Annotated in this window: 47 protein-coding genes, 3 rRNA genes and 1 pseudogene (2 of these 51 running past the window's edge); 24 read left to right on the top strand and 27 right to left on the bottom strand. The window is 69.0% G+C overall.

The features are described from left to right. Nucleotides 1-400 carry the 5' end (the start) of an aspartate aminotransferase family protein gene (locus tag EDD27_RS00530; protein WP_127930552.1) on the bottom strand. The gene continues 881 nt to the left of window position 1, outside the view, so only the first 400 of its 1,281 coding nucleotides appear in the window; its start codon is at nt 398-400; the stop codon falls past the left edge of the window. Between the two features lie 235 nt (nt 401-635). Here EDD27_RS00530 and EDD27_RS00525 point away from each other — a divergent pair, with 235 nt between their 5' ends. Further along, nucleotides 636-1,334, top strand: coding sequence for an alternative oxidase (locus EDD27_RS00525; RefSeq protein ID WP_164903400.1), 699 nt, complete (start codon nt 636-638; stop codon nt 1,332-1,334). Here the strand turns inward: EDD27_RS00525 and EDD27_RS00520 are convergent. Then, the gene (locus EDD27_RS00520) at nt 1,331-2,779 is read right to left on the bottom strand and encodes an MFS transporter (protein ID WP_127930550.1); all 1,449 of its coding nucleotides are present in this window, start codon (nt 2,777-2,779) and stop codon (nt 1,331-1,333) included. The genes EDD27_RS00525 and EDD27_RS00520 overlap by 4 nt on opposite strands. Before the next feature lie 55 nt (nt 2,780-2,834). Between EDD27_RS00520 and EDD27_RS00515 the strand changes: the two genes are divergently transcribed. Genes EDD27_RS00515 through EDD27_RS00495 form a run of 5 tightly spaced genes read left to right on the top strand, consistent with a single transcriptional unit; the run spans nt 2,835 to nt 8,337 of the window. After that, nucleotides 2,835-3,536 carry a TetR/AcrR family transcriptional regulator gene (locus tag EDD27_RS00515; RefSeq protein ID WP_127930549.1) on the top strand — a complete coding sequence of 234 codons (702 nt, stop codon included), beginning with the start codon at nt 2,835-2,837 and terminating at the stop codon, nt 3,534-3,536. A 13-nt stretch (nt 3,537-3,549) separates the two neighbouring features. Next, nucleotides 3,550-5,178 carry an AMP-binding protein gene (locus EDD27_RS00510; protein ID WP_127930548.1) on the top strand — a complete coding sequence of 543 codons (1,629 nt, stop codon included), beginning with the start codon at nt 3,550-3,552 and terminating at the stop codon, nt 5,176-5,178. Nucleotides 5,179-5,235: 57 nt separating this feature from the next. Next, the gene (locus EDD27_RS00505; protein WP_127930547.1) at nt 5,236-6,852 is read left to right on the top strand and encodes a PucR family transcriptional regulator; all 1,617 of its coding nucleotides are present in this window, start codon (nt 5,236-5,238) and stop codon (nt 6,850-6,852) included. Nucleotides 6,853-6,879: 27 nt separating this feature from the next. Beyond that, entirely contained in the window at nt 6,880-7,254 is a 375-nt protein-coding gene (locus EDD27_RS00500; protein ID WP_127930546.1) for a cupin domain-containing protein, read from the top strand. Nucleotides 7,255-7,299: 45 nt separating this feature from the next. Then, nucleotides 7,300-8,337 carry a methyltransferase gene (locus tag EDD27_RS00495; protein WP_127930545.1) on the top strand — a complete coding sequence of 346 codons (1,038 nt, stop codon included), beginning with the start codon at nt 7,300-7,302 and terminating at the stop codon, nt 8,335-8,337. Here the strand turns inward: EDD27_RS00495 and trpS are convergent. Further along, nucleotides 8,315-9,277, bottom strand: a complete 963-nt coding sequence (gene trpS / locus EDD27_RS00490; RefSeq protein WP_127930544.1) for a tryptophan--tRNA ligase — start codon at nt 9,275-9,277, stop codon at nt 8,315-8,317. The genes EDD27_RS00495 and trpS overlap by 23 nt on opposite strands. Before the next feature lie 263 nt (nt 9,278-9,540). Here trpS and EDD27_RS00485 point away from each other — a divergent pair, with 263 nt between their 5' ends. Then, complete coding sequence (locus EDD27_RS00485; protein ID WP_127930543.1) at nt 9,541-11,019, top strand: phosphodiester glycosidase family protein; 1,479 nt, start codon at nt 9,541-9,543, stop codon at nt 11,017-11,019. Between the two features lie 61 nt (nt 11,020-11,080). Here EDD27_RS00485 and EDD27_RS00480 read toward each other — a convergent pair whose 3' ends face one another. Further along, nucleotides 11,081-11,539: an Lrp/AsnC family transcriptional regulator gene (locus EDD27_RS00480; protein WP_127930542.1), complete on the bottom strand. Its 459-nt coding sequence runs from the start codon at nt 11,537-11,539 to the stop codon at nt 11,081-11,083. Nucleotides 11,540-11,642: 103 nt separating this feature from the next. Here EDD27_RS00480 and EDD27_RS00475 point away from each other — a divergent pair, with 103 nt between their 5' ends. Beyond that, entirely contained in the window at nt 11,643-12,275 is a 633-nt protein-coding gene (locus EDD27_RS00475) for a LysE family translocator (protein ID WP_127930541.1), read from the top strand. Between the two features lie 58 nt (nt 12,276-12,333). On the opposite strand, the gene EDD27_RS00470 is transcribed toward EDD27_RS00475, so the two are convergent. Next, nucleotides 12,334-13,392: a hypothetical protein gene (locus tag EDD27_RS00470; RefSeq protein ID WP_127930540.1), complete on the bottom strand. Its 1,059-nt coding sequence runs from the start codon at nt 13,390-13,392 to the stop codon at nt 12,334-12,336. A gap of 513 nt (nt 13,393-13,905) precedes the next feature. Next, nucleotides 13,906-14,502 (bottom strand): TetR/AcrR family transcriptional regulator, encoded by a 597-nt coding sequence (locus EDD27_RS00465; RefSeq protein WP_127930539.1) that lies wholly within the window; start codon nt 14,500-14,502, stop codon nt 13,906-13,908. Nucleotides 14,503-14,567: 65 nt separating this feature from the next. Between EDD27_RS00465 and EDD27_RS00460 the strand changes: the two genes are divergently transcribed. Then, on the top strand, nt 14,568-15,350 hold the full coding sequence (locus EDD27_RS00460) for an SDR family NAD(P)-dependent oxidoreductase (protein WP_164903399.1): 783 nt from the start codon (nt 14,568-14,570) through the stop codon (nt 15,348-15,350). An 86-nt stretch (nt 15,351-15,436) separates the two neighbouring features. Continuing rightward, nucleotides 15,437-15,664: pseudogene (locus EDD27_RS00455) on the top strand (IS1634 family transposase); the annotation flags it as partial. A 90-nt stretch (nt 15,665-15,754) separates the two neighbouring features. Here the strand turns inward: EDD27_RS00455 and rrf are convergent. The 3 genes from rrf to EDD27_RS00440 all read right to left on the bottom strand — a co-directional run bounded on the left by rrf (nt 15,755) and on the right by EDD27_RS00440 (nt 20,877). Beyond that, nucleotides 15,755-15,871, bottom strand: a 5S ribosomal RNA gene (gene rrf / locus EDD27_RS00450). 81 nt (nt 15,872-15,952) lie between these two features. After that, nucleotides 15,953-19,058: ribosomal RNA gene (locus tag EDD27_RS00445) — 23S ribosomal RNA — on the bottom strand. Between the two features lie 298 nt (nt 19,059-19,356). Then, a 16S ribosomal RNA gene (locus EDD27_RS00440) occupies nt 19,357-20,877 on the bottom strand. Together the 16S, 23S and 5S rRNA genes form the textbook arrangement of a ribosomal RNA operon. A 448-nt stretch (nt 20,878-21,325) precedes the next feature. Between EDD27_RS00440 and EDD27_RS00435 the strand changes: the two genes are divergently transcribed. After that, nucleotides 21,326-22,360, top strand: a complete 1,035-nt coding sequence (locus EDD27_RS00435; protein WP_241563782.1) for an AI-2E family transporter — start codon at nt 21,326-21,328, stop codon at nt 22,358-22,360. On the opposite strand, the gene EDD27_RS00430 is transcribed toward EDD27_RS00435, so the two are convergent. Together EDD27_RS00430 and EDD27_RS00425 are read right to left on the bottom strand one after the other, a co-directional pair. Beyond that, on the bottom strand, nt 22,337-23,068 hold the full coding sequence (locus EDD27_RS00430) for a helix-turn-helix transcriptional regulator (RefSeq protein ID WP_127930537.1): 732 nt from the start codon (nt 23,066-23,068) through the stop codon (nt 22,337-22,339). The genes EDD27_RS00435 and EDD27_RS00430 overlap by 24 nt on opposite strands. A gap of 33 nt (nt 23,069-23,101) precedes the next feature. Beyond that, a complete protein-coding gene (locus EDD27_RS00425; RefSeq protein WP_127930536.1) occupies nt 23,102-23,959 on the bottom strand; it encodes a prenyltransferase/squalene oxidase repeat-containing protein in 858 nt (285 codons plus the stop codon). An 80-nt stretch (nt 23,960-24,039) separates the two neighbouring features. On the opposite strand from EDD27_RS00425, the gene EDD27_RS00420 reads away from it, so the two are divergent. Then, the gene (locus tag EDD27_RS00420; protein ID WP_127930535.1) at nt 24,040-24,453 is read left to right on the top strand and encodes a hypothetical protein; all 414 of its coding nucleotides are present in this window, start codon (nt 24,040-24,042) and stop codon (nt 24,451-24,453) included. Between the two features lie 25 nt (nt 24,454-24,478). On the opposite strand, the gene EDD27_RS00415 is transcribed toward EDD27_RS00420, so the two are convergent. From EDD27_RS00415 to EDD27_RS00390, 6 genes are read right to left on the bottom strand one after another with little or no spacing between them, the layout of a single operon-like run. Next, the gene (locus tag EDD27_RS00415) at nt 24,479-25,675 is read right to left on the bottom strand and encodes an ABC transporter permease (protein WP_127930534.1); all 1,197 of its coding nucleotides are present in this window, start codon (nt 25,673-25,675) and stop codon (nt 24,479-24,481) included. Continuing rightward, nucleotides 25,672-26,361, bottom strand: coding sequence for an ABC transporter ATP-binding protein (locus EDD27_RS00410; protein ID WP_421914511.1), 690 nt, complete (start codon nt 26,359-26,361; stop codon nt 25,672-25,674). Before EDD27_RS00410 ends, EDD27_RS00415 begins: the two co-directional genes overlap by 4 nt. Continuing rightward, nucleotides 26,358-27,455 (bottom strand): peptidoglycan-binding protein, encoded by a 1,098-nt coding sequence (locus tag EDD27_RS00405; protein ID WP_206641178.1) that lies wholly within the window; start codon nt 27,453-27,455, stop codon nt 26,358-26,360. The genes EDD27_RS00410 and EDD27_RS00405 overlap by 4 nt, the downstream gene beginning before the upstream one ends. Continuing rightward, nucleotides 27,452-27,970 carry a hypothetical protein gene (locus tag EDD27_RS00400; protein WP_127930533.1) on the bottom strand — a complete coding sequence of 173 codons (519 nt, stop codon included), beginning with the start codon at nt 27,968-27,970 and terminating at the stop codon, nt 27,452-27,454. The genes EDD27_RS00405 and EDD27_RS00400 overlap by 4 nt, the downstream gene beginning before the upstream one ends. 23 nt (nt 27,971-27,993) lie before the next feature. Further along, nucleotides 27,994-29,400 carry a sensor histidine kinase gene (locus tag EDD27_RS00395; RefSeq protein ID WP_206641177.1) on the bottom strand — a complete coding sequence of 469 codons (1,407 nt, stop codon included), beginning with the start codon at nt 29,398-29,400 and terminating at the stop codon, nt 27,994-27,996. Next, nucleotides 29,397-30,074, bottom strand: coding sequence for a response regulator transcription factor (locus EDD27_RS00390; protein ID WP_127930532.1), 678 nt, complete (start codon nt 30,072-30,074; stop codon nt 29,397-29,399). Before EDD27_RS00390 ends, EDD27_RS00395 begins: the two co-directional genes overlap by 4 nt. A 245-nt stretch (nt 30,075-30,319) precedes the next feature. Here EDD27_RS00390 and erm point away from each other — a divergent pair, with 245 nt between their 5' ends. Continuing rightward, nucleotides 30,320-31,144 carry an ErmE/ErmH/ErmO/ErmR family 23S rRNA (adenine(2058)-N(6))-methyltransferase gene (erm, locus tag EDD27_RS00385; RefSeq protein WP_127930531.1) on the top strand — a complete coding sequence of 275 codons (825 nt, stop codon included), beginning with the start codon at nt 30,320-30,322 and terminating at the stop codon, nt 31,142-31,144. Here erm and EDD27_RS00380 read toward each other — a convergent pair. After that, nucleotides 31,133-32,524, bottom strand: coding sequence for a hypothetical protein (locus EDD27_RS00380; RefSeq protein ID WP_127930530.1), 1,392 nt, complete (start codon nt 32,522-32,524; stop codon nt 31,133-31,135). The genes erm and EDD27_RS00380 overlap by 12 nt on opposite strands. A gap of 117 nt (nt 32,525-32,641) precedes the next feature. On the opposite strand from EDD27_RS00380, the gene EDD27_RS00375 reads away from it, so the two are divergent. Beyond that, nucleotides 32,642-34,213, top strand: coding sequence for a molybdopterin-dependent oxidoreductase (locus EDD27_RS00375; protein WP_164903398.1), 1,572 nt, complete (start codon nt 32,642-32,644; stop codon nt 34,211-34,213). On the opposite strand, the gene EDD27_RS00370 is transcribed toward EDD27_RS00375, so the two are convergent. From EDD27_RS00370 to EDD27_RS00345, 6 genes are all read right to left on the bottom strand, one after another. Beyond that, nucleotides 34,206-36,002 carry a chitinase gene (locus tag EDD27_RS00370; protein WP_127930528.1) on the bottom strand — a complete coding sequence of 599 codons (1,797 nt, stop codon included), beginning with the start codon at nt 36,000-36,002 and terminating at the stop codon, nt 34,206-34,208. The two genes, EDD27_RS00375 and EDD27_RS00370, sit on opposite strands and share 8 nt — an antisense overlap. A gap of 60 nt (nt 36,003-36,062) precedes the next feature. Beyond that, entirely contained in the window at nt 36,063-37,496 is a 1,434-nt protein-coding gene (locus tag EDD27_RS57590; protein ID WP_127930527.1) for a carbohydrate-binding protein, read from the bottom strand. Further along, nucleotides 37,493-39,067: a chitinase gene (locus tag EDD27_RS00360; RefSeq protein ID WP_127930526.1), complete on the bottom strand. Its 1,575-nt coding sequence runs from the start codon at nt 39,065-39,067 to the stop codon at nt 37,493-37,495. The genes EDD27_RS57590 and EDD27_RS00360 overlap by 4 nt, the downstream gene beginning before the upstream one ends. Before the next feature lie 254 nt (nt 39,068-39,321). Next, nucleotides 39,322-41,148 carry a M14 family metallopeptidase gene (locus tag EDD27_RS00355; protein ID WP_206641176.1) on the bottom strand — a complete coding sequence of 609 codons (1,827 nt, stop codon included), beginning with the start codon at nt 41,146-41,148 and terminating at the stop codon, nt 39,322-39,324. 170 nt (nt 41,149-41,318) lie between these two features. Continuing rightward, nucleotides 41,319-42,710 (bottom strand): cellulase family glycosylhydrolase, encoded by a 1,392-nt coding sequence (locus EDD27_RS00350; protein WP_127930525.1) that lies wholly within the window; start codon nt 42,708-42,710, stop codon nt 41,319-41,321. A 217-nt stretch (nt 42,711-42,927) separates the two neighbouring features. Then, a complete protein-coding gene (locus EDD27_RS00345; protein WP_241563781.1) occupies nt 42,928-43,116 on the bottom strand; it encodes an LLM class flavin-dependent oxidoreductase in 189 nt (62 codons plus the stop codon). Between the two features lie 277 nt (nt 43,117-43,393). Between EDD27_RS00345 and leuE the strand changes: the two genes are divergently transcribed. Together leuE and EDD27_RS00335 are read left to right on the top strand one after the other, a co-directional pair. Beyond that, nucleotides 43,394-44,041, top strand: coding sequence for a leucine efflux protein LeuE (gene leuE / locus EDD27_RS00340; protein ID WP_127930523.1), 648 nt, complete (start codon nt 43,394-43,396; stop codon nt 44,039-44,041). A 214-nt stretch (nt 44,042-44,255) separates the two neighbouring features. Beyond that, the gene (locus EDD27_RS00335) at nt 44,256-44,897 is read left to right on the top strand and encodes a VC0807 family protein (RefSeq protein ID WP_127930522.1); all 642 of its coding nucleotides are present in this window, start codon (nt 44,256-44,258) and stop codon (nt 44,895-44,897) included. Here the strand turns inward: EDD27_RS00335 and EDD27_RS00330 are convergent. Both EDD27_RS00330 and EDD27_RS00325 read right to left on the bottom strand, forming a co-directional pair. Then, nucleotides 44,805-45,773 carry a hypothetical protein gene (locus tag EDD27_RS00330; RefSeq protein WP_127930521.1) on the bottom strand — a complete coding sequence of 323 codons (969 nt, stop codon included), beginning with the start codon at nt 45,771-45,773 and terminating at the stop codon, nt 44,805-44,807. The genes EDD27_RS00335 and EDD27_RS00330 overlap by 93 nt on opposite strands. Beyond that, the gene (locus EDD27_RS00325) at nt 45,766-46,974 is read right to left on the bottom strand and encodes a sensor histidine kinase (RefSeq protein WP_206641175.1); all 1,209 of its coding nucleotides are present in this window, start codon (nt 46,972-46,974) and stop codon (nt 45,766-45,768) included. The genes EDD27_RS00330 and EDD27_RS00325 overlap by 8 nt, the downstream gene beginning before the upstream one ends. Before the next feature lie 393 nt (nt 46,975-47,367). On the opposite strand from EDD27_RS00325, the gene EDD27_RS00320 reads away from it, so the two are divergent. From EDD27_RS00320 to EDD27_RS00285, 8 genes are all read left to right on the top strand, one after another. Beyond that, nucleotides 47,368-47,985, top strand: coding sequence for a DedA family protein (locus EDD27_RS00320; RefSeq protein WP_127930520.1), 618 nt, complete (start codon nt 47,368-47,370; stop codon nt 47,983-47,985). Between the two features lie 36 nt (nt 47,986-48,021). Next, nucleotides 48,022-48,834, top strand: a complete 813-nt coding sequence (locus EDD27_RS00315) for a DMT family transporter (RefSeq protein WP_241563780.1) — start codon at nt 48,022-48,024, stop codon at nt 48,832-48,834. Between the two features lie 90 nt (nt 48,835-48,924). Next, a complete protein-coding gene (locus tag EDD27_RS00310; RefSeq protein WP_127930519.1) occupies nt 48,925-50,136 on the top strand; it encodes a glycosyltransferase in 1,212 nt (403 codons plus the stop codon). Beyond that, the gene (locus EDD27_RS00305) at nt 50,133-50,816 is read left to right on the top strand and encodes a DUF998 domain-containing protein (RefSeq protein ID WP_127930518.1); all 684 of its coding nucleotides are present in this window, start codon (nt 50,133-50,135) and stop codon (nt 50,814-50,816) included. Before EDD27_RS00310 ends, EDD27_RS00305 begins: the two co-directional genes overlap by 4 nt. Before the next feature lie 51 nt (nt 50,817-50,867). Further along, the gene (locus EDD27_RS00300; RefSeq protein ID WP_127930517.1) at nt 50,868-51,665 is read left to right on the top strand and encodes a cytochrome P450; all 798 of its coding nucleotides are present in this window, start codon (nt 50,868-50,870) and stop codon (nt 51,663-51,665) included. After that, nucleotides 51,662-52,408: an isocitrate lyase/PEP mutase family protein gene (locus EDD27_RS00295; protein WP_127930516.1), complete on the top strand. Its 747-nt coding sequence runs from the start codon at nt 51,662-51,664 to the stop codon at nt 52,406-52,408. The genes EDD27_RS00300 and EDD27_RS00295 overlap by 4 nt, the downstream gene beginning before the upstream one ends. 7 nt (nt 52,409-52,415) lie before the next feature. After that, complete coding sequence (locus EDD27_RS00290) at nt 52,416-55,244, top strand: AfsR/SARP family transcriptional regulator (RefSeq protein WP_127930515.1); 2,829 nt, start codon at nt 52,416-52,418, stop codon at nt 55,242-55,244. A 35-nt stretch (nt 55,245-55,279) separates the two neighbouring features. Then, the gene (locus tag EDD27_RS00285; RefSeq protein ID WP_127930514.1) at nt 55,280-56,785 is read left to right on the top strand and encodes an MFS transporter; all 1,506 of its coding nucleotides are present in this window, start codon (nt 55,280-55,282) and stop codon (nt 56,783-56,785) included. A 1-nt stretch (nt 56,786) separates the two neighbouring features. On the opposite strand, the gene EDD27_RS00280 is transcribed toward EDD27_RS00285, so the two are convergent. After that, nucleotides 56,787-57,671: the 3' portion of a serine hydrolase gene (locus tag EDD27_RS00280; protein ID WP_241564765.1), read on the bottom strand. 15 nt of this gene lie beyond the right edge of the window; the window shows 885 of its 900 coding nt (coding positions 16-900); the start codon falls outside the window, past its right edge — the gene reads right to left on this strand; it ends in the stop codon at nt 56,787-56,789.

Genomic DNA, 57,671 nt, shown 5'->3' with positions numbered 1-57,671 from the left:
GCCGCATGGCGAGCACCTGGTCGCTCTTGCGCGCGTACGTCGCCAGGAGCAGCGCCGTCTCGTTGGCCTCGGTGCCGGAGTTGGTGAAGAAGACCTTGGCGTCAGGGATGCCGGAGAGCCGCGCGATCTTCTCGGCCAGCTCGATCTGGCCGCGCAGCAGGTAGACGGTGCTGGTGTGCACCACCCCTGTGGCGAGCTGACGCTCGACGGCCTCGCGCACCTCGGGCACGTCGTAGCCGATCATGTTGGTCAGGATTCCGGCGAAGAAGTCCAGGTAGCTCTTGCCATCGGCGTCGATGACCCGGTTGCCCTTACCGCTGACGATCTCGATGGGCTCGTTGTAGTTGAGTGCCAGCCAGTTGGGCATCACTGCCCGGTGGCGCGCGAGAAGCTCCGACATGCTTCGAGTATCCCGTCCTGTTCCGCGTCCTCCTATCCGCAAACTGTCGGCTTGCGGCGAATTCAGGTTACAACCCGTAAATCCACCCCCTAGGGGATCTCCCGTGCGCCTGGCGATGTACGCCGGGCCGCGGGGCTACGCCGCCGGAGGCATCGAAGATGACCACTGGCGGGCGACGACCCGGAGTGTCCCTCTGGGCGACGATCAGGTCATCCGAACAGAAGGAGAGATCGAGATGACCATCACCATCGACCACCGCCACGAGGCGCCGTCCGGACCGCCGAAGCTCGACCGCGAGCAGTTGCGCCGCGCCCAGCAGGACACGCTGGACACTCCGCGCATGGCCTACAGCCTGCTGGCCAGGATGATGTTCAAGCCGGTGGACCTCATGTACGGCAAGAAGGGCTCGTACACGAAGTTCGCCATGTTGGAGATCATCGCGCGGGTGCCGTACCAGGCGTGGGAGCGGATGGGCTACTGGGCCGTGCACCGGCACGCGGGCCGCTCAACGCTGGCCAAGAGGGTCTTCGAGCGGATCGTGGAGGCCCGCGCCGACCAGGACAACGAGCAGTGGCATCTGCTGATCATGCAGGACCTGGTGCAGCGCGCCGGGCAGCGTCAGACGTGGTTGCTGCACAAGGCCGCGCCGTGGGTGATCGCGTTCTTCTACTACCACGTGTCCTGGGTGTTGTTCCTGATCAGGCCCGACTGGAGCTACCGGCTGAACGCGGAGTTCGAGGACCACGCCGAGCACGAGTACATGACGTTCGTGGCGGAGAACCCCGACCTGGACTTCGTGCCGGACCCGGGCACGTACGCCGACGAATACGGCCGCTACCGCTCGGTGGCCGACCTGCTCCGGCAGATCGGCCACGACGAGCGCATGCACAAGCTGGACAGCCTGGAGAGCATGCGGGAGCCCCGTGTCCGCTAAACCTGCACCGGCTCGGGGGCCGCGACCGCCTTGCGGGGACGGAGCACGCTCACCGCGAGCACCGCGGCGGCGACGCAGAACGCGGCACCCACCCACGAGCCGAGGTGCATCGCGGAGGTGAACGCCTCGTTGGCGATCTCGGCGTAGCCCATCGGATGGGCGGCGCCGATGGACTCCCTGGCGGCCGCGGGAACGTCGGCGGGCATCTCCGAGGTGTACTGCCCGGCCAGCACGCTGCCCAGGATGGCGATGCTCAGCGCTATGCCGACCTGCTGGACGGTGTCGTTGAGCGCGGAGCCGACGCCGGCGTGCTCCATCGGGATGGCGCCCATGAGGGAGGCGTAGGCGGACGGGCCGGCCAGGCCACCACCCATGCCCATGATCACCAATCCGACGAGCAGCGGCAGGTATCCGGTGGTCAGGGCCATGACGACGAAGCCCCCGGCCATCAGCAGCAGTCCGGAGCCGATCAGCACCCGGTTGCTGAGCCGCTGCCCGAGCCCGGCGCCCACGCCGTTGAAGATCGCGGCGGCCACGGCATAGGGCAGCATGGCGAGTCCGGCCCGCATCTCGTCATAGCCCAGCACGTACTGCAGGTACTGGGTGAGCATCAACATCACGGCGCCCGCGCCGAACGCCATCAGCAGGATCGAGAAGGACGCGCCGCTGAAGTCGCGGTTGGCGAACAGGTGAAGCGGCAACATCGGCTGCTCCCGCCGGCGCTCCCAGATCACGAACGCGCCTATGGCGAGGACGGCCAGCGCGATGACGGGGATGTTCCACTCCCGCTCGATGATCACGTAGACGGCCGCGGTCAGGCCCACGATGGACAAGACCACGCCCACCGGGTCGATCTTCCTGCCGGTGCTGCGGCTCTCCGGCATGAGCACGACAGCGGCCACGATGGCGATGGCGGCGATCGGCACGTTCAGCAGGAAGACCGAGCCCCACCAGTAGTTCTGGAGCAGCAGGCCGCCCAGGGTCGGACCCGACACCAAGCCGACCAGGGCCACGGCGCTCCAGGCGGCCATCGCCTTGCGCCGCTCGTCCTCCGCGAACACGGTCATCAGGATCGACAACGTGGACGGCATGACGAGCGAGCCGCCGATGCCCATCAGCGCCCGCGCGGCGATGAGCTGCCACGGCTCGGTGACGAGCACGGCCAGCAGGGACGCGCCGCCGAAGAACACCAGGCCGATGATGAGGAAGAGGCGGCGGCCGTACTTGTCGGACAGGCTGCCCGAGGTGAGCAGGAGCCCGGCGTAGGCCAGCACGTACGCGTCGATGATCCACTGGATGTCCGACGGGGTCGCGCCCATTTCCTCGTTCAGGGAGGGGATGGCGAGGTTCAGGACGGTGTTGTCCACGACCAGGACCAGCAGCGCCAAGCACAGGACGACGAGGATCCACCAGCGCCGGGGGTCTCGTACAGTGTTCGATTTCACTCGCACACTGTACGACAACTCTCGTACAGCGTGCGAGTGCCTTTATCCTTAGGTAATGAGCGCCAAGCAGTTCACGTCCGTCTGGTTTCGCGAGCCGCGTAAGGCCGCGAGCCCGGGCCGCAGCCGCGAGGAGATCGTCGCCGCGGCGATAGAGCTGCTCGACCAGGAGGGGCTCGACGGGCTCAGCATGCGCAAGCTCGGCGCGAAGCTGGGCGCCGGCGCCACCAGCCTCTACTGGTACGTCGCCCACAAGGACGAGTTGCTGGAGCTCGTCTACGACGAGGTGTGGGGCGAGATGACCATGCCCGAGCCCGAGGAGGTGGGCTGGCGGGCGGCCGCCACCGCCCTGGCCTACAGCATGCGCCACGTGATGTTGCGCCACCCGTGGTCGGCCGACCTCCTCGGCCGCCTGCCCGCGCTCGGCCCCAACGCGATGCGGGTGGCCGACCGTATGCGCAGGATGTTCAGGCTGGCCGGGTTCGAGGGCATGGACGTGGACTACGCCGGCAGCACGCTCACCGCCTACGTCTACGGCAAGACGCTGCCCGAGATCGCCTGGAACTCCGCGATGGCCGACCACGAGTACGACGCCGACGCGATGCGCGCGATGGTGGCCAGGGCCGCCAAGGACTACCCCGACATGCTGGAGCGGATGAACATGGACGTCTACGACGATCCCCGCGCCATCCAGGCGGTGGCCTTCGACTTCGGGCTGGTGTCGGTGCTCGACGGCCTTGAGCGTCGGCTGGCGACGTAGCAGGATCCGGGGCATGGACGATTTCCGTGCCGCCCGCGACTTCCTCCTCCACGCCGACCTCGCCACCGCCCGCCGCGACTTCCGCTGGCCGGAGCTCGCCCGGTTCAACTGGGCGCTCGACTGGTTCGACGGGGTCCTGGCCGCCGAGACGCCCGACGCCGTCGCGCTCAAGATCGTGGGGTCGAGCCAGGCCGCCTACACCTTCGCCGAGTTGTCGGCCCGTTCCAACCAGGTCGCGAACTGGCTGCACGAGCAGGGGGTGCGCCGCGGCGACCGGATCCTGCTCATGCTGGGCAACCAGGCCGAGCTGTGGGAGGCGCTGCTGGCCGCGATGAAGCTCGGCGCGGTGATCATCCCTGCCACGACGTTGCTGACGGCCAAGGACATCGTCGAGCGCATCGAGCGCGGCGGCGTCTCTCACGTGATCGCGAACGCCGCCGACGCGGGCAAGTTCGGCACCGGGGAGTTCACGAGGATCGCCGTGGGGGACGCCTACAACTGGCTGCCGTACCACGAGGCGTACGAGGCTCAGGAGGACTTCACCCCCGACGCGCCGACGTCGGCGGGCGACACGTTGCTCCTCTACTTCACCTCCGGCACCACGTCCCAGCCCAAGCTGGTCGAGCACACGCACGCGTCCTATCCGGCCGGGCACCTGTCGACCATGTTCTGGATCGGGGTGCGGCCCGGCGACGTGCATCTCAACGTGTCCTCGCCGGGGTGGGCCAAGCACGCGTGGAGCAACGTGTTCGCGCCGTGGAACGCCGGAGCGACCGTGCTGGTCCACGACTACCAGCGTTTCTCCGCGCCGGCGCTGCTGGAGGTGCTGCGGGACGAGCGGGTCACCACGTTCTGCGCGCCGCCGACCGTGTGGCGGATGCTCATCCAGGAGGACCTGGCGTCATGGACGTTGCCGCTGCGTACGGCCGTCGCCGCCGGCGAGCCGCTCAACCCGGAGATCATCGACCAGGTGGCCAAGGCCTGGGGCATCACGATCAGGGACGGCTACGGCCAGACCGAGACCACCGCACAAATCGGCAACGCACCCGACGAGCCGGTCAAACCCGGATCGATGGGACGCCCGCTGCCCGGATATGACGTCGTGCTTCTCGACCCGGTCAGCGGTGAGCCGGGGAACGACGGCGAGATCTGCCTGCCGCTGGACGAGCGCCGCCCGCTGGGGCTCATGGCGGGATATGTCGGTGGATCGGCCGAGGCCACGCAGGGCGGTTACTACCACACGGGTGACGTCGCCACCCGTGACGACGACGGCTACATCACCTACGTCGGCCGGACCGACGACGTCTTCAAGGCCTCCGACTACCGCATCTCGCCGTTCGAGCTGGAGAGCGTGCTGCTGGAGCACGCGGCCGTCGCGGAGGCGGCCGTGGTGCCCGCCCCCGACCCGGTGCGGCTGGCGGTGCCGAAGGCGTACGTGACGCTCGCGCCGGGGTTCGAGGCCGACGAGGAGACCGCCCGGTCGATCTTCGAGCACTGCCGGCGGGAGCTGGCGCCGTACAAGCGGGTGCGGCGGCTGGAGTTCGGCGAGCTGCCCAAGACGATCTCCGGCAAGATCCGCCGGGTCGAGCTTCGGGTGCGGGAACCCCGGCTGGAGTACCGCGAAGAGGATCTTAATTCCTGACACATGGTAAATGTCTGCATAGCCGTTTTAACAAGTTGATCGGCTAGGCTCTGCCCCGTGCTGCCCACCATTGCCGACGTCCTCGCCCTGGAGACCGTGCGCCGGGGCGGCCCGCGCGTGGTCGCGGGCGGGGACCGGCTGGACACGAAGGTGCGGTGGGTGCACGTCGGCGAGATCGCCGACATCGCCAGCCTGCTGCGGGGCGGCGAGCTGGTGCTGACCACGGGCGTCGCGCTTCCCGATGACCCGGAGAAGCTCGCCGACTACATCGGCGAGCTGTCCGCCGTGGGCGCGTCGGGCCTGGTCGTGGAGCTGGGCCGCAGGTTCGTACGCGAGCTGCCGCGCGCGGTGGTCAAGTCGGCCGAGGAACACGGGCTGCCGGTCATCGTGCTGACGAGGGAGACCCCGTTCGTGCAGATCACCGAGTCCGTGCACTCCCGGATCATCGACATCCAGCTGGAGGAGCTGCGGGCCTCCGAGCAGCTCCACGAAGTCTTCACCGAGCTGTCGGTCGAGGGCGCCTCCCCGACCGAGGTGCTCGCCCAGGTGGCCAGGCTGTCGAACCGGCCGGTGTTGCTGGAGAACCTCGCGCATCAGGTGCTGGCCTGCGAGTCCGCGGGGCGCGACGCGGGCGACCTGCTGGCCGGATGGGAGACCAGGTCGCGAGCGGTGGCCACGGCGGAGCGCACCGCGTACGACGCGGCCTCCGGCTGGCTGGTCACCACGGTCGGGGCGCGCGGGCAGGACTGGGGCAGGCTCATCCTGATCTGCGACGCGGCGCCGTCGCCGCGCGACCTTGTGCTGGCCGAGCGGGCCGCCACCACGCTCGCGCTGGGCCGGCTGCTGGAACGGCATCAGGAGTCGCTGGAGCGCCAGGCCCACGGCACGATCATCACCGGCATCCTCACCCACGCCTACTCCGACCCCGACGAGGCCGCCGCGCGCGCCCGCGCGGTCGGCGTGCCACTGACGGGACGCAAGCTGATCAGCGTCGTCATCCGGCCGACTGACCTGGCCGACCAGGCGCTGGACGGCCAGGCACAGCTGGGTGAGCTGGCCGAGGCCACCGCGGGGGCCTGCCGCGACGCGCGCCTGCCCGCCCTGGTCGGAGCCCTCGACCAGGAACGTGTGGGGGTTCTTCTGCCGTTGCCGCCGCGCACCCAGGCCGAGCCCGCCCTGACCGCGCTGTCCGAACGACTGCGGGTGCTGTGGCGGCCGGGATCGTCATTCGTGCTGGCGGCGGGTTCGGTGGTGGAGTCCATCAGGGACGTGCGCCGCAGTTTCCTGGAGGCCGAGCAGGTGGCCGACGTGGCGGTGCGCCAGCCCGACGGCCGGGCCTTCTACCGGCTTCCCGACCTGCGCCTGCGCGGGCTGCTCCACCTCCTGCGGGACGACGCGCGGCTGCAGACGTTCGCCGAGCGGGAGCTGGGGCCGCTGCTCGCCCACGACGCGCAGCGGGGCGGCGACCTCACCCGGATCCTGCGCATCTACCTGGACGCGGGGCGCAACAAGGCGGTCGCCGCGCAGAAGGCACACCTGTCCAGGCCCGCCTTCTACGATCGCCTGCGCCGCCTCGAGCGCATCCTCGACACCGACCTCGACGACGTCGAGTCGTGTTTGTCGCTCCACGTGGCCCTGCTGGCGCTGGAGTCCTTCCGCCGAGAGAGCCGCTGACCGGGCAGATGTGGTGGAATGGGCGATATGTCTGACGTGCTGATGCCGGATTTGGCCGACCTCGGCCGCATGCTCGCCACCGCTGGCGCGTTCTCCGTGCCCGTCCACGACGTACGGCTGACCCCGGACGCGCTCGATCCCGAGCAGATCGTCGCGGGCGATCCCGCCACGGCGTCTCTGGAGCTGGGTGACGGCCGGGGCATCTGGGAGATCACGCCAGGCGTCGTCACGGACGTGGAGCGGGACGAGATCTTCGTCGTGCTGTCGGGCCGCGCCACGATCGCCGTCGAGGGCGGCACCACGATCGAGGTGAGTCCCGGGGACGTGTGCTTGCTGGCCGAGGGCGCCAGGACCACGTGGATCGTGCACGAGACGCTGCGCAAGGTCTACCAGACGCGCTAGGTGCCACCTGTGGGCTCAGCGGCGCCGGCGTTCTACGGTCGGCGTGTGCCCCTCTTCTTCAATCCCCTCGAGGCCGCCGCGCACCGCCTGTCGATCGCGCCGCCGATGTTCGACTACTTCAACACCCTGGGCCTGCACGCGCTCGTGGCCGCGGCCCGGCTGAGGGTGTTCGACGCCCTGCGCGAGCGCCCGTCCACGGCCGACGGGCTCGCGACCACGCTCACCATCGATCCCCGGACGGCCGAGGTGTTGTTACGCGTGCTGGCCGGGCTCGGCTACCTGCGGGTCAAAGGCGGCCGCTACCGCCTGACCCGCACGTCGCGCACGTGGTTCACGACGGACTCGCCGACCTCCCTGGTGGCGGGGCTGGAGTTCTGGGAACGTACGGCGTGCGTGATCTGGCCCCGGCTGGCGGAGGCGGTGCGGGACGGGTCGCCGGTCACGCCGTTCTACGAGCTGCTGGAGAGCGACGCCGCGTTGTCCCGGTCGTTCCAGGCGTGGACGGCGGCGCTGGCCAGGCGGCAGGCGCCGGCGACGGCCCGGATCATTCCCGTGCCCCGCGACGGCGGGCACGTGCTCGACGTCGGCGGCAGCCACGGCCTGTTCAGCGTGGAGCTGCTGCACCGGCATCCCGGCCTCCGGGCCACCGTGCTCGACCTGCCCCAGGCGCTCGAAGCCGCCGCCGACCACCCGCGGCTGACATTGCGCGCCGGATCGTTCCTCGACGACGACCTGGGCGAGGGCTACGACGTCGCGCTGCTGTTCAACATCGTGCACGGCCTGGACGACCAGGAGGTGGCCAAGCTCTTCGCGCGGGTGGCGGCGGCGCTCAACCCCGGCGGCGCCATCGTCATCGGCGACCAGTTCCGCGACAGCCTCATGCCGGGCCGGGCCAGCCGCACCCTGCTCGACCTGCTGGACCTGAACTACCGGGTCGCGACGGGCGGCAGGGTGCGGGACTTCCGGGAGGTGGCGCGCATGCTGCGGGCGGCGGGGTTCGACCGCCCCCGCCACCGCCGCCCGCTGCGTTCGGTGGTCACCGAGCTCGCCGTGGCCGTCGTCAAAAGCCCATCGCGGCCCTGACCTCGTCGAGGGTACGGATGGCGCGTTCGCGAGCACGCTCGTTGCCGGCGGCCAGGATCTGCCTGACGTCGGCCTCGGTGTGCTCGCGGCGGCGTTGCCTGATCGGCCGCAGGAACTCGTTGACCGCCTCGGTGACCAGGCGCTTGAGCGCGGCGGCGCCGCCGTGCCCGATCTCGTCGGCGATGTCCTGCGGCGGGCGGTCGAGGCAGAGGCCCGCCAGCGTGAGCAGGTTCGCCACCTCGGGGCGGTGCGTCTCGTCGTACGTGATCAGCCGGTCCGAGTCGGTGCGGGCCTTGCGGATCAGCGCGGCCGTCTCGTCCTCAGTGGCCGCCAGGTCGATCGCGTTGCCCCGGCTCTTGCTCATCTTGCCGCCGTCGAGCCCGTTGAGCAGTGGCCGCTCGCCCAGCATCGCCTCGGGCAGCGGGAACACCTCGGCGTAACGCTCGTTGAAGCGGCGCGCCACCAGCCGCGTCACCTCGATGTGCGGCAGCTGGTCCTTGCCGACAGGCACGAGCGTGCCCTTGCAGAACAGGATGTCGGCCGCCTGATGCACCGGATAAGTGAACATCAGGCCGCTGACCGCCTGCTGCGAGCTGTGCGCGATCTCGTCCTTCACCGTGGGATTGCGGCGCAGCTCCGCCACCGACACCAGGCTCAGGAACGGCAGCAGCAGCTGATTCAGCTCCGGAATCGCACTGTGCTGGAAAATCGTCACCTTTGCCGGGTCGAGCCCGACGGCCAGGTAGTCAAGCAGTAAATCAGTGATGTTGCGCTGGATCCGGCCGGGCAGGTCACGGTCGGTGATCACCTGATAGTCGGCGATCAGGACGTACATCGGGTATTCGTGCTGCAGGTTCACGCGGTTGGCCAGCGAGCCGAAGTAATGGCCCAGATGCAGCCGACCGGTCGGGCGATCGCCCGTGAGCACCACGTCTTTCATGGCGGTCTTCTCCTTTGAGGTCGATGCCGTCCCGGAGAGGACCCGCGCGCATATGTCGAAGGGCCGTCCGGAGACGGCCCTTGCATGGGAAATCAGCGGCCGTCTGTCGGCCGCCACCACATGCAGATGCGTGTCATACACAAATTGTATCCACAAGTGATGTCAATTCCGTAACCCCTCCCTTTTCTTCGCGTGTTCGCCTGCCCCGGCGACCTTGATCTCGCCACTATGGTGCGGTCCCTTTACTGCCCTCTGGAGAGTTCATGTCTCGACGCACCATCGCCGGCGGCCTGGCCATAGCCGCGGCGATCACTGTCACCACGCTGCCTGCCGCGTCCGTCGCGGCGGAGCAGGTGTCGGTGAAGTTCCCGTCGGCCAGGTTCCCGCTGGGCGCCAGGCCCGTGCCGACCAAGACGATGACCGCCGTGACGCAGGGCATCGACCTCTACGACGTGAAGGCCGGCACCTCCACCGACGGCTACACGCTGACCGTGCTGATGCCGAACGGCCGCGACTCGGGCCCGCTCCCGAACGCCGAGGCCAAGGTCGCCGAGGTGGAGGCCATCGGAGAGACCCCCGCCCTGCAGGAGGTCGTCCGGCCCGCCGTCGCCGACGCACCCGCCAAGACCGAGTACATGGTGCGGGTCGGCCTGTGGCCGCTCAAGGACAAGAAGAAGGCCGAGGAGGCGGCCAAGAAGTTCAAGGAAGCGGGCCTGAAGGTCAAGGTCGACTACCTCGGCGACGACGGGCTGAAGACCACCGGCCCGTGGAACGTCAAGGTCGTCATGATCGACGCCAGGACGTTCCGCGGCTCGTACGCCGCCTCGCTCGGCACCAGCGTCGCCAAGCGGGAGACGGTCTCGTCGATGGCCAAGGCCGCCAACGCGGTGGTCGGGCTCAACGGCGGGTTCTTCAACATCCACACCGCCAAGGAGCTGCGCGGCGAGCCCGTCGGCGCCTCCGTGGTCGGTGGCAGGCTGCTGAGCGAGGCCGTGCCCGGACGCTCCGCCGTGGTGCTCCAAGGCCGCACCGCGAAGATCACGGAGCTGCAGACGACGGTCATCGCGATCTCGCAGGACGGCGAGAAGGCCTCGATCAACGGGATCAACCGGGCCGCCGCGACGGACGAGCTGGTGCTGTACACGGAGGAGTACGGAGCCAAGACCCCCGCCGGCGGGACCGACGTCGTCATGGACGCGGGCGGCAAGGTCATCGGTGTGCGGGTCTCGGGCGCCGCGGTGGCCAAGGGCACGCGGGTGCTGCACGGCAACGGCGTGGCCGGCGAATGGCTCAACCAGCACGCCTGGCAGGACTGGACGGTCAAGGTCGACACCAAGGTCGTGGACCTGCGTACCAAGAAGGAGCTCAATCTGACCCCGGACCTGCACGTGGTCGCGGGCGGGGTCGGCCTCGTCAGGAACGGCAAGGTGACGATCACCGCCAAGCGGGACGGCCACGACTCGATGAACATGATCCTGCGCCGTCACCCGCGCACCCTGGTCGGCATCACCAGCAACGGCAGCCTGATCCTGGCCACCATCGACGGCCGCCAGCCCGGCATCACCGTGGGGGCGAACTTCCACGAGGCGGCTCAGTTCATGCGGTGGCTGGGCGCGCGGCAGGCCATCAACCTGGACGGGGGCGGGTCGACGGCGATGGTGGTCGGCAACAAGCTGGTCAACCGGCCGTCGGACGGGGCGGAGCGCGCCGTGGGCGACGCGCTGCTGGTCCTCCCGAAGTGATCTCGATCCTCCGGCGTTGATCTGGGGCCCGCGCGATCGTACGCGGGCCCCATCGCCGTCTTCATGGGGTTACGAGCAGCCCCGTGTCCGGTTTTATGGCCTTCATCGCCATATGTGAGGTCACCTGCGCCACGCCGGGGAGCCCGGAGAGCGCCTCGGAGTAGAACCGCTCGTAGGCGGCCAGATCCGCCACGGCCACCCGCAGCAGGAAGTCGGGGTCGCCGAACAGCCGATGCGCCTCCACGACCTCCGGCATGCCCGCCACCTGACGCTCGAACTCGGCCACCGTGTCGTGATCCTCATACCTCATGACCACCGTCACGAAGGCCTGGAATCCTCGCCCCACCGCGGCTCCGTTGAGCAGCGCCCGGTAGCCGCGGATGACACCGGACTCCTCGAGCTGCCGCACCCGGCGAAGGCACGGCGAGGGGGTGAGCCCCACCCGGTCGGCCAGCTCCGTGTTGCTGAGTCGCCCGTCCCGCTGCAGCTCCTGAAGGATCCTGCGATCAATCCGGTCCACAGCGCAATATTGTGCCACTCTGCCCATCGCAGCGGCATGAATCCACCATCGGGTGCCAATCCCTCTGAACTACCGTCGGAAGGGTCACAGGAGGTGGAACCGCGTGGATCCCCGTTTGCTGCTGCTCTTCCTGGGCATGGACGTGCTGCTGATCTTCACGCCGGGCCCGGACATGTTGTACGTGATGGCCCGCTCTCTCGGGCAAGGCCGCCGTACCGGGCTGACGGCGGTGGTCGGCATCTGCTGCGGCTACGCGGTGCACACGGTGCTGGCCGCGGCCGGGCTGGCGGCGGCGTTGCGGGCCGTACCGGCCGCCTTGCCCGCGATGCGTTACGCCGGCGCGGCATACCTCATCTTCCTGGCCGTCCGGACTCTGATGTCGCTGCGCCGTTCAGCGGGACGGCCCGGCATCAGCCCCGCTGTGGAACAGCCGGCGGGCGCGGTGCTGCGGCAGAGCATGCTCACGGCCCTGCTCAACCCGAAAGGGCTGCTGCTCTACCTGTCGCTGATGCCGCAGTTCATCTCGCCGGGCACAGGCGTGCCGCTGGCCGTGCAACTGACCGCGCTCGGGCTCTTGCATGTGGTGAACTGCGCGGCTCTCTACGGGCTGATCGCCGTGGCCACGGCACGAGCCAGCCGGGCCCTGACCGGCACGCCGAAGGCGGCCCGGCGCATCTCGGCCGTGTCAGGCACGATGTTGCTCGTGGTCGCAGCCGCCACGCTGGGCACCCACTAGCGCGGCCCGCCATCCCCGGCTAACGACGATGGCCCTGCGTCTGCCTGGTGGGGCGGCTCTACAGGCGCCGGTAGATGGCGACGTGCCGATCGAAGTCGCGTCCGGTCGATCCGGCCAGCCAAAGCTGGGAGGTGCCGGGGACGATGGTCAGCGCGGCCCTGCTCTCGGCCCACTCGAGGTCGGCCTCGAACGTCATGGCCTCGCGCGTCCAACTCCGCCCGTCGTAATGCCACAAGCTGACGCCGTGCCCGTCGCGCACGCCGGCCAGCCACACGTCGTTCGGGCCTGCCGCGGTGATGCCGGTCAGTCGGCCGCCTTCACCAGGCAGCGGGACCTCCTGCCAGACCGTGCCATTCCAGTGCAGGACTAACGGGGTGCCGTGCCCATCGTGGTCACAGGCCGTCCCGGTGCCGCGCTCGCCCACTGCCCACACGTTTGCCACGTCGATCTGGAGAATCTGGGTCAGCATGCCGGTGCCCAGTTCGGGCAGGCGCATCGGCTCCAGGGCAGCCGTCTGGGAAGTAGGGCGGTGCCACACCGCGGGCCGCGTCTGCTCACACGTGCCTGGCGACTGGCCCCCCGCGATCCATGTGCGACCTCCTCGGGCCGCCACGGACTCGAAGCGCTCGCCACGCTCGGACACGAGCCTCTGCAGGCGCTCGCCGTTCCAGCTCAGAAGCAGGGAGCGGTTGCCGCGCAGGGCGGTCAGTACGGCGCGCGGGCCGTCGATCGCGACGTCGGTGAACTGCTGGTCAGGCTTGCTGCCCAGCGGGGTGAGCGTGTGCCAGGCGATGCCGTCCCACCGCAGCGCGAAGGGCACGACATCGTTGACGAGGTAGGCGTTGCCGACGGCCCAGGCATAGCCTGTGCCGTGGGCGTCAACGGCCCTCATCGAGGTTTGCTCGGCGCGCGGGAAGCGCTTGTCCATCCGCTCCACGGCCCGCCACCCACGAAGGCCGACCCGCACCAGCACGCCGTCGAGGGGCTCATCCTCGACCTCTGCGTAGTGGTAGCCGACGGCCCACCCGTCATCGCGGCCGGTCGCCACCACGTCCGTCACGGACTTGGCCAGTTGCACGCCATCGGGCTCGATGCGGTCCCACCTGGCGACCGGCACCTGGCCATCTTGCGCCGGCCGATCTCCAGGGGTGGCGATGGGCGGCCTGGGCCCGGACGTACACGCCACGAGCATGACCAAGCAGACGAGCCGTGCCCCGATGATCTTCATAGCACGGGTATCATCCCACAACGCAGAAAGGGCCTCGACACACGTGTCGGGGCCCTCCCTATAAAGATTGTCCGGCGGTGACCTACTCTCCCACACCCTCCCGAGTGCAGTACCATCGGCGCTCCTGACTTGGCTCACGTTCAAGATCAATTCCGAGTCGTAGGTCGCTGGCCTCGGGATTCGCCGTCGAGGATGGCGAAAAGTGCGCACTAAACCGGCGGCATCTCTACCCTGTAGGCCGTGTCTCCGTACGTGCGGACAGTGAAAACGGCCTCAGGTGCGCAGGAGGTGCTGTGACCTGCAACGTAGCTTGACCAGGAACCTGCAACATTATTTGGCCGTACACGTCACGGATAGTGATGTTCAGCTGAAGGCCGCGGGCAGGTGTGGATCGTCTTCATGTCAGCACTCCCGCATCGCGGCGCGGGTCTGCGCAGTGGACATGGGCGGCACCGGCAGGGGCCGGGCGGCGGCGAGGCGCAGGCCGTCCAGGGCGAGGGCGAGGTGCCGTCGCCAGGCTCCCGGCGCCACTTTGGACGTGGCCCTGACGGTCGCCGCCACACCCCAGACCACGAACGCCATGTCGGCGAGTGTGACGTCGCCCCGCAAGTCCCCGGATTGCTGGGCGCGTTCGAGGATCTCTCCCATCAGGCCGAATCCGCGATCCCCGTCCACCGCCACCGTCCGCGCGGCGAGGTCGTTGTAGCCGAGGTCAGCCGCCTGCAGTTCGCACACGCCGGTCAGGAACGCGACGAACCCCTCCCAGGCGTCGTCCATCGCCAGCGCCTGCTCGGTCAGTTCGGCCACGGTCGCCGCACGATCTGCGAACACTGCCTCCACCAGGGCGTCGCGTGTGGGGAAGCGGTTGTAGAGCGTCCCGATGCTGACACCGGCCGAGCGTGCGATCTCCTCAAGCGGTACGTCGAGCCCCCGGTCCGCGAACAGCTCCCGGGCCGCTCGCAGGAGGCGCTCGCGGTTGTGCACGGCGTCCTTGCGCATGCCCGGAATCCTAGTTGAGGCCTATCTCAAGTTGAGGAGGACCTCAAGTTATGGCCCGTACTATCGTGATCACTGGCGGCACGAACGGCATTGGCAAAGCCCTCGCCCGCCACTACGCCGAGCTCGGCGATCAGGTCGTGGCCGTGGGCAGCAGCGAAGAGGGCGGGCGACGCCTGCGCGAGGAGGTGCCGAAGGCCCACTTCGTCAGGGCTGACCTCAGCTCCCTGCGCCAGACCCGCGACCTGGTGGAACGACTCAGCACCGAGCACCCCGTGATCGACGCGCTGGTGCTCGCCGCGTTCCGGTTCAACGCGGTACGAGTGGAGACCGATGAGGGTTTGGAGCACACCTTCGCTCTCTACGTGATCAACCGCTGGCTCATGGCTGAAGGACTGCGCGATCCGTTGGAGAATGCACCGATACCGGTGATCATCAACCTGTGCGGCGCCGGTCAAGGCGGCAAGATCCACTGGGACGACCTCCAGATGAAGGACAAATACCGGGGGCTGGCCGCAACCATGCAGGGAGCCGCGGCCAGCGAACTGCTGGGGACGGCCTACTTCTCTGAACGGACGAAGTACGTGCTGTACAACCCGGTGTTCGTGGCGACCGGCTTGCACGAGCCCTTCAAGCAGCCGCTGCGCGGCCTCGTACGGGTGGCGTCGGCGGTATTCGCCCAACCGGTGGCCAAGGCCGTGCCGCCGCTAGCCGCACTCATCGACCATCCGCCGGCCAAGCCACTCACGACCTGGAAGAAAGGCAAGCCCATCGATCTTGCCGTGGACCGGAACGAGGCGCGGCGTTTCGAGGAAACCATCCGCACTGTGACCCAGTCCGCCCTCCCATAAAACCCCGGGGGCGAGATGCTGCCACGGGATGCCGGCTGCCCTTTCCCGGCGTACATGGCACGCACTCTCGAACGATCCCGACCCGACGCGAATCCATCGACGCCCACCTGACCATCGTGTTCGCCGCCCTGGCCGTCAGCCGATGGATCGAACACCGGACCGGCTGGTCGATCAAGAAGTTCGTCCGCACCGTACGCCGCTACCGCACCGTCCGCGTCCGGGCCCGCCGCCACCTCCTCATCGCAGCCGACCCCCTGTCCGCCGACCTACGCGACGCGCTCAACCAGATCCACCGGCACGAGGGTGCGCACTAAATTGAGCCAACTCGGGTCATAGCACGGGTATCATCCCACAACGCAAGAAAGGGCCCCGACCAAATGGTCGGAGCCCCTTCTATAAAGATTGTCCGGCGGTGACCTACTCTCCCACACCCTCCCGAGTGCAGTACCATCGGCGCTGGGAAGCTTAACTTCCGGGTTCGGAATGTAACCGGGTGTTTCCTTCCCGCCATAACCGCCGTAACCCTGAGAAACAACACAGTCGTTTGCTGTCTCAGAATCACATAATGGACGCGAGCAACGACTTCCAGAAAAGTCTGCTTTGTGGTCAAGTCCTCGGCCTATTAGTACCGGTCAGCTCCACACGTTACCGCGCTTCCACCTCCGGCCTATCAACCCGGTCGTCTACCGGGAGCCTTACCCCTTCACAGGGAGGGAGACCTCATCTCAAGGCGAGCTTCCCGCTTAGATGCTTTCAGCGGTTATCCCTTCCGAACGTAGCCAACCAGCCGTGCATCTGGCGATACAACTGGCACACCAGAGGTTCGTCCGTCCCGGTCCTCTCGTACTAGGGACAGCCCCTTTCAAGTCTCCTGCGCGCGCAGCGGATAGGGACCGAACTGTCTCGCGACGTTCTAAACCCAGCTCGCGTACCGCTTTAATGGGCGAACAGCCCAACCCTTGGGACCTACTCCAGCCCCAGGATGCGACGAGCCGACATCGAGGTGCCAAACCATCCCGTCGATATGGACTCTTGGGGAAGATCAGCCTGTTATCCCCGGGGTACCTTTTAGCCGTTGAGCGACACCGCTTCCACATGCCGATGCCGGATCACTAGTCCCAGCTTTCGCTCCTGCTCGACCCGTCAGTCTCACAGTCAAGCTCCCTTGTGCACTTACACTCGACACCTGATTGCCAACCAGGCTGAGGGAACCTTTGGGCGCCTCCGTTACCCTTTAGGAGGCAACCGCCCCAGTTAAACTACCCACCAGACACTGTCCCCGATCCGGATCACGGACCAGGGTTAGACGTTCAAAACGACCAGAGTGGTATTTCACCAATGACTCCACCCGAACTAGCGTCCGAGCTTCCCAGTCTCCCACCTATCCTACACAAGACGCTCCAAACGCCAATGTCAAGCTGTAGTGAAGGTCCCGGGGTCTTTCCGTCCTGCTGCGCGTAACGAGCATCTTTACTCGTAGTGCAATTTCGCCGGGTCTGTGGTTGAGACAGCGGGGAAGTCGTTACGCCATTCGTGCAGGTCGGAACTTACCCGACAAGGAATTTCGCTACCTTAGGATGGTTATAGTTACCACCGCCGTTTACCGGCGCTTAAGTTCTCACCTTCGCCAACCGAAGCTGGCTAAGCGGTCCCCTTAACGTTCCGGCACCGGGCAGGCGTCAGTCCGTATACATCGTCTTACGACTTCGCACGGACCTGTGTTTTTAGTAAACAGTCGCTTCCCCCTGGCCACTGCGACCCCCACCAGCTCACAGAGCTAGCCTGATCACCAGCAGAGGTCCCCCTTCTCCCGAAGTTACGGGGGCAATTTGCCGAGTTCCTTAACCACAGTTCACCCGATCGCCTTAGTATTCTCTACCTGACCACCTGAGTCGGTTTAGGGTACGGGCCGCCACAACACTCGCTAGAGGCTTTTCTCGGCAGCATAGGATCATCCACTTCACCACAATCGGCTCGGCATCACATCTCACCCTCAACGTGTTGCGGATTTGCCTACAACACGGGCTACATGCTTACCCCAGGACAACCATCGCCTGGGCTGGACTACCTTCCTGCGTCACCCCATCGCTTACCTACTACCCCATCAGGCCGAGCGTTCAGCCTCACACCAGTCCCGAAGGACCAGCGGACTTAAGGACTCTTAGTATCAAGGGGTTCGATATGGGCGCGTTGAAGCGGGTACGGGAATATCAACCCGTTGTCCATCGACTACGCCTGTCGGCCTCGCCTTAGGTCCCGACTTACCCTGGGCGGATTAGCCTGCCCCAGGAACCCTTGGTCATCCGGCGCGAGGGTTTCTCACCCTCGATTCGCTACTCATGCCTGCATTCTCACTCGCACAGCCTCCACAACTAGATCACTCTGCTGCTTCGCCGGCTGCACGACGCTCCCCTACCCACCCAGACCGCATAGGTCTGAGTGCCACGACTTCGGCGGTGTGCTTGAGCCCCGCTACATTGTCGGCGCGGAATCACTTGACCAGTGAGCTATTACGCACTCTTTCAAGGGTGGCTGCTTCTAAGCCAACCTCCTGGTTGTCTCTGCGACTCCACATCCTTTCCCACTTAGCACACGCTTAGGGGCCTTAGTCGGTGATCTGGGCTGTTTCCCTCTCGACTACGAACCTTATCGCCCGCAGTCTCACTGCCACGCTCTCACTTACCGGCATTCGGAGTTTGGCTGACGTCAGTAACCTTGTCGGGCCCATCGGCCATCCAGTGCTCTACCTCCGGCAAGAAACACGCAACGCTGCACCTAAATGCATTTCGGGGAGAACCAGCTATCACGGAGTTTGATTGGCCTTTCACCCCTACACACAGATCATCCCCCAGGTTTTCAACCCTGGTGGGTTCGGTCCTCCACCCAGTCTTACCTGAGCTTCAACCTGCCCATGCGTAGATCACTCCGCTTCGGGTCTACAGCATGCGACTCAAACGCCCTCTTCAGACTCGCTTTCGCTACGGCTACCCCACACGGGTTAACCTCGCCACACACCATAACTCGCAGGCTCATTCTTCAAAAGGCACGCAGTCACATCACAGCCGTCCCGAAGAACGGCTAAGCTCCTACGGCTTGTAGGCACACGGTTTCAGGTACTATTTCACGACCCCTCACCGGGGCACTTTTCACCTTTCCCTCACGGTACTCGTGCACTATCGGTCATCAGGGAGTATTTAGGCTTACCAGGTGGTCCTGGCAGATTCACACAGGATTTCTCGGGCCCCGTGCTACTTGGGATCCCCTCCAGCAGTCGACAAGGTTTCGCCTACCCGGCTCTCACGGTCTACGGCAGCCCTTCCCAGAGCTTTCAACTACCCCATCGATTTATCACTGCCCGGAGCAGCGGCAGCCACTCCAAGAAGGTCCCACAACCCCGAACGTGCAACGCCTGCCGGCTATCACACACGCCCGGTTTAGCCTCATCCGCTTTCGCTCACCACTACTCACGGAATCACTCTTGTTTTCTCTTCCTACGGGTACTGAGATGTTTCACTTCCCCGCGTTACCACCAACCGCCCTATACATTCAGGCGGAGGCAACACCACATGACTGGTGCTAGGTTTCCCCATTCGGACATCCCCGGATCAACGTCTGGTTGGCGACTCCCCGAGGCTTAACGCAGCCTCCCACGTCCTTCATCGGCTCCTGATGCCAAGGCATCCACCGTGTGCCCTAAAAAACTTGGCCACAAAGATGCTCGCGTCCACTATGCAAATCTCAAACAACAAACAGCAACCGGATCCCAGCCCGCAACGCGAGCTGTTCACCGGTCCTGTGTCCGAAGAAGACGAGCCATGCCCGTTCCTTCAGGACCCAACAGTGTGTCCAACCGGCACGCACTCCCGCAATCCCCGTTCCCACTCCGCTGTCACCAGCGGCGGTACTAACGGACAGGCAATGCATCCCTGCTGAGTAGCCAGTGCTCCACTAGTGAGCTGTCACGCGTCCCGGGCGTTCGCCGAGACCGCGTGAAAATGCTCCTTAGAAAGGAGGTGATCCAGCCGCACCTTCCGGTACGGCTACCTTGTTACGACTTCGTCCCAATCGCCAGCCCCACCTTCGACCGCTCCCCCCCTTACGGGTTGGGCCACGGGCTTCGGGTGTTGCCGACTTTCGTGACGTGACGGGCGGTGTGTACAAGGCCCGGGAACGTATTCACCGCAGCGTTGCTGATCTGCGATTACTAGCGACTCCGACTTCATGGGGTCGAGTTGCAGACCCCAATCCGAACTGAGACCGGCTTTTAGGGATTCGCTCCACCTCACGGTATCGCAACCCTCTGTACCGGCCATTGTAGCATGTTTGCAGCCCAAGACATAAGGGGCATGATGACTTGACGTCATCCCCACCTTCCTCCGAGTTGACCCCGGCAGTCCCCCATGAGTCCCCACCACCCCCGAAGAGGCGTGCTGGCAACATGGAGCAAGGGTTGCGCTCGTTGCGGGACTTAACCCAACATCTCACGACACGAGCTGACGACAGCCATGCACCACCTGTCACCCAGTCCGAAGAAGGATCTATCTCTAGACCTGTCCGGGTGATGTCAAACCTTGGTAAGGTTCTTCGCGTTGCGTCGAATTAAGCAACATGCTCCGCCGCTTGTGCGGGCCCCCGTCAATTCCTTTGAGTTTTAGCCTTGCGGCCGTACTCCCCAGGCGGGGCGCTTAATGCGTTAGCTCCGGCACGGAGATCGTGGAAGACCCCCACACCTAGCGCCCAACGTTTACAGCGTGGACTACCAGGGTATCTAATCCTGTTCGCTCCCCACGCTTTCGCTCCTCAGCGTCAGGTAAGGCCCAGCAAGCCGCCTTCGCCACCGGTGTTCCTCCTGATATCTGCGCATTTCACCGCTACACCAGGAATTCCACTTGCCCCTGCCTACCTCTAGCCGGCCCGTATCCACCGCAGACCCGCAGTTAAGCTGCGGGCTTTCACGGCAGACGCGACCAGCCACCTACGAGCTCTTTACGCCCAATAATTCCGGACAACGCTTGCGCCCTACGTATTACCGCGGCTGCTGGCACGTAGTTAGCCGGCGCTTCTTCTGCAGGTACACGTCAACTTCGTCCCTGCTGAAAGAGGTTTACAACCCGAAGGCCGTCATCCCCCACGCGGCGTCGCTGCGTCAGGCTTCCGCCCATTGCGCAATATTCCCCACTGCTGCCTCCCGTAGGAGTCTGGGCCGTGTCTCAGTCCCAGTGTGGCCGGTCGCCCTCTCAGGCCGGCTACCCGTCGTCGCCTTGGTAGGCCACTACCCCACCAACAAGCTGATAGGCCGCGAGCCCATCCCCAACCGAAAAACTTTCCACCACCATCCGATGCCGAAGGCGGTCATATCCGGTATTAGACCCAGTTTCCCGGGCTTATCCCAGAGTCAGGGGCAGGTTGCTCACGTGTTACTCACCCGTTCGCCGCTCGAGTACCCCGAAGGGCCTTTCCGCTCGACTTGCATGTGTTAAGCACGCCGCCAGCGTTCGTCCTGAGCCAGGATCAAACTCTCCAAACAATGTCTGTCCGGATGAATCATCCAAGCAAAACCGTCAAATATGACGGGGTCATACATGTGATGCACATGCACTGGCTTTTAACACACTGTTGAGTTCTCAAGAAACGGACGCGTTTTCCAGCGCTTCGTTTCGGTCTTGCGTCTTGCGTTATGTCTTAATTCTTTCAGCCGCCCGAATCCCTGTCAAATTGACCGGACTCGCGAGAACTGCGGGAATTAAGTCGCGCCCCGTTTCCGGGACAACCCCTCTAACTTACCAGCCCGTTCGAGTGGACGCGCACGCCCACCGGAGCGGAGAAGTCTGGAGGTCGTCCCCGAAGTGAGGCCGGCGATCATGCCGCCCTCGTGGGACTGAAGAACTGTATGTGCGCCTCCTGGAACCGTCAAATCGGCGGTTCCACCCTCCCACACCCGGGCATTCACTGTGAGTAATCGCAAGGGAGCGCATGTGAACACTCTGCCCAGGGCACTCGTCATCCTGGTGGGCATCGCCGGCGCCGTCATCGCTCTGTACGGCATCCGGGAGGTCGCCTCGATCGCCGGCCCCGTCGTGCTGGCCCTCGTCCTCGTCATCGCCGTCGCCCCGGTGCGCGGCTGGCTCCACGCCAAGGGACTGCCCGTCTGGCTGCAGGTCGCGGTGCCGTTCCTCGTCGTCCTGCTGGTCCTGCTGAGCATGGTGGGGATCCTGACCATCTCGGTCACGCAGCTGACGTCGTTGCTGCCGACGTACGCCAGCGAGTTCGAGCAGTTGCTCGCCGCCGCGCAGCAGTGGGCCGCCACGTACGGGCTGGGCACCGACGTGCTCGAGCGGGCGCTGGAGGCGTTCGATCCGAGCAGGTTGTTCGAGCTGGCGCAGGGCCTGCTCGGGAGTTTGATCGGCGTGCTCTCGGCGAGCTTTCTCGTGGTGGTGCTGTTGCTGGCCATGTGTCTCGACGCGCCGGTGACGGCCAGGATTCTCACCGCAGGGGAAGAGAGGAGACCCCAATTGGTGAGGGCGCTCGCCACATGCGCGCGCAAGACGCGGCGCTATCTCATCGTCTCCACGATCTTCGGGCTCCTGACCGCGGCTCTCGACGTGCTCGCGCTCTCGCTGCTCGGCGTGCCGTTGCCGCTGCTGTGGGGGTTTCTCGCGCTCATCGCCAACTACATCCCGAACATCGGATTCGTCATCGCCTTGTTGCCGCCCACGATGCTGGCGCTGCTGGACGGCGGCGTGCGGACCATGGTGCTCGTCATCATCGCCTACAGCGTCATCAACGTCGTCACCCAATCGTTCATCCTGCCGAAGTTCCTGGGTGACGCGGTCGGGCTCACGACGACGATGACGTTCCTCTCGCTGCTCGTGTGGACTTTCGTGCTGGGGCCGCTGGGCGCCATCCTGGCCATCCCGTTGAGCCTGCTCGCCCGGGCGCTCCTGATCGACAGCGATCCGAGCGCCACGTGGGCGCAGGCGCTCGTGTCAGGCAGGCTCCCGGACAGGTGAGACCAGCCGGCCCATCGGCACCCCGCTCAGCCGTTTGACGTCGTGCGACAGGTGGGACTGGTCGGTGTAGCCGCTCGTGGCGGCGACCTCGGCGAGCGGCATGCCGGCGCGGGCGAGCCGCAGCGCGCGCTGGAAGCGGACGATACGCTGCAGGGTCTTGGGCGCGTAGCCGAAGGCGGCCACGGTGCGCCGGTGCAGCTGGCGGTCGCTGAAGCCGAGGTCCCAGGCCACCTCGGTCACCGTGCGCCCGGCCATGAGGGTCCTGGCGATGGTGGGAGCGGCGGGGTCGGCGGCGTCGGATCGGGTCAGGCGCCGCTTGACGGCCGCGCGCATGGCCTCCAGGCGCCGCTCGGGCCGCGAAAGCTCCGGGGCACCGGACCCGTCGATCTGCAGGTCAGGCAGGCCGGGCACACCGGGCAGGGCGGACAGCGGGACACGTTGGTCGCGCAGCTCCGGGATGGGGACGCCGAAGACGTCGCCGGCCACGCCAGGCTTGAACCGGATGCCGACGAACGTGTCGCCTGCCGCCATGGGGGTGGGCATGGGTCCCGTGTCGGGTCCGGCCACGAACAGGCCCTCAGGGCCCCAGATGAGGTCGACGCAGGCGTCGGGCACCACGAGGTGGGTGGTGTCCGACTCGCTGACCTGATGCCACACGCAGGCGACACGTCCGGCGAGGTCCGGGCCGGGAGGCCGTTCCTCGTACATGCCTCCAACGTACGCCACCCCACCGACAGAACCTCAGGCGGTGGGCAGCCTCCCGTACGCACGCAGCGTCTTGAGCTTCCCGACGGTGATGTAGCCGCCCCATTCGTGCTCCACCAGCGGTGTCCACATCGGCCAGTTGCCGTTCCAGCCGCCGTCGTCGGACTGCGCCGCGAGCAGCGCGTCGAGGTGGGTTTCCAGGACCTCCTGGGTGAAGAGTGGGAGCCGCAGCGGCTCGGCGGCGAAGTCGAGCGGGAAGTGCGCCTCCCCCTTCTCGTCCGGGTCGAGCGCGACCGTCGCCAGGATGGCCTGACGCAGCCGGGCGAACTCGGCCTCTGCCCGTTCCCGGTCCGGGACCAGGTCGAGAAAGGTCACGATGGCGCGGGCCTCGTACGGGCTGGTCTCCTGCACCGCGCCGATCCGCGACCAGCAGAAGTCGGTGGCCGTGGCCAGCCAGGGGTGCGAGATCGCGTGCTTGTGGAGGAGCCCGGCCAGTGACGCCGTCGGGATGAGGTTGCCTGGCGGATCGTCGTCGGTCTGCCACCAGGGGCCGCGTGGGTCGTCCCGTACGGAGGGCAGGACGAACGGCACTCCGCCGTCCGCCGCCGTGATGCTCGCCAGGTAGTCACAGGCGGCGGGGACCATGGGCGAGTCGAAGGCGTCGAGCTCGTCCAGGATCCAGAACGCGACCTCGACCGGCTCGGGCTGGCTGCCCGCGCCCCGCAGGTCGGGCTCCAGCGCGTGCCCGAAGCCGCCGTCGGGGTTCTGGTAGCAGCGCAGCACGTCCAGCACCCGCTCCCGGGAGCCGCCTCGGAACAGCGCCTCGAAGCGCAACCGGTCGATCAGCCTGCCGTGCAGCTGGAGATGCTTCTCTGCCCGGTCGAGCACGTCCATGAGTTGCGATCCTTCCCCGTTGGTTCTTCTCCGTGACGTTACCCACGCCGCCCGCGGGCTTTCTTGTAAGAATCGGACGCATGGACGAGCGGCGGCGATGGGACATTGACGAGCGGTTCACCGGCGTGAGCGACGCGGCGGCGATGTTGCCCGCCGTGCGGCAGCTCGAGGAGATGATGGGCGGCGATGGGTGGGTCGCGGAGGACCCGGAGTCGCACCTGCTGCCCCACCTGCGGCGCGTGCCGGGCTGGGAGATCCTGGGCGAGCGGCTGCTCGATGACGGGTTCTACGAGGTGCGGGCCCGTCCCGAGGAGGAGCTGGAGGGAATCGGCGTCATGCGGGCGGTGATCAGGTTGTTGTCCGTGGTGGCGGAGCCCTCCTTCCTGGTACGTCAGGCCGGCGGCGACGTCTACGACTGCGTGACCGGGGTGATGCCCGGCGACGGGATGTTCGCGTCGCACGGGCATCTGATCAGGGTCATCGTCACGAAATAGGTCACGAGGTAGGTCACGAGGTAGGTCACGGAGTGGCCAGCGCCTCGGTCGGCGACATCCTGGCGGCGCGTACCGCCGGATAGAAGCCCGCGATCCCGCCGATGACGAGCGTGGCGAGCACGCCGCCGACCATCGCCCACACGGGCACGATCGCCGGCCAGCCCTGCAGGCCCGCGTACGCCGCGGTCACTCCGATGCCGAGCAGCACGCCGCCGACGCCGCCGATGGCCGACAGCAGCAGCGACTCGGCCAGGAACTGCAGCCTGATCTGCCCCCTGGTCGCGCCCAGCGAGCGGCGCAGGCCGATCTCGGCGCGGCGCTCCAGGACGGAGATGACCATCGTGTTGGCCACGCCCACACCGCCGACCAGCAGCGCGACGCCGCCGAGGCCGAGCAGGAGCGCGTTGAGGGTGGCGTCGGTGGCCTGCTTGGCGGCCAGGACGTCGGACGGCCTGGAGACCTCGACCTCGTTCGGCTTCTCGGGGTTGGCGGTGGCGCCGAGCACGTCGCGGACCGCGACGACGTGTTCTTCCTGCGCTCTGGCGTAGATCGTGGTGGCGTACCCGTCGAAGTCCAGCCGCTCCTCCGCGACCGGCCAGCCGACGAGGGCGGCCGTGTCGAGCTCGGGCGCCAGCGGCGCGGGGGCGAGCACGCCGACGACGGTGAACCACTGGCCGCTCAGCCACACCCGCTGGTCGGGGCCCGCCTGGACGACGCCGAGCCGGTCGGCGGCCTTGGCGCCGAGCACGGTGGCCGGGTAACGGTGGGTGGCCGCGTTCAGCCAGGCGCCGCTGACCACGGTGGCGCCCGTGTCCTGGAGCAGGTCGAGCCGGGCGGCGGTGACGGAGATGCTGCCGGTCTCGGCGGCGGGGATATGGTCGTTGCGGTAGACCTTGGCGGGCGTCGTGCCGGTCGCGGTGACCGACGTGACGGGGGCGATCTGCCCGATCATGTCCTCGGCTTCGGCGGGCAGGTGAGACGCCTCGCCGAACAGGGTCTGCCCCGGAGACACGGTGAGCAGGTTCGTGCCGAGCGCTTCCAGCTGCCGGTTGAGGTCCTCCTGGCTGGAGGCGGAGATGCCGACGACGCCGAGCATGGCGGCGATGCCGATGGCGATGCCCAGCGCGGACAGGAACACCCGCAGCGGTCTGGCCCGCAGTCCCGCCCCGCCGACCCGGACCACGTCACGCGGCCGCATGGGGCGTGTGGTCAGCACCGTCATGTGCGTGCCTCCTCCAGGAGCCCGGTGCGTGCCTCCGGCACGACGCGGCCGTCGAGCATCGCGACCTGCCTGGGCAGGGAGGCGGCGATGTCGCGGTCGTGGGTGATGATGACCACCGTGGTGCCGGCCGCGTGCAGCTCGCGCAGCAGCTGCATCACGCCGGCCCCGGAGCGGGAGTCGAGGTTGCCGGTCGGCTCGTCGGCCAGCAACAACGTGGGGTCGCCGACGACGGCGCGGGCGATGGCCACGCGCTGCCGTTCACCACCGGACAACTCGTGCGGGCGGTGGCCGAGGCGGTGCCCGAGCCCGACGCGTTCCAACGCGTCGTACGCGCGCAGCCGCCGCTCGCGCAGCGACGGCCCCGCGTACAGCAGGCCGTCGGCCACGTTGTCCAGGGCAGGCACGCCTGCGGCGAGGTGGAACTGCTGGAAGACGAAGCCGATGACGTTCGCGCGCAGGGCGGACAGCTGTTTGTCGGTGAGGGTGCTCACGTCGTGCCCGGAGATGCGGACGGTGCCGGCGGTCGGGCGGTCGAGGGTGCCGATCATGTTGAGCATGGTGGACTTGCCCGAGCCGGACGGCCCGACGATGCCGACCAGCTCGCCCTCATGGATGTCCATCGAGACCTCGTGGAGCGCGGCGACGTCGCCGTACAGCTTGCTGACGCCGCGCAGTTCGACGATCACTTGGGCACCGCCACGGTCATGCCCTCGTCCACGCCGGTGACCTCGACCTTGCCGTCGGCGAACATGCCGGTCTCGACCGGGACGTAGCGGGTGGCCGAGCCCTCCACGACCTGCACGCCGTAACCGCCCTCGGCCAGCGCGACCAGCGCTCCCACGGGCACCGCCAGGACGTTCTCGCGCTGGTCGGACACGATGGTGACGTCCACGGGCGCGGCGTCGAACGACTTCTTCAGCCCGCTCACGGACACCGAGACCTCGACCGTGGTGCTCGTGTCGTTGCCGGTGCCGGTCTCGGTGGCCACCTTGCCGACGCTCGCGATCTTCCCGTTCACGGTGCTGCCGTCGGGCAGCTCGACGGTGGCCTTCATGCCCTTCTTCACCAGGTGCTCGTCGGCCACGTCGAGGTTGACGAGCACCTCGCGGGTGGTGCCGGTGGCGGTGAGCACGGGGCCGCTCGCGGTGTCGCCGAGTGCCTTCTTGAGGTCGGCGACGCGGAGCGGGCCGTCGGCCACCACGACGTCGCCGGGCTGGACCTTGCCGGTGACGTCGTGGCCGAGGTCCTCCTGCCAGTCCTCGACCGCCTCCCTGGTGGCCCACGTGAACTCGTCGTCCACGTCGAATCCCTCGTAGCCGAGCTTGTCGAGGTTGCGTTCGAGCAGCTCGACGTCTCGGCCCGTGACGCCGTCCTCCAAGGTGCGGTAGAGGGGCATGTCGCCGTACAGGAGGGGGCGGCGGTCGGCGTCCACGCTGTAGACGCCGCGGCCTCGGGTGATGGTGGAGCCCTCGCCGGGCAGCCAGGTGATCGTGCCCTGGGACTTGGCGGCGACGGTGATGCTCTCGCCGTAGCCGAGGCTTCCGTCGACGGTCTTGGTCTCGGTGAGGGTCGTACGGGTCACCGCGGCGGTGGCGGGAGGCGTGCGACCGGCCGCGGCCGTACCGGAGCCGTTGCCGCCGAAGCCCACGGCGGCGGCCGCAACGGCGGCGGCGAGCAGCGCGGCCCCGCCCGTCCACGCCAGGACCCGCACCGGGCTGCGACGCCGCATCGGAGGCAGGGCGCGGGCGGCTCGTTCGCTCTTGTGCTGCGTCTGGGTCACTGGGTCGCTCCCATTCTCGGGAACGTGTCCTGGCAGGCCTCGAACGCCTTCTTGAACTGTGGGTCGTTGCGATCGAAGTTGCGGCCGCCGCCCAGGGTGCCGTCGGGGTTGGGGTCCGGCATGTCGACGCCGTTCTCGCGCATGCATTGGGCGAACTTGCGCATCTGCTCGACCTCCTCCGGGTCGAGCTGCCTGTGCTGCTCCAGGAACGGGGCGGAGGAGCGGCAGGCCTCGGCGGCCTCCCTGACCTTGTTCTGGTCGATGTTCTCGTCGGTCAGGTTGAGGCCGCCGCCGCCGTTGGGATCGGGGTCTTCCATGGGGACGCCGTGCTCGCGCATGCACTGGGCGAACTTCCTGCCCTGCTCCTGCGGGTCGGCGGTGGCCGTGGCCGTGGCGCTCGCCGAAGGCGGGGAGGAGCTGCGGGATGCGGAGGCGACTCCGGTGCCGCTCGGCGGATTGCCGCAGCCGGCCGCCAGTGCGGCGAGCAGGGCTGTCGCGATGAGTGTCCGTCTCATGCTCCGAATGTGCCGAGCACGCTTCAATGCGGGCTGGGAGTCGCCTCGGAGTCAGGTAGGAGCACGCGGAAGGTGGCTCCTTCGCCTGGAGCGGTGTCGAGCTCGACGCGTCCGCCGTGCGCGCGCACGATGGCGGAGACAATGGCCAGGCCCAGTCCCGCGCCGCCGTCGGCTCTGGATCTCCCCCCGCTGATCCTGTAGAGGCGGTCGAACAGGTGCGGCACATGATCGGGCGGGATGCCGGGCCCGGTGTCGGCGACCTCCAGCACGGCCATGTCGTGCGACCTGCCGACCTTGACGGTGATGGCGGCCTCGGGCGGCGTGTGGCACAGCGCGTTGCCGACGAGGTTCGCGGCCACCTGGCGCAGGCGCGCCTCGTCACCCACGACCGACACGGGCGCCAGCGGGCCGTCCAGCCCGGCCAGTCTGACCTGTCGGTCCGGTACGCGGACGCGGGCGTCCCTGATCGTGTCGGCGGCCACTTCGAGCAGGTCGACGGGGTGCCGGTCGAGCGGGCGTTCCTCGTCGAGCTGGGCCAGGGTGAGCAGGTCGTTGACCAGCACACCCATCCTCGCGGCCTCGTCCTCGATCCTGCGCATCGCCTCGTCGGCGTCGCCGCCGCCCCTGCGGTGCAGCTCGGCGAAGCCGCGTACGGAGGTGAGCGGGGTGCGCAGCTCGTGGGAGGCGTCGGCGAGGAAACGCCGCATGCGGGCCTCGGAGTCGGTCCTGGCGGCGATCTCGGACTCCAGCCGGTCGAGCATGACGTTCATGGCGCCGGCCAGGCGGCCGGGCTCGGTGTGCGGGTCGTGGGCGTGGACGCGGCGGGAGAAGTCGCCGCGGGCGATGTGCCCGGCGGTGGTCTCCATCCTGGTGAGGGGGCGCAGGCCGAGGCGTACCACGGCGTCGGCGGCCAGCCCGAGCAGGAGCAGGACCAGCGCGCTCACCGCGACGGCGATGGCGATGGCCGCGGTCTGGGTCTGCTCCAGCTCCGACAGCGGCTGGGCGACCACCAGGACGCCGCCCGTGGGGAGCTCGGCGGCACGGATCCGCCAGGACGGGCCGGATGTGCCGGGAACGGTGTAGGCGACATCGGTCCTGATCTCGCCGATGACAGGGGCGGGCTGGCCGGGATCGGAGGTCGTGAACTGCAGCGTGCCGTCGGCGTTGTAGACCATGATCTGCTGGAGGGCGGCACCCCGCCTGCTGAGCAGGGTGAAAAGGTCGCTTCCCACTGTCCGCTGCGTGAACGCCTGGATGTTCCTGGCGGTGAAGCCCTGGGTGAACTGGGCGAGCTGGGTGTCCACGCGGCCCATCAGGTTGTCGCGCAGCAGCATGACGCCGACGACGTTGGAGAGCACGAGTGCGACCGTGGTGAGACCGAGGATGGCCATGACCAGCCGGGTGCGCAACGTCCAGGTGGCGGGCCTCATCGCGGGGTCCTCAGCGTGTAACCGACACCGCGCACGGTGTGGATGAGCTGCGGCTCCCACTTGTCGATCTTCTTGCGCAGGTAGTAGACGTACGACTCGACGATGCTGGAGTCGCCGTCGAAGTCGTAGCGCCAGACGCTGTCGAGGATCTGCGCCTTGCTCACCACCCGGCCCGCGTTGGTCAGCAGGTATTCGAGGAGGTTGAACTCGGTGGGCGACAACTCCACCGGCACCCCGGCCCGGCGTACCTCATGGGCCTGCGGGTCCAGCTCCAGGTCGGCGTAGCGCAGGATGTCGTCGCGGGGGACGGTGCGGCTGCGCCGCAGGATGGCGCGGATGCGCAGCACCACCTCCTCCAGGCTGAACGGCTTGGCCACGTAGTCGTCGGCGCCCAGCGTGAGCCCCTGCACGCGGTCCTCGACCTGGTCGCGGGCGGTCAGGAACAACACGGGAATGCGCTCGCCGAGCCTCCTGGCGACCTCGAACCCGTCGAAGTCCTCCAGCATCACGTCGAGCACCACGATGTCGGGCTGGAACTCCCTGGCGGCCGTCACCGCCTCCGCACCCGTCTCCGCGGTCCTCACCTCGAACGAGACCAGTCGCAGTGTCTGCGAGAGCAGGGCGCGGATGTTGGGCTCGTCGTCGACGACGAGCACCCTGGCCGGTCGGTCCATGGTTAAAGGTCTACCCGAGCCAGTTCAATGCCAGCTCAAAGCGGAAATTGCGTTGCCTGCCCGAACGGGCGCCTCCTACAGTGACCGGCATGACATGCATGTTCGCCTGCACGATGTTCATTCGCATTCGCCGCGGCCGGGCTCTGGCCCGCTAGCGGACGCGATCATCCGAGGCTGAGCGTCCGCACGCGCGCCCAGGGCCCTTCGAGACCCGTTGACTCTCGAGGACCCGAAAGGGCAGTGCTGTGGCGCAGAATTTCGCGCACGGAAACTATTCACACACCCAGAAGAAGGCCAGGAACGGTGGTGGCGGCCGCACGCCCAGAGACCGGGCGCGGCGCACGCTCTCGCAGAATTTCCTGGTCGACAGGCATGCCGTCGAACTGATGGTCAAGGCGGCCGCGCCCGAAGGGCTCGTACTGGAGCCGGGCGCGGGGGAAGGGGCGCTCACCTTGGCGCTGGCCGAGGCGGGCGCCAGGGTCGTCGGCTACGAGATCGATCCCCTGCTGGCCGGGAAGCTGGCCGCGCGGGCCCGCCGCGATCCCCGGATCGACGTGGTCAGGGGCGACTTCACGGCCGCGCGGGCGCCGCGCGAGCCGTTCGCGGTGGTCGGCAACATCCCGTATTCGGTGACGTCGAAGATCGTGGACTGGTGTCTGCGGGCGCCGGCCATGACGTCGGCGACCTTGCTCACGCAGCGGGAGTACGCCCGCAAGCGCACCGGCGACTACGGCCGCTGGAGCCTGGTCACGGTGGAGTCGTGGCCGTGGTTCAGCTGGCGGCTCGGCGACACGATCGGCAGGGAGAGCTTCCGGCCCGTGCCGGCGGTCGACTCGGCGATCCTGCGCATCCTGCGGCGGCCGGAGCCGCTCGTCCGCGGCCGCCGCTCCTACCAGGAGCTGGTGGAGCTGGGGTTCGGCGGCGTCGGCGGGTCGGTGCGGGCCTCGCTGAAGACCCGCTTTCAGGGGGTGGACGCCGCGCTGGCGGCCGCGGGCGTGGCCCGCGACGCCGTCGTGGGCCACGTGCACCCCGACCAGTGGATCATGCTGTGGGAGCGGCTATGCCGCTGAGATGATCCTGGCCTTCTCCGTGGTCTCCACGGCGGGAGCCAGGTCCGGGGCCGGTGCGACGCGCCGGCCCCACGGCATGGCCAGGAGCAGGACCGGCAGCAGCACGATCGACGCCCGCGACCAGTCCTGGTGCAGATACCACCACGTGGTCACGTCGAACTGCGTCATGTAGAGGTAGCCGTAGCCGGCCCAGAGTGAGACGCCGATGATGGCCGGCCAGGCGAACCTGGTGGGCCGGGCGACCAGGAACGGCATGAACCACAGCAGGTATTGGGCGCCCAGCCGGGGCGTCACCACCATGAAGATCAGCAGGATGGCCGTCGTCAGGTCGATCGGGTCGGCCCGCCGCCAGACGATGAGCACCGCGATGACGCACGCGTAGATGAGGTTGGTGCCGAAGGAGGCCAGCTCCGGGATCAGCGCCCAGTCGCCGCCGGTGAACCACGGCGTCCAGCCCCATTCGCCGATGATCGGCCGGATGTCCTGGATGGTGTGGATGACCGCCGGGATCTGGTCGAGCGACGTGCCCGCGAAGACCGGCAGCGTGACCAGGAAGAAGATCGGCACCAGGCCGGTGGTGAACAGGGCGGCGACCCGGGAGCGCAGGTTGGGCAGGAGCAGCAGCATGCCGGGGATCAGCCAGATCGGCCAGCTCTTCGCGCACAACGCCAGGCCCATGAGCAATCCGGCCAGCGCGCCGCGCTTGAGGTTGGCCAGGTCGTCAGCACCGGGCAGGAGGGCGCGGTGCAGCATGCCGCCGCGGCCGATCACGCGCGGGATCGAGGCTCGCATGCCGTACGCCGCCAGGCCGCGGCGCACCTTGGCGACCACGTCGGTGGTCATGCCGGGACGCTCGGGGTCACCGGGGCCACGGGCGACGACGAACGCGGCCACGCCGAACACGAGCGCGACCGGCTCGACCTGGCCGTGGACGCAGGCGATGAGCAGGGCGAGCGGGTTGAGCGCGTACTGCAGGGCGCGCAGCGAGGCCTTGGGGCCGCCGGCCAGCTTGGCCACAAGCGGGATGAGCGCGATGTCCGCGACGACCGTGACCAGGCGCCCCGCGTATTCCCACGGGATGCCGAGCCACAGCAGGATGCCGTAGACGTAGGGGATGGTCGGCAGGAAGTGCCAGCCGCCCTCGCTGGCCAGCACCGGGTCCTCGCCCCGCAGCACGGCCTCGCCCGCGGGCTTGAAGCTCTCCACGAAGTCGACGGGCTGCCATGAATCGATCGCCGAGGTGTACATGATGAGCACCCGCACGGCCACGCCGACGGCGATGGCGACGATGAGCGGGGGCCGCCAATCGCGCCATTGGGCGATGAGAGCGAGCATGACACCGGTGACGAGGACTATCCCCGTGAGGACTGCGTAATCCATGGCGAGATCTAGCCTGCCGCATCCATCCAGGTGCCGCCACCTGGGGTTCCGATTCTTATCCCCGACATGCCGACACGTATCGCGATACGGCATCACTCTATGTGTTCAACTTTTTGCATGGGGGGATCGCAGGTCAACCAGGCACTGGTCAGGCTCTACTTCGAGGTGAGAGATGGGCTGCGCGACCCGGTCGCGGCCTGGGCGAAACTCACAGGGAATTCTCAGCAATACGTCCGGGCGAGAGGCGAGCGACGGGTGCCGCTCGACGACGACACCGCGGCCGAGCTCGCTGCGGCCGCGATCGTGCACACCACCGCACGTCACGGCGCGGAGCGGGTGGCGGCTCTGTCCACCTCGCCGCTGGCGCGGCTGGTCGGCGGGCTCGGCGGCGCGGTGCTGACCGAGCATCCGTGCGCGCCCGAGCAGGTGCTGGGGCCGCGGTTCACCGGCCCGCGGGCCGAGGACTGGGCTCGGGCGGCGTACGTGCTGCTCTGGGGGGAGAACAACCGGCTCGTCCGCACCGCCGACACCCCGTGGGTGATCGCCGGGCGGTACAAGGGGCAGAAGGTGGTCGCGATCGGCACGCATCCGACGCGGTTGTCGGACGAGACGCTGGTCGTGCGCCCGGGCACGGACGGGGCGCTGGCCATGGCCATGGGGCACGTGCTGCTCAAGGAGTTCTACCTGGACCGCATGCCGTTCGCCGAGCACGCCATGCAGCGTACGGACCTGCCGTTCCTGGTGCGACTGCAGCCGAGGCAGGACGCGTACGTGCCGGGCGGGGCGCTCGGGAGGGTCTGCGACCGGCTCACCGTGTACGGCGGCGAGGCCGTCGAGGTGCTGCTGCCGCGCTTCGACGACGGGCCGGGGGTGCTGCGGCGCGGGGTGCCGGTGATGCGGGACGGCGACGACCTGGTGACGACGGTGTTCGACCTGCTGCTGGCCGTCTACGGGGTGACGCGGCCGGGTCTGCCCGGCGAGTGGCCGTCCGGGTACGACGACCGCACCGAGCCGTACACGCCGGCCTGGCAGGAGGCCTGCACCGGCGTGCCCGCGTCGCGCTCGCTGAAGATCGCGCGGGAGCTGGGCGTGACGGCGGAGAAGACCGGCGGGCGGTGCGTGATCGTGCCGGGGCGGCTGGAGACCCCGCACGCCGACACCGCCTACCGGGCGATGCTGGCGCTGCTGGTGCTCACCGGATGCGGCAGCGGATGGGCGCAGGCGGGCGGGTCGGGGATCCCGCTGGTGCCGTACCTGTGCCTGCACGCCTGCGGCGAGGACCGCTCCGACGTGGGCGCGCTCAGCTGGGCGCTGGCCGAAGGGCTGTTCGCGCACCGCACGTCGCGGTCGGTGCTGCTGGAGGCGGTGCGCGACGGCTGGCCCATGGCGCCGCCGCCGCGCGTGCTCGCCCTGCCGCGGCCGATCTACCCGCTGCCGCCCGACGTGGACCTGCTCATCGGGCCCGACGACCACTGCGACCTGTCACCGCCGGACGCCGAACTGGTGGCCGGCGCGCTGGCCAGGCTGGCCGGCCGCCCGGCCGTGGCCGAGCCGGACGGCGACCGGCCGAGCGGCCGGATGCGGCTGCTGGTGGACCACGCCTGGATGCACGAGTACGGCGAGGCCCTGCCGACGTACCGCCCGCCGGGCCTGGGCGTGCCGCTCAAGCCCACTCAGCTCGTCAGGTGAGGGCGTTCAGATAGGCACGATGGCTTCTGGAGAACTCGAATCCGTTGTGCTTGTCCCAGTTGATCGACCAGGTCATCAGCCCTCGCAGGCCGGGGTAGACGCCGCGCGGCCGGTACGTGCCGCAGTTGCTCCCCTTGGCCAGGCAGTCGAACGCCTTCTGCACCTCCGGCACGCTGGTGAACCCGTTGCCGGCGTTGACGGAGGCGGGCAGGCCGATGGCCACCTGCTCCTGGCGCAGCGGCGGGAACACGTTGGCCGGGTTGCCCGTGATCGGGAAGCCGGCGAGCAGCATGTCGGTCATGGCGACGTGGAAGTCGTGCCCTCCCATGAAGTGATATTGGTTGTCGAGTCCCATGATCGGGCCGGAGTTGTAGTCCTGCACGTGGAGCAGGGTCAGATCGTTCCGCATGGCGTGGATGACCGGCAGGTACGACGCGCTCCTGTTGTCGGTCGTGCCGTTCGGCCCGGGGCCGTAGAACTGGTAGCCGAGCTGGACGAAGAACGTCTCGGGCGCCATGGTGAGCACGAATCTCGCCCCGTAGCGGTTCTTGAGGGTCTTCAGCGCCGAGATCAGGTTGACGATGACCGGGGTGGTGGGGCTCGCCAGGTTCGTGTCGCCGGGGTTCAGGTAGAGCGAGTGGCCCTCGAAGTCGATGTCGAGGCCGTCGAGGCCGTACCTGTCGATGATCGCGGAGACGGACTCGACGAACTTGTCGCGCGCGGCCGCGGTCGTGAGCTGGACCTGGCCGTTCTGGCCGCCGATCGAGATCAGCACCTTCTTGCCCTGGGCCTGCTTGGCCTTGATGGCGGCAATGAAGTCCGCCTCGGGCTCGACGTTCGGGCACTCGGCGACCGGGCACTGGCGGAAGCGGATGTCGCCTGACGTGACCGACGTCGGCTCGCCGAAGGCGAGGTTGATGACGTCCCACTCGTTGGGCACATCGCTCATCCGGATATATCCGGACCCGTTGGCGAACGACGCATGCAGGTACCCCACCAGCACCCGCTTCGGCAGCCCTCCCCCGCCTCCGCCGCCGCTGGTCGTGGTGCCGCTGACCGAGGCGGAGTAGGCCGAGCAGTTGCCCGCGGCGTCGCACGCGCGGACCCGGAAGCCGTACGCGGTGTTCGCGGTGAGGCCGGTGGCGGTGTGGCTGGTGGCGGTGGTCGTGGCCGGCGTGCCGTTGTCCCTGGACACCTCGTAGCGGGCGACTCCGACGTTGTCCGTCGAGGCCGACCAGCTCACGGTGAGGCTCGACGAAGTGGCGCCGCCGACCGCCACGTTGCCGGGAACGGCCGGGGCCTGCGTGTCCGGCGTGCCACCCGGGCCGTCGAGGACCACATCGTCGGCCAGATAGGCGCCCTGGCCGTACCAGCCGTTGACGTAGATCGTCACGGACGTGGCGGAGCCGGTCGTGAAGGACGTCTTCAACTGACTCCACGCCGCACCCGGCGCGCCCCACGTGCTGGCGTCGACGCCCGTGCCGGTCGCCCCGAGGAAGACGTAATTGCCTTGCACCCAGCCGGACAGCTGGTAGGCGGTGTTCGGCTGGACAGTGACGGTCTGCTGGCAGCGAGCGGTGTCACTGCCCGCCGGGGTGGCCTGGAGCGCCCGCGCGCCGCCGTGCACGGGCGACGTCACGGCCTGCGCGCCCGAGGACGCCGAGCAGGTCCAGCCGGACAGGCCGGACTCGAAACCCGGATTTGTCAGGATATTGGCCGCGTAGGCCGGGGAGGCGTGGAGCGCGGTGAAGATCAAGGCCAGCGCGGCCGCTGCTGCTCGGAGTTTCATGGGGGGTGCTCCTCACAAGGGCCCGCCCCCGGAGGCGACGGGGGCGGGCCGGGTCGTGGCTCAGAAGCCGGCGGTGATCCTGGTGAACTCCCAGTCGGCCTGGTTGATGCCGCTGCAGTTCGACACCACGCCGCCGCCCGGGCAGGGACGGTCGCGGTTGACGGACCAGTACGCGAACCTGGTCAGGCCCTTGGACCTGGCCCAGTCACGGATCTGCGTCCACGTGGCAGGGGTGGTGAGCTCCTGCTGGTCGGACAGGCCGTTCATGCCGGAGATGCCCATGCGCGCGTACGCCTGCGCGTCGGTCCAGCCGAACGCGTTCTTCAGCGCGTTCTTCAGCCCCTCAGAGGCGTTGACCGTGTCCTGGTAGATGTTGGAGCTGCCGAAGTCGAACGGCATGATCGTGTAGTTGTCGATCGGCACGCCCAGCGCCCTGGACTGGTTGATCAGCCGGATGCCGTGGGCGTTCGGGCCGGTCCTGGTGGTGCCGAAGGTGACGACGACCTTGACGTTCGGGTTGTTCTGCTTGACGATCTTGAGCCCGTTCAGGATGCGGTCCTGCACGGTGTAGTTCTCGAACTCGTCGGTGTTCTCGATGTCGAAGTCCACGACGGCAGGGCCGACGGCGTTGATGACCTGCTGCACCGCGTTCGCGAACGCCTGCGGCGTGGAGCAGTTGGGGCCGAGCTTGTTGCCCGACCAGCCGCCGAAGGAGATCTGGACGTTGCCGCCCTTGGACTTGATCGTGTTGATCGCCTGCTGGTCGGCGCCGCCGGTCAGCGGCCGGTTGCCGTCCCAGGCCGGGGTGCAGCCGCCGCTGGACAGGATGAACGCCATCGTGAACGACCTGACGCCGGTCGCGTCCATCACGGTGCCCGGGTTGGGCGGGTTGCCCCAGCCCATGTAGAGGTAGGGGGCGCCGGCCATCTTGGTGGGATTGGTGGGCGGCGGGCCCGAGGAGGTGGTGGCGGTCACGGAGTTACTCGCGCCCGACAGGTTCCCGGCCGCGTCGCGGGCGCGCACGGTGTAGGTGTAGCCGGTCGAGGGGTTCAGGCCGGAGTCGGTGTACGTGGTGCCGGTGGCGGTGCCCACGTGCGTGCCGCCGCGGTAGACGTTGTAGCCGCTCACGCCCACGTTGTCGGTGGAGGCGTTCCACGCCAGCGAGACGCTGCTGGAGGTGACGCCGGTCGAGCGGAGGCTGCCGGGCACCGACGGCGCGGTGGTGTCGCCGCCTCCCCCGGTGCCGGCCTTCCAGAGGGCGGGCACGTTCGGCGGCTCCCAGCCGGGCTGCGAGGTGTGGGCCTGGAGGCAGACGTAGTCGACGCCGTTGTAGGTGACGACCGCACCCACGGCGTACGAGGTCCACGGGGCCCAGGCGGCGGCCATCTGCTGCACCGCACCGTGGGCGGCGGGGGCGATGGTGAGGAGCCCGGCGCCGGTCAGGGCGAGGGCCATGCCGGCCAGTAACGCGGTCAGTTTCTTGCGCAATCTCATGGCATCCCCTGGAGGTGCGGCTTGACGGTCTTGGAGAAGGACCAGTTGTTGCTGGCGTCCCAGTTGATGGACCAGGTCATCGCGCCCCTGATGTCCGGGTAGGCGCGCGGTGGCACGAAGGTCCCGCAGTTGGTCCGCTTGGCCAGGCAGTCGAGTGCCTGGTTGACGAGGGAGGGTGACACGACGCCGCCGCCCGCGGCGCCCGGCCCGGCCGGCAGGCCCAGCGCCACCTGGTCGGGGCGCAGGCCGTTCTCGAGCTGGATGCAGGCCAGCGCGGTGATGAAGTTGAGGGTCCCCTGCGTGTACGCGAAGGACTGGTCGCAGCCGAGCATGGTGCCGGAGTTGTAGAACTGCGTGTGGACGACGGTGAGGATGTCCTTGATCGACAGGGCGAGTTTGAAGTACTCCATGCCGGTCGACTGCATGTCGATGGTCTGCGGGGCCATCGTGATGATCAGGTCGGAGCCGGCCTTCGCGCGCAGCGCCCGGAGCGCCTGGGCCATGTACGTGGCGTTGAGGCCGTTCTCCAGGTCGATGTCCACGCCGTCGAAGCCGTAGCTCTGCATGAGCGCGTACACGGAGTCGGCGAACCTGGTGGCCGCCGCGGCGCTGGCGACCTGCACCCGCCCGGCCTCGCCGCCGACGGACAGGATGACCTTCTTGCCGCGCTGGTGCAGGGCCTGCACGTCGGCCTTGAACTGGGCGTCGGTGTAGCCGCCGACCGCCGTGGCCAGGCCGGGGTCGACCGCGAAGACGACCTCGCCCGCGGTGGCCGTGGCCTCGCCGAACGCGATCGCGACCAGGTCGTACTCCGTGGGCACGGCCGAGAGCTTGAGCTCGGTCGCGGCGTTGACGAAATTGTGCCAGTAGCCGGTGAGGAAGTGCTTGGGCAGCGTCCCACCGCCGCCCGTGCAGCCGGCCGTGGTGGCGCTGACGGGGTCGCCGGCGGCCGACTCGCCCTGAGCGTTGTACGCCTTGACGGTGTAGGTGTGGGTCGTGCACGCGGCCAGGCCTGAGAGCGTCGCGCTGGTGCCGGCGACCTGGGCGCGCTGGGTGGAGCCCTCGTACACGCGGTAGCCGGTCACCGTGCCCGACGACGCTCCCCAGGTGAGCGTGATGGAGCTGCTGGTGCTGGTGGCGGAGGCGGCGCCCGGCTTGCCGGGCACCCCGGGCTGCTGGCCGCCGCCGTCGCACGTGGCGCCGTTCAGCGTGCAGCCGGTGATGCCGGGGAAGTTGCCCGGGCTGCCGTTGAAGCCGAAGCTCACGCTGGCGCCCGCGGCCAGCGCCGGTGCCCAGCTCGGGTTGGTGAACGTGTAGTGCTGGCCGTTGCGGGTCATGACCGCGTCCCACGCGGACGGGATCGAGTAGCCGGCCGGGACGTCGAACTGCACGTTCCAGCCGTTCATGGAGGTGGTGGTGCCGTTGGTGACGGTGACCTTGCCCTCGAAGCCTGAGCCCCAGTCGGAGACCTTGACGAAGGTCGCGGTGGCGGCGGCCGCCTGGGCGGGCGGCGCGGCGAGCAGGCTCAGGGCGAAGGTCGCTAACGCCACGAGGATCGCGCGGTGTTTCACGGGCTTCTTCCTTTGGGGGGTGACGTGCCGCACGGCTCGTGCCGGGGGGTGAGAGCGCGAGCCGTACGGCACGGGCACAGGCCCAGGGTCAGGGCTTTGCGGGGGTTGTAAGGTTCTGTCTGATGAAAGATTACTTTTAGGAAAGTTTCCTAAGAGTTGTCGCGATCGTAGCTTTGACATGCGGCCCTTACAAGACCCAAAACACGGCTCCGCCGTACGAGAGAGCAATCCCGTACGGCGGAGCGCGGCGCGTTCTACGGTTGCTGGGTGATCCTGACGTCGTCGACGCCGGCCTCGACCAGGGAGGCAGTGGAGGCGTCGGCGGCGTCGATGAGGATGCGGACCGTCTGGCCCGCGAAGGCGTTCAGGCTCGCGGTGGCCGTGGCCCAGGAGCCGTTGCGGTTGGTGGCCGCGCCTGCCTGCTGGAACACCGTGGCCGTGGTGTTGCCGACGACGCGGACCCTCAGGTAGTCGGCGCTGGAGGAGTTCGAGCCGTGCGCCAGATACCACGACAAAGACAGGTTGAGCGCGCCCGCCGAAGGCAGCGTGATCGGCGGCGACTGGATCGAGGTGACGCCGCCGTCGATGTCGTAGGCGCCTGCCGACGAGCCGGCCGGTCTGCCGGTCACCAGGTCGTTCGTGCCGCTGACCGTCGTGCCCAGTTGCTTGGCGCCCGAGGACGTGGTGGCCTCGGGGTCGCCGCGCTCCCACTGGCCGAGCGTGGCGGTGTCGGTGCCGTTCGGGTTGGCGGTCCAGCCGGTCGCCGTCTCGAAGGTGTCGGAGTAGACGGTCACCGGGGGGTTGCCGGTGCCGCAGTACTGGGCCTCCTTGCCGATGATCCGGTAGACGCAGTCGGAGTACTCCAGGAAGCGGAGCACGGCCTCCCTGTTGCGGGTGGTCTGGGGGCCGATCTGCTCGTCAGGTGGATAGAAGCCGGGGCTGGAGCCGGTCGGATACATCTCGAACGTGAAGCTGAAGATCTTGTAGACGCCCCACATCCAGTCGTCGATGGTGCCGTCCGTGATGTAGAGGTCGCTGGCCTGCTCGGGCGTGTAGCCGTTGGTGGAGGCCATGTTCTGGCCGAGCGTGGCGTGCGCGTCCCGGTCGTCCTGGGTCAGGCCGGGGGCGGTGTCGTTGAAGGTGTAGCCGTAGGGCCACAGGATCAGCTCGCTGTAGGTGTGCCAGTCGATGTGCGTCTTGAGCTGCTGAACGCCGCCGACGACGCGGCTGCGTACCCAGTTGGCCGCCGCCCTGACCTCGGGCGCCGACTCCGCGCTCGCGCCGCGGTAGGTGTCGCTCGACGGCGTGCCGGAGGAGCCGCCGCAGCAGCCCCAGTTGTAGGCCCAGTTGCGGTTCATGTCGGTGCCGACGGCCGTCGAGCCGGAGTTGGGCTGCCGGTTCTTGCGCCAGGAGCGGTAGGTGCCGGTGGCGATGTCGTACTCGCCGCCGTCCGGGTTCATGTCGGGCATGATCCAGATTTCCCTGGAGTTGACCAGGTTCGTGATCCTGGAGTCGGTGCCGTAGTTGTCGGCGAGCAGGTGCATGATGTACAGCGCCATCTCGACCGTCAGGTGCTCGCGGGCGTGCTGGTGCGCGGTGAAGAGCACCTCGGGCTCGGCCTCGTCGGCGCCCACGTTGTCGCTGATCTTGATGAGCCGCAGCGCCCTGCCCTCGTAGGAGGTGCCGTACGTCGTCTGGCTGACGATGTTCGGATGGGCCGCGACCAGGGCGTTGATGTTCGCGGTCATTTCCGCGTAGTTGTGGTAGGCGGAGTCCGCCGGCGGGAAGTCAAACGCGCCGGCGGACGGGGGTGTCGGGCGCGGGACCTCCGCAACCCGGTAGCCGAGCCGCTTGATGGCGGCGACCTCGGCTTCCGTGGCCGTGACCAGGACGGAGTCCGCGGTCACCTCCTCGATGGCCGCGCCGGTGGCGGCGACCGCGCTGCGTTGCTGCGCCGTGGCCGGACCCTGCACGCGGTACTGCTTGTTCGGCGGTGGCTCGGCGGATGCGCCCGCTCCTGTCATCCCGGTGAGGGTGATCAGGCTGAGGGCGGCCAGCAGGATGACTAATCGGCGTTTCACCACGTCCTCCTCAGGCGCTCGGGACTCGGATGTTGACCGGCGCCTGAACTGAGAGTGAAGACATGACGTTCCCTCGGATAGACCCAAATTTCGGGAGATGCCAGGGCGGTGCACCCGCGCGCCAGGACCGCCGGCCAGGGCGGTGGGGACCTGGCCGGCGTGCCGAGACGTCAGAAGTCGTCGGGGGTGCGGATGCGGTCGCGGACCCAGACGCCGGCCGGCTTGAGCCGGGAGGTGCCGGCGAAGGGTCCGCTCGGGCAGGTGCCCTCGGTGAAGACGGCGCCTGAGCGGAAGTCGTCCGAGAAGTTCCAGTTCACCCAGCTGATCTTCTTCTGCGCCATCAGATCCAGGTACTGCTGTGCCCGGGTGAAGTTGTTCGACCCGTCGCCGGAGGCGGTCTGGGTGCCGAACTCCGTGACGAACATCGGGATCCGGTCGGCCGCCCTGGACAGCGCGTTGAGGTATTCGGTGCCGTGGGACGCCGCGTAGAAGTGGAAGGTGTACATGATGTTGGTCGCGTTGACCGGGTTGTTGATCACCTCGGTCTCGCTGGCGCCGTCGGAGACGCCCAGGGACGACCAGGCGCGGGTGCCGACCAGGATGGGGGTCTCCGGGTCGTACTGCCTGATCACGGGGATGAGCTGGTGGGCGTAGTTCCTGATCGTGGACCAGGAGACGCCGTTGGGCTCGTTGGCGATCTCGTAGAGGAGGTTGTTCTTGCCGTTGTGCCGCTGGGCGATCTCGGTGAAGAACGTCCTGGCGCGCGACAGGTTGTAGTTCGGGTCACCCGGGGTGAGCATGTGCCAGTCGACGATGGCGTACATGCCGCGCGCCGTGGCCTGTTCGATCAGGTTGTGCACCCGGTCGGTGAACAGGCGCGGGTTGGTCTCGTACCCGTCCTCCTGGATGTACATGGAGATGCGCAGGACGTCGGCCTTCCAGTCGCCGGCCAGGGCGTCCAGTGAGGCGGTGTTGAGGCACTGGTAGTACCACTGCAGGCCGTGCGAGCTCATGCCGCGGAGCTGGATCTCCTTGCCCTGCTGGTTGCAGAGCTTGATCCCGCAGACCCGCAACTGCCCGTTGGCCTGCACGGGTGTGCCGCCGGTCGACGGGGTGCCGAGCACCAGGCGGTCGAGGTTGGGGCCGCCGTTGGCGGTGGTGGCGGTGGCGCGGACGGTGTTGGCGCCGGCGTTCAGTGTCGTGGTGAGCGTGGTCTCCTGCCAGGTGGCCCAGGCGCCGGTGCCGGGGAAGTCCCGGTTGGTGGTGGCGCCGTTCACGGCGATGGCCATCGGGCGGTTGGTGGTGGTGCCGTTGGCGTACCGGAAGGTCAGGGTGGCGGGTCCGGCGGTGGCGGCGGTGACGGTGAACTCGACGTACGAGCCGGTGGCGTTGGCGTAGTTGACGAAACCGGTGCCGCTGTAGCCGGCGTGGTTCGACTCGACCGCGCCCTGGGAGATCGTGGCGTTCTCGGCCTCGTACGTGGTGGCCGCCTGGGCGGGGGCCGCGTGTAAGCAGGCGACGACGAGCGCGGCCAGCGTGGCGAGCCGCAGGGTTCGAAGCATGGGCGAGCGCTCCCCATTTCATTAGGAAACTTTACTAACGAACAAGGGGAGCGTAGATGCCCTGCCTGTCAGGCACAAGGCCCAAAATTGACTCGGCCCGGTCAGGCCAGAAACCCGTCCTGCCCGTTCGCGCCGAGCGCCGCCACCGTCAATGGGCGTCAGCTGTCCGACGCGCTCGAGCGTCTCGTCAGGGGCGCCGCCGCCCCGGCCAGCAGCGTCAGCCCGGTGGGATCATGGCGCGCCCGCCGCTGAGCCGGTCCAGCGTCGCCAGCCGTTTGGCCAGCACGACCGGGCTGTGGAACAACGCGTCCACAACGCTGGTGCCGAGCCGGATCGTGCTGGTCTTCGCGGCGACGTACGCGAGCGTCTCCAGCGGGTCGTAGACGTCGGCGTTCTCGGCGGGCAACGGGATGACCTGGTCGGTGCCCGCGAGGCGTGGCTCAAGGGGCTCCCTCCGACAGCGAGGGCGCGCTGATGTCGGCGACCGCGTTCGGGCACGCGGGCATGGGCGGGTCGGTCGGGTTCTGCGATCCCGCGGCCCGGCCGGCCTTCGGCTACACCATGAACAAGCAGGGCCCCGGGCTGGGCATCAACCCGCGCGGGGCAGGCCATGGTGGACGCGACCTATCGGACATTGGGCTATCAGCAGGTCAGGGGCGGAGGCCTTTGGTACATATAGCCCCATGTTCTTTGGCATAACCGACTTCTGGGCCTATGTGATCGGCGCCTTCCTGATCGTCCTCCTGCCCGGCCCCAACTCCCTCTACGTCCTCAGCTTCGCCGCCCAGCACGGCGTGCGCCAGGGCTACCGGGCCGCGGCAGGCGTCTTCGCCGGCGACACGGTGCTGATGATCCTGTCCGCCGCCGGCGCCGCGTCCCTGCTGCGCTCGAATCCGGCGCTGTTCACGATCGTCAAGTACGCGGGCGCCGGCTACCTGGCCTGGATCGGCTTCCAGATGATCAGGGGCGCCTGGAAGTCGTGGCGCGCCGGAGCGGCCGAGAAGGCGCCGACGCCGGTGGAGCACCAGCCGCGCCCGTTCCGCAAGGCGCTCACGATCAGCCTGCTGAACCCGAAGGCGATTCTGTTCTTCGTCTCGTTCTTCGTCCAGTTCGTGGACCCGGCCTACCAGACGCCGGCGCTCTCCTTCCTGATCCTCGGCGCGGTGGTCCAGATCTTCAGTTTTCTCTACCTGACGTCACTGATCTTCGGCGGAACGTTCCTGGCCGCTCAGTTCCGCCGGCGCAGGCGGCTGAGCACCGGTCTGACCTCGTGCGTCGGCGCCGTCTTCGTGGGCTTCGGCGCGAAATTGGCCACCGCTTCACTCGGCTGAAAGCCTGGTTCAAGGCTCTGGTGATTTCGTTAGAAACAGATGGAACGTGCACAAAGAGGCGGTCGCACCACTGCGGCTCGGGTACGGTAGGCCACCGGCGTGCTTCCCGGGACGCAGGGATCGCCGCATGGGTTAGTGCGTGCGGTCCATCTGGATAGCCTGGTCCCTCGAAGCCCGGGTAGTCGCTGATCGTCGGCCTATCTGCGGAGCAGCCTTGAACCATCCGCCCGTCACCCTCCCACGCCTCACCGCGCTCGCCCGGCAGGCGGCACCCAAGCTGCTCGAAGGCGTCGTGGCCCCGCTCGCGGTCTTCTACCTGGCCATGGTCGTCCTCGGATTCAAGTGGGCGCTCGTGGCGACCGTCGCCTGGGTCTATCTCGGCGTGGGGTGGCGGCTGGTCAGGCGGGTCAAGGTGCCGGCGACGATGTGGCTGGCGTCGTTCGCCATCACGATCCGGGCGCTGGTGTCGTTCTGGACGGGCAGCTGGATGTGGTTCTTCATCCAGCCGGAGATGGGCACGATCTGCATCAGCATGGCCTTCCTCGCCTCTGTGCGGCTGAACAAGCCGCTCGTGCAGAAGCTCACGCTCGACTACATCCATCTGCCCTCGGCGGTGCTCAAGCACGAGCGGATCCGCAGGTTCTTCGCCAGGATCACGCTCCTGTGGGCGTTCGTGCTGCTGATGAACTCGACGTTGAGCATCGCCCTGGCCGTCTACGAGTCGCTGGCCGGGTCGCTGGGCGCGTTCATGATCATGCGGACGTCAGCGGTGGCCGTGATCAGCGGTTGTGCGATCGCCTTCTCGATCTTCGCCTTCAAGCGGGTGCTGCGCCGGCTGCACGTGGCCCACGTCTGACCGCTCGGCCAGCAGGAACGCCCCGCACATCCCCATCACCAGGCCGGTCAGCATGCCGAACAGGTCGGCGAGCCCGGCTCCGCCGCCCCCCAGCGGCCCGTCACCGGTCGAAATGATCATGATGTAGAAGCTGTTGGCGAACAAGGCGCCCGAACCGAGCCAGGCGACCACGAGAGGCCGCCAGAACGGGCCGGATCCGCGCCGCTCGACGACAACGAGGAACGCGGCGGCGCCGGCGATGGCGATCACGCCCTTGACGCCGTTCTGGACGCCCTCGGCGACAGGCGTGCCGGCGAACGCCGAGAAGATCCTGACACCGCCGACCACCGTTGCCACCAGCAGCGCGCCACGGGCCACGACGGTCTGGAACGGCCTGGTAGGGCTGGCGAACGGGTGGTCGAGCCGGGTGGTGAACACGCCCGGCCACCGGTCCCGGGCATAGAAGGCGAAGGCCGCCATCAGGGCGACGCCTTGGGTGATGAATCCGCCGTAGACCATGAGGTACACCCACGGCCGGATGGGCCCGGCGCCGGTGAAGACCGTGGCTCCGCTCATCAGCAGCACCAGCGGCGTCGTGAGGGCGATCTGGAACAGCAGGCCCGTGCCCACCCACAGCGGCAGCAGCACCAGCCAGGCCGGCAGCCGCATTCCCCACCGCATGGCGAGGCCCAGCGCCAGCATCAGGCCCACGAACTCCAGGCCGAAGGTGGCCGCGTTGGCCGCGATCATCGACGGATCGCGCATCAGCGCGGGGTCGGTCACTCCTATGGAGCCGCCGGTCAGCCAGAGGATCTTCAAGGTGAGGTAGGGGAGCATGGCGGCGATCGCGATGATCGCGGCCGTGACCCGCCCTATCCCTGCTTTGCGTTCATTCATGCTCCGAGCTTCGCGGGCCGGACGCCTGGTCCCCTCCCGAGCGGCGGGGATCTTCCTCCCCCGTACGGGGGAGCTCGACGGCCAGCTCGAAGCCGCCCGCGGCGGGCCCGGCGGTCAGCGTGCCGCCCACCAGGCGTACGCGTTCCCGCAGCCCCGTCAGCCCCGAGCCGCCGGGCCGGGCGGTGGGGCGGGAGCTCGCCGGCCCGTTGCGCACGCTCACGCGGTGAGGCGTGACCGTGACGTGGACGGCGGCCCCAGGGGCATGTTTGGCGGCGTTGGTGAGCCCTTCCTGGACCACGGCACGCGCCAGGCCGGGGATCGTTCCTCCGGCCAGGTCGAAGGTGATCGTCATGCCCGAGTCCCTCGCCCGCCGCACCAGCTCGGGCACGTCCTCGTCCACGGGCGACAGCGGCGGCGCGTCGGAGTCCTCCCGCAGGAACCCGATGATCTGCCGTAACCGCTCCGTGGCGTCCGCCGCCGCCACCCGCAACTCCCCCGCGGCCTTGGCCTGCGCGGGATCGAGCCCGGGAGCCAGCTCCAGCCCTGCGGCCCGGACCGCGATCAGCGCCAGGTCGTGACCGAGCGAGTCGTGCATGTCCCTGGCGATCCTGGCCCGCTCCCGCAGCCGGGCCTGCGCCTCGGCCGACAGCCTGGCCTGCCGCCGCTGCTGCAACAATCCACGTCGCAGCAGCCCCAGCAGGTACGGCACGAGGTAGGTGCCGATCAGGCCGGTCACCATCGCCACCCACAGGCCCAGATCGCCGCCCATGGCCAGCACCGAGATCACGCCGAACGCCGCGATCACGCAGAACGCCGCGAGCGCCGGCCACATCCTGATCAGCCGCCGGCCCGTGAGGTAGGCGTACCACATGACGAACGGCGAGGTGGGCAGCAGCGGGAGGATCTTCACGTTGCGCCTGGGCACCAGCCAGCTCAGGTCCACCGTGGCGAACCCTTCGCTGAACCGCCACGGCCCGAGTGGCAGCAGCAGCACCAGAGCGGCCAGGGGCCAGCGCCGCCCGACCAGCACCGCCACCGCGCCGAGCGCCACCCGGGGCACGGTCACCATGCCGAACGCGGCCGGGTCCCTGAGCGGATCGGGCCCCATGCTGGCGATGAACATGCCGAGGACCAGCCAGAGCAGCAGGTCGCAGACCACCTGACGGCGGCTCTCCCGGCGCAGCAGGCGCAGATGCTTCACCGCACCGACGTTATCCCCGCTCGATCGATGCGCGACCTCCTCCCAAGGGAGGAGACGACCTTGACGAAGGTAAGGGGGTAGAGCGGAGGCACCTGTCCAGGTATGGCTAGCACCACCCCGAAAGGGCCTACCTCCACTCCTGCGTCCAGCTGCCCGAACCGGTTGGATCGATGGTGTCACCCGGAAATCGCGTCCCCGACCCCGACCAAAGTCGGGGGTGGTGCCTGCCGATCGTCCGATGTGCCATGACCTGCGGAGTTTCTACCTTCAAGGGGTACCGGCCCTGACCCGCATAGGGGATGGGTCCGCGTTCGACCCGGGGCATCCCCGATGTCCCGGACCCGCTCGCACCGAGACGCTGTGTGAGTGCCCTAAAGATCGGAGTACACGCTCATGTCGCACGCCATTCTCGACCTGGTCCACCAGGCGATGTCGTCACCGTGGTTATACGTGGCGCTGTTCGCCTTGGCCCTGCTCGACGGGTTCTTCCCCATCGTGCCGGCCGAGACGTCGGTGATCACGGCGGGCGTCTTCGCCGCGTCCGGGGAGACGAACCTGGCCTTGGTGATGGTGGTCGCGGCGCTCGGCGCGTTCGCGGGTGATCACATCTCCTATCTGATCGGCAACAAGTCCGGAGGCAGGCTCCGGAACAAGAAAGCGTTCGTCTGGGCACGCGACGCCCTGGCGGAGCGGGGTGGGCTGGTCCTGGTCGTGGCCAGGTACATCCCCGGCGGGCGGACGGCGACCACGCTCACCATGGGCGCGGTACGCCACCCGCTGCGCTCGTTCACGTTCTTCGACGCGATCGCGGCGAGCTCCTGGGCCGTGTACTCCGGCCTGATCGGGTTCTTCGGCGGCATGGCGTTCGAGAACGACCCGATCAAGGGACTGCTGCTCGGCCTGGGCATCGCGCTGTCCGTCACGGGGGTGGTGGAGCTCGTGAGATGGCTCAGGAAACGACGCGCCATCCAAGCTTCCCCAGAACGTCTTCCAGCGGACACGTCCGTTTGACACAACCTGGCAACCATCCGTCTGAAAGGAGTGCGCATGACTGTGCTGGCCGCGGTGATCGCCCTGGTCGGTTCGCTGTTCTTCGCGCTCGGAGCCGCCGTGCAGCAGTTCGAGGCGGTGGACTCGGCCAAGCCGGGCCTGCTCGCCCTGCTGCGGAAGCCGCGCTGGCTGCTCGGCGGCGCGTCCATCCTGGCGGGTGGCGGCCTGCACATCGTCGCGCTCGGACTCGGCCCGCTGACCATCGTCCAGCCGATGGGCGTGGCCAGCCTGCTCTTCGCCCTTCCCCTCGCCGCCACCCTGCACGGGCGCAAGCCCTCCCGCCAGGAGCTGGGCGCGGCGGCGGTGGTGGCGGGCGGTCTGATCGTCCTGGTCCTGATGGTCCCCGAGTCGGAGGGACCCACCTACCTCAGCCCGAACGGCGTGCTCACGCTGCTGGGAGTGTCGGGCGTCGCCGCGGTGCTGCTGTGGGCCGGCTCCCGGGTGGCCTCGCCCGCGGGCCGGGCGGCACTGCTGGCGACCAGCTCAGGCGTGCTGTACGGCGCCACGGCCACGCTCATGCGGGTGCTCGTGGACGGCACGTGGAACTGGTGGTACCTGCTGGCGTTGCCGGTGCCCGCGCTGCTGGCGCTGGTGATGTTGCAGCGGGCCTACGCCGTCGGGCACTTCGGCGTCTCCTTCGCCTCGCTGCAGATCGCCGACCCGCTGACCGCGGTGGCGTTCGGCGCGCTGCTGCTCGGCGAGCCGCTGCCGACCGGGATCGCCCCGATCGCAGCGGCCGCGCTCACCGCCGCAGGCACCGTCGCCCTGGCCCGGACCAGCCCCTTGGAGGCCCGCAACGAGCTCGCTTGATCCCACATTCGCCTGCTTCGTTTCTTTCGGCCCCGTTCGTCTTCCGGCCCTCCCCCGGCCGGGTTCTCGTGTGAATCTGGAGTCACCGTCATGGCCATGCCCCTGCACAGCGTTACCGCCCGAGCCGATCTCGCCCCCGCGCCCGAGCGTCCTCGCCGGGTGCTGATCTCAACCGATACCTATCCCCCCGACGTGAACGGCGCAGCCTACTTCACCCATCGCCTGGCCACGGGCCTGGCCGCCCGCGGCAACGAGGTGCACGTGGTCTGCCAGTCCCAGCTCGGCCCGGCCAGCGCCGACGTGGTGGACGGCGTGATCGTGCACCGGCTGCGCTCGGCCCCGATCCCGGTCCACCCGACCATGCGGTTCACCGTGCCGACCCGGCTCGACCGGCTGATCGCCGACGTCAAGCCCGACGTGCTGCACACCCAGGGTCACTTCGTGGTCGGGCGGGCCGCGATCGCCGCCGCCCGCCGCGCCGGCGTGCCGGTCGTGGCGACCAACCACTTCATGCCCGACAATCTCTTCCAGTTCTGCCACATCCCGGACCGGCTGCGGGCCAAGGCGGGCCGGCTCGCCTGGCGTGACTTCAACCGGATCTTCAACCGGGCCGATCACATCACCACGCCCACCCCGCTGGCCGCCAAGCTCCTCTCCGAGCAGGGGTTCGCTCGTGACGTCGAGCCGGTGTCCTGCGGGATCGACCTGGGCAGGTTCCACCCGCACGCCGAGCCCAAGGCGTGGGCGCGCAAGTTGTTCGACCTGCCCGACCGGCACACGATCCTGTTCGTCGGCCGTCTGGACGAGGAGAAGCGCCTCGACGAGCTGGTGCGCGCGCTGCCCCTCGTGCTCAACGAGACCGATGCCCAGGTGGCGCTCGTCGGCAAGGGCAACCAGCGTGCCGAGCTGGAGAAGCTGGCCAAGCGCATCGGGGTGGCCGAGCGGGTGTTCTTCCTCGGCTTCGTGCCGGACGAGAGCATGCCGCAGGCGTACGCGGCGGCTGACGTGTTCGCCATGCCGGGCATCGCCGAGCTGCAGAGCATCGCCACGCTGGAGGCCATGGCCACGGGCCTGCCCGTGGTGGCCGCCGACGCGATGGCGCTGCCGCACCTGGTGGACGGCAACGGATACCTGTTCCAGCCCGGCGACGTGGTGGCGCTGGCCAGACACCTGAGCGGCATCCTCGCCGACGAGGACCTGCGGGCCAGGCTCGGCAAGACCAGCAGGGAGCTGGCGCTCACCCACGACGACCAGTCGTCGCTGGCCCGGTTCGAGAAGATCTACGACGAGGTGGCGCGATGACCCCACGGCAGAGCGTCTGGGGCACCTTACTCGGCACGGTCGTGTCGGCGTGCGCGCTGGCGTACGCACAGGTCGCCCTGCCCGCTCAGCCGCTGCTCAGCGACTACGCGCTCGTCTCCGGCGGGCTCGTGCCGGTGCTGATCGGGATGCTGGCGCTGGCGGGGGCGTGCCTGTGTCTCGCGTACGGGCTGGCGGCGGCCGACCCGGCGCGTACGGCGGCCACGCGGGTGTTGCTGCTGGCCGGGGCGGCGGGGCTGATGATGAGCGCGATCTTCCCCACCGATCCCGGCACGTCCCAGGTCGGCTCGCTGTCCGGGGAGATCCACCGCTGGTCGGCGGCCGTGGTGTTCACCGCACTGCCGGTCGCCGGCTGGTCCCTGGCCAGGGGCCGGGCGACCGCGCCGCGCTGGAACGCGGTCCGGGCCATGAGCGTGACCTCGGCGCTCACGCTGGCGGTGTACCTGGCGGCGCACCCGGTCTCCATCACCTCGCCGCTGATCAACGGCGTGGCCTACTACGGGGCGCTCGAACGTGCCGTGGTGCTGGCCGACATGGTGCTCATCATGGTGATGGCGCTGGCGTTCACCGCCGGCCGGCGGACCGCGATGGCCACCGGGACCGCGCCCGCCGAGCCCGCCGCCGAGACCGCAGGGCCCGAGCAGGAGCGGCTGGCCGCGTGACCGAGCACGCTTCGACCGCCGCCGAAAGGACCTCCTTCTAACGTGGTTCCCATGCACGTCACACGCCTTGCCGAAGCCAGAACGGTTCTCACCGACACCCGATACGTGCCGGCTCCCGTGCCCCAGGACGGCAGGGAGGGGACGCTCGCGTGGTTGCGGGGGCAGGTGTCGCGGTTCAGCACCGGTGACACGCACGCCCGGCGCCGCCGCGCGGTCGTCGAGCGGCTGGCCGCGATCGACCCCGCCGGCCTCCGGTCCGCGGCCAGGGCCATGACCGTGGAGCGGGGCGGGACGTGGCGGGGCGTGCCGGCGCAAGTGCTCGGGGCCGCGCTCGGCGTCAAGGACACGACCGCCGTCCCCGCCGCGGCGAGCGGCTACCTGACGGGCGAGGCGGGCCCGGAGGCCGACGCCGCCGTCGCCGCTCTGCTCGACCAGGCCGATCTCCCGGCCGTCACTCTGCTTCTGCAGGCACACGCCGCCACGGAGGGCCTCATCGAGAACGCACTCACGCACGTCACCTGGGACAGCGGCCGACCGTCCGCCCAGCGCTTGTCCGCCGCGCCTCGCAGCGCCCGGACCGGCATCGACGTCGAGGCCCTGCTGCACGAGACGCTCCGGCACGATCCGCCGCTCAAGGCCACACGCCGGCTGGACACCCGCACCGGCGACGAGGTGACGATCGACCTGGTCGCCGCGAACCGGGACCCCGACGTGTTCCCCGATCCCGACCGGTTCGACCCGACGCGAGGCCCGGCCCCGCACGTGACGTTCGGCCACGGCGTCCGCCCGTGCCCCGCCCCCGGCCACGCGCTCGCCCTGGCCGCCGGCGTGCTGGAGGGACTGCTGTGAATTTCCGCGACCTGCACCGCCCCGGAAACCCGCTGCTGCTGCCCAACGCGTGGGACTACGGCTCGGCCGCCGTCCTGGCCGCGCAGGGCTTCCCGGCCATCGGCACGACCAGCCTCGGCGTGGCCTCCGTGTACGGCAAACCGGACGCGGCCGGCGCCACCAGGGCCGAGACGATCGAGCTGGCGGAGTTGATCAAGGACCTCGGCGTCATGGTCACCGTGGACGTCGAGGGCGGCTTCAGCGACGATCCGGCCGAGGTGTCCGACCTGGTGGCGAGTCTGGCCGCACTCGGCGTGGCCGGCGTCAACCTGGAGGACGGCCGCCCCGACGGCACGTTGCGCCCGATCGGCCTGCACCAGCGCATCATCGAAGCGGCCATGGGCCACGGCGTGTTCGTCAACGCCCGCACGGACACGTGCTGGCTGCGGACCGGCGACACCCGTGAGCGGGTCCGGGCGTACGGTCACGCCGACGGGATCTTCGTACCGGGACTGACCGGCCTCGGCGCGATCGCGGAGGTGGCGGCGAGCACGCCGCGGCCGCTCAACGTGCTCTACCAGCCCGGCGGACCGACGCTGGCGCAGCTCGCCGAAGCCGGCGTGGCCAGGGTGAGCACCGGGTCCCTGCTGTACCGGGCGGCGATCCAGGGCGCGCTGGCGACGGTGCTCGGCATCCGCGGCGAGCCCGTACCCCCGATGCCGACCTATGCGGAGATGACCGCGTTCTTGCCGCAGCCGCGATAATCGACGCATGCGCTTCCAGATCCTCGGGCCCACCACCGCGCTGGGCGAGGACGGCGAGCCCGTCGCGCTCGGCGGACCCCGGGTGCGCGCCCTGCTCACGCTGCTCGCCCTGCACGCCGGGCGCATCGTCGGCGCGGAGCAGCTCGTGGACGGCATGTACGGCCCGCGTCCCCCCGAGGGCGTGGCCAACGCGCTGCAGTCGCAGGTGTCCAGGCTGCGGCGGGCGCTGGGCAAGGACGTGGTGGAGTTCCACCCGGCCGGATACCGGCTGGTCGCCGGCCCGGACGACGTGGACGCGCACCGGTTCGAGCGGCTCGCGCAGGCGGGCAGGCAGGCGCTGGAGGCCGGCGACCCGGCACGGGCGGCCGCGCTGCTGCGCGAGGCGCTGGAGTTGTGGCGGGAGGCCGGAGCCCGGCCGCTGGCCGACGCCCCCTACGCCGAGGCCGCCGCGACCGCACTGGAGGAGCTGCGGCTGGCCGCCACGGAGGACCGCATCCAGGCCGACCTGGACCTGGGCAGGCATCGCGAGCTGGTCGCCGAGCTGAGCCGGCTCATCGCCGCCCACCCGCTGCGCGAGCGGCTGCGGGCCCAGCTGATGCGCGCCCTCTACGGCAGCGGCCGCCAGGCCGAGGCGCTGACCGTCTACGACGAGGCCAGGAAGATCCTGGACGAGGAGCTGGGCGTCGAGCCGGGCGCCGAGCTGGCCGCCGCGCACCTGGCCGTGCTGCGGGCTGACCCGGCACTCGGCGCCCCTGCGGTCAGGACGCCCGCCCAGCGGCACGGGCTGCGGGCACAGCTCACCAGCTTCGTCGGCCGCGCCGAGGAGCTGGCGCAGGTGGGCGCGAGGTTACAGGCCGGCCGGCTCGTCACGTTGATCGGCCCGGGCGGCGCGGGCAAGACCAGGCTCGCGATCGAGGCGGCCGAGCGGGAGCCGGGCGACGTCTGCTTCGTGCCACTCGCGCCCGTCTCCGACGAGGCGGACGTGCCCGTGGCCGTGCTGACCGCGCTCGACATCCGCGACTCCCTGCTGCACACGACCGACCGGCCCGCCGTGGACCCGGTCACCCGGCTGGTCACCGCGCTCGCCGACCGCAAGCTGCTGCTCGTGCTCGACAACTGCGAGCACCTCATCGCGGCCACCGCCGAGCTGACCGACCTGCTGCTCGCCTCCTGCCCCGGGCTGCGGGTGCTGGCGACCGGGCGGGAGGCGCTCGGCATCACCGGCGAGTCCATCCTGCCCTTGGCGCCGCTGCGGCTGCCGCCGCCCGAGGTGGACGACCCGCTGGACTACCCGGCCGTGCGGCTGTTCGCCGACCGGGCCGCCGCCGTCCAGCCGGGCTTCGCCATGGACGCGGACAACGCCGCGCAGGTGGTGCGCATCTGCCGGGCGCTCGACGGGCTGCCGCTGGCCATCGAGCTGGCCGCGGCGCGGCTGCGTACGCTGCCGGTCTCGGAGGTGGCGGCGCGGCTGGACGACCGGTTCAGGCTGCTGGCCCGCGGCAGCCGTACGGCGCTGCCGCGCCACCAGACGCTGCGCGCGGTCGTGGCGTGGAGCTGGGACCTGCTGGACGAGAGCGAGCAGCGGCTGGCCAGGCGGCTGAGCGTGTTCGTGGGCGGCGCGCGGCCGGAGGCGGCCGAGCGGGTGTGCGGGCTGCCGGAGGACGTGCTGTTCTCGCTGGCGGAGAAGTCGCTGGTGGAGGTCGTCGGCGGACGTTACCGGATGCTGGAGACGATCCGGGCCTATTGCGCGGAACGGCTGGCCGAGTCCGGCGAAGTGGACACGATGCGCGACGCGCACACCGCGTACTACCTGGACCTGGTCCTGGCGGCGGACGCGCGGCTGCGCACCGGCGCGCAGATGGAGTGGCTGGCCAGGCTGGACGAGGAGAGCGACGACCTCAACGCGGCGATCCGCTGGGCGAGCGCGTCAGGACAAGTGGAGACGGCACTGCGGCTGCTGGCGCACAGCGCCTGCTACTGGTATCTGCGGGGCGACCGCGTCACCACGGCCCATCTGGCCGCCGCGCTGCTGGCCAGGATCGGCTCCACCGCTCCTGAGGGCATGGACGAGGAATACGTCATGTGCGTGCTCGTCACCAACTGGCACGGCGGGATGGACGACGAGCAGCGCGACCTGATAGCGGCGGCCAGGGGACTGCTGGCCTGGAACTATCTGCCGAAGCGGGTGGAGTTCCTCATGATGCTGCTGGCGATGTACACCGGGCCGCCCGACGACTTCAGCGCGGCCTACGAGACGATCGTCCAGCTGAACCCCGTGCTCCCGCCCTGGCAGGAGGCGCTGTCCTACGCCGGTGCGGCGTTCGTGCTCCAGTCGCTCGGCCGCGTGGAGGAGGCTCTGGACCACTTCCAGCGCGGCCTGGCCGCGTTCAAGGCCATCGGCGACCGCTGGGGCATCGTGCTGGTGTTGTCCGGGCTCGGCTCGCTGTACCAGGAGCAGCACGACTACCCGAGGGCGTACGCGCTGGCCGACGAGTCGCTGACGATGGCACGCGAGCTGGCCGCCAAGACGGAGATCGCCGAGGCGCTCTGCCGGCGCGGCGACGCCCTGCAGTGCCTCGGCGATCCGGACGGAGCGCGGGCCGACTACGCGGTCGCCGCCGACCTGTCGCGCAGGAACGGGTCCATGGAGACCGCCGCGTGGGCGCATCTCGGCCTGGGCGAGGTGGCGCTGGGCCGCGGGGACCTGGAGGAGGCCCGCACGGTGCTGACCCAGGCCCGCGAGGAGTGCCCGGAGGGCTGGTACAGCGCCGCGGACACCCGCACCCGCATCGACGCCGCGCTGGCGGAGGTCAGCAGGCTGGTCAGCGAACGGTAGGCGTGCGGTCAGTCGCCCGCCGGACAGTGGGTGCCATGAGGAACAAATGGTTCTGCCTGGCGATCGCGTGCCTGGCAACCCTGCTGCTGTCGCTCGACCTCACCGTCCTGCATCTCGCCCTGCCCAGGCTGGTGACCGACCTCGGCGCGAGCTCCACGCAACTGCTCTGGATCGGCGACATCTACGGCTTCGCGCTCGCCGGCCTGCTCATCACCATGGGCAACCTCGGTGACCGCATCGGCCGCAAGCGCCTGCTGCTGATCGGTGCGGCGGCGTTCGGCGCGGCCTCGGTCGTGACCGCGTACGCCCCCAACGCCGAGCTGCTGATCGCGGCCAGAGCGCTGCTCGGCGTGGCCGGCGCCACGATCATGCCGTCCACCCTGTCGATCATCAGGAACGTGTTCACCGAGCCCGGCGAGCGCACCATGGCCGTCGGCATCTGGAGCGGCATGAGCGCCGCGGGCTTCGCCGTGGGTCCCGTGGTCGGCGGGCTGGTGCTCGACCACTTCTGGTGGGGCTCGGTGTTCCTGATCAACGTGCCGATCATGCTGCTGGTGCTGGCCGGCGGCGCCCTGGTGCTGCCCGAGTCCCGCAACCCGGACGCGGGCCGGCTGGATCTCGCCAGCGTCGTCCTGTCGTTCGCCGGCGTGGTGTCGGTCGTGTACGCGATCAAGGAGGCCGCGCACAAGGGCATCGAGCACGCCGACGTGCTGGTGGCGGGCGTGGCCGGGGTGGCGTTGCTGGCGTTGTTCGGGTGGCGGCAGACGCGGCTGGCCGAGCCGCTGATCGACGTACGGCTCTTCGCCCGCCGGGCGTTCACCGCGTCCATTGTCACGAACCTGCTGGCGATCTTCGCGATGTCCGCCATGATGTTGATGTTCGCCTGGTACCTGCAGCTCGTGCTCGGCTGGTCGCCGCTCCAGGCAGGGCTGGCCCAGCTGCCCGGCGGCCTCAGCGGCGCGATCGGCGGGGTCCTGGCCGCCCAGCTGATCCCCCGCATCGGCAGGAACGGCGTGGTCGCGCTGGGCCTGGCCATGAACGCGGGCTCGTTCCTCTACTACAGCACCCTCGGCATCGAGCTGAACTACCTGACGTTGCTGCCCGTCATGGTGATCGGCGGCATCGGCATCGGGTTCGCCTTCACGGTCAACAACGACAACGTGCTGGCCACCGCGCCCAGGCAGCGGGCGGGGGCGGCGGCCGCGGTGTCGGAGACGGCGTTCGAGCTCGGTGGGGCGCTCGGCATCGCGATCCTGGGCAGCGTGCTGAACAGCGCCTACCGTGCCAACCTGGTGGTGCCTGCCGGGGTTCCCGGCGAGGGCGCCAGGGAGTCGATCGCCGGGGCGGTGGGCACGGCCGCGGAGTTGCCCGCCGAGCAGGCCGGACAGCTCATGCGGGCCGCGCAGACCGCGTTCATCGACGGGCTGCAGGTCACCGCGCTGGTCACGGCGGCGCTGCTGGCCGTGGTCGCGCTGCTGGCGCTGGTGGGCCTGCGGGGCGTGCCGAAGGAGATCCCGGAGGAGGTCCTGGCTCGCGCGTGACTCACAGAACGGGCTTGGCCGGGCAGGGCCGGGTGGTGGTCGGGGTGAGGGCGTCGAGGCGGGCGCCGATCATCCTGGCCACCCCTTCGATGGTCTCGATGCCCGTGCCCTCCCCCGGCTGCCGGTCCGTCTGCACCGACAGCAGCAGGTCCCGCCCAGGTCCCACGACGCGGCCGTAGCTGGTGACGGCCCACGTGTTCTGGATGAACGGCCGCGGCGTCCACCCGTTCTTCAGCGCCACCCGGTCCCCGGGGCGCGCCGCGGCGCTGACGCCCCACGCCTGGTCCTTCTGGACCCGCTCCATCAGCCCGAGCACCAGCCGCCGATCGGCCCTGCTCAGCCCGCCGCCGCCGCGGATCAGCACCTTCAGCAGGCGGATGCGGTCGGCCGGGCTGGTGGTGGTGCCGCCCCAGAAGCGGCTCGGCCCCGGCGTGGTCTCCCGCAGCCCCACCCGGCCGTAGAAGGCGCTCATGGCGCCGCCCAAGCCGGCCCTCGACCACAGCGCGTCCGCGGCGCCGTTGTCGCTCTCCGTGATCATGCGGGTTGCCAGGTCGTGCTCCCCCTCGTCCAGCCCGCCGGTACGGTTCGCCAGCAGCGCCGCCAGGATGTCGACCTTGGCGCCACTCGCGGTGATCATGTCGTGGTCGTGCGCTCCCTGCCCCAGAGTGACACCGGTGACGAGGTCGTGCGCCGCGAAGACGACCCGTCCCGGGCGGCCGCTCACGTACCGGGAGAGGTCGCGGAGGAGGCGGGCGCGGGCGGCCGAGCCCGCCCGCACGTCCGGAAATTTCAGCACACAGCGCGCCACCTTGACGGGAGCCCTCACCGCGACCGGCACCACCGGCGCCCGCTCGGCCCCGCACGCCGCCACCAGCGCCAGCCCGGC

Origin of the sequence: Nonomuraea polychroma, from assembly GCF_004011505.1 — a bacterium.
In the GTDB taxonomy this organism is placed as follows: domain Bacteria; phylum Actinomycetota; class Actinomycetes; order Streptosporangiales; family Streptosporangiaceae; genus Nonomuraea; species Nonomuraea polychroma.
This window is presented reverse-complemented; position numbering and strand designations above follow the sequence as displayed.

Coding starts and splice junctions, on each gene's coding strand:
- EDD27_RS00350 (WP_127930525.1), bottom strand. CDS start 42,710: ATGCTTCGAACCCTGCGGCTCGCCACGCTGGCCGCGCTCGTCGTCGCC.
- EDD27_RS00420 (WP_127930535.1), top strand. CDS start 24,040: ATGGACGAGCGGCGGCGATGGGACATTGACGAGCGGTTCACCGGCGTG.
- EDD27_RS00465 (WP_127930539.1), bottom strand. CDS start 14,502: ATGCGCAAGGACGCCGTGCACAACCGCGAGCGCCTCCTGCGAGCGGCC.
- EDD27_RS00330 (WP_127930521.1), bottom strand. CDS start 45,773: ATGAATGAACGCAAAGCAGGGATAGGGCGGGTCACGGCCGCGATCATC.
- EDD27_RS00375 (WP_164903398.1), top strand. CDS start 32,642: ATGGGGGGATCGCAGGTCAACCAGGCACTGGTCAGGCTCTACTTCGAG.
- EDD27_RS00485 (WP_127930543.1), top strand. CDS start 9,541: ATGTCTCGACGCACCATCGCCGGCGGCCTGGCCATAGCCGCGGCGATC.
- EDD27_RS00515 (WP_127930549.1), top strand. CDS start 2,835: ATGAGCGCCAAGCAGTTCACGTCCGTCTGGTTTCGCGAGCCGCGTAAG.
- EDD27_RS00310 (WP_127930519.1), top strand. CDS start 48,925: ATGGCCATGCCCCTGCACAGCGTTACCGCCCGAGCCGATCTCGCCCCC.
- EDD27_RS00425 (WP_127930536.1), bottom strand. CDS start 23,959: ATGGACGTGCTCGACCGGGCAGAGAAGCATCTCCAGCTGCACGGCAGG.
- EDD27_RS00290 (WP_127930515.1), top strand. CDS start 52,416: ATGCGCTTCCAGATCCTCGGGCCCACCACCGCGCTGGGCGAGGACGGC.
- leuE (WP_127930523.1), top strand. CDS start 43,394: ATGTTCTTTGGCATAACCGACTTCTGGGCCTATGTGATCGGCGCCTTC.
- trpS (WP_127930544.1), bottom strand. CDS start 9,277: ATGAAAGACGTGGTGCTCACGGGCGATCGCCCGACCGGTCGGCTGCAT.
- EDD27_RS57590 (WP_127930527.1), bottom strand. CDS start 37,496: ATGAGATTGCGCAAGAAACTGACCGCGTTACTGGCCGGCATGGCCCTC.
- EDD27_RS00415 (WP_127930534.1), bottom strand. CDS start 25,675: ATGACGGTGCTGACCACACGCCCCATGCGGCCGCGTGACGTGGTCCGG.
- EDD27_RS00510 (WP_127930548.1), top strand. CDS start 3,550: ATGGACGATTTCCGTGCCGCCCGCGACTTCCTCCTCCACGCCGACCTC.
- EDD27_RS00285 (WP_127930514.1), top strand. CDS start 55,280: ATGAGGAACAAATGGTTCTGCCTGGCGATCGCGTGCCTGGCAACCCTG.
- EDD27_RS00400 (WP_127930533.1), bottom strand. CDS start 27,970: ATGAGACGGACACTCATCGCGACAGCCCTGCTCGCCGCACTGGCGGCC.
- EDD27_RS00395 (WP_206641177.1), bottom strand. CDS start 29,400: ATGAGGCCCGCCACCTGGACGTTGCGCACCCGGCTGGTCATGGCCATC.
- EDD27_RS00390 (WP_127930532.1), bottom strand. CDS start 30,074: ATGGACCGACCGGCCAGGGTGCTCGTCGTCGACGACGAGCCCAACATC.
- EDD27_RS00370 (WP_127930528.1), bottom strand. CDS start 36,002: ATGAAACTCCGAGCAGCAGCGGCCGCGCTGGCCTTGATCTTCACCGCG.
- EDD27_RS00430 (WP_127930537.1), bottom strand. CDS start 23,068: ATGTACGAGGAACGGCCTCCCGGCCCGGACCTCGCCGGACGTGTCGCC.
- EDD27_RS00315 (WP_241563780.1), top strand. CDS start 48,022: ATGACTGTGCTGGCCGCGGTGATCGCCCTGGTCGGTTCGCTGTTCTTC.
- EDD27_RS00300 (WP_127930517.1), top strand. CDS start 50,868: ATGCACGTCACACGCCTTGCCGAAGCCAGAACGGTTCTCACCGACACC.
- EDD27_RS00320 (WP_127930520.1), top strand. CDS start 47,368: ATGTCGCACGCCATTCTCGACCTGGTCCACCAGGCGATGTCGTCACCG.
- EDD27_RS00525 (WP_164903400.1), top strand. CDS start 636: ATGACCATCACCATCGACCACCGCCACGAGGCGCCGTCCGGACCGCCG.
- EDD27_RS00380 (WP_127930530.1), bottom strand. CDS start 32,524: ATGGATTACGCAGTCCTCACGGGGATAGTCCTCGTCACCGGTGTCATG.
- EDD27_RS00305 (WP_127930518.1), top strand. CDS start 50,133: ATGACCCCACGGCAGAGCGTCTGGGGCACCTTACTCGGCACGGTCGTG.
- EDD27_RS00500 (WP_127930546.1), top strand. CDS start 6,880: ATGTCTGACGTGCTGATGCCGGATTTGGCCGACCTCGGCCGCATGCTC.